General features: G+C 50.5%; 62 protein-coding genes and 1 pseudogene (2 of these 63 only partly in view). 11 read left to right on the top strand and 52 right to left on the bottom strand.

Going from position 1 to position 57,671, the window contains the following annotated elements; all coding sequences use genetic code 11:
• The 4 genes from GWK76_01205 to ftsE all read right to left on the bottom strand — a co-directional run.
• A protein-coding gene (locus GWK76_01205) for a PDZ domain-containing protein (protein QHU91946.1) crosses the window boundary here: on the bottom strand, positions 1-133 show its 5' portion. The gene continues 1,046 nt to the left of window position 1, outside the view; the window shows 133 of its 1,179 coding nt (coding positions 1-133); it begins with the start codon at positions 131-133; its stop codon lies off the left edge, out of view.
• A gap of 61 nt (positions 134-194) precedes the next feature.
• Complete coding sequence (locus tag GWK76_01200; protein ID QHU91945.1) at positions 195-1,334, bottom strand: CHAP domain-containing protein; 1,140 nt, start codon at positions 1,332-1,334, stop codon at positions 195-197.
• Between the two features lie 82 nt (positions 1,335-1,416).
• Positions 1,417-2,418, bottom strand: a complete 1,002-nt coding sequence (locus GWK76_01195) for an FtsX-like permease family protein (protein QHU91944.1) — start codon at positions 2,416-2,418, stop codon at positions 1,417-1,419.
• Positions 2,415-3,104 carry a cell division ATP-binding protein FtsE gene (gene ftsE / locus GWK76_01190; protein ID QHU91943.1) on the bottom strand — a complete coding sequence of 230 codons (690 nt, stop codon included), beginning with the start codon at positions 3,102-3,104 and terminating at the stop codon, positions 2,415-2,417. The genes GWK76_01195 and ftsE overlap by 4 nt, the downstream gene beginning before the upstream one ends.
• Before the next feature lie 62 nt (positions 3,105-3,166).
• Between ftsE and GWK76_01185 the strand changes: the two genes are divergently transcribed.
• Complete coding sequence (locus tag GWK76_01185) at positions 3,167-3,997, top strand: hypothetical protein (protein QHU91942.1); 831 nt, start codon at positions 3,167-3,169, stop codon at positions 3,995-3,997.
• Here the strand turns inward: GWK76_01185 and GWK76_01180 are convergent.
• On the bottom strand, positions 3,973-5,052 hold the full coding sequence (locus GWK76_01180) for a peptide chain release factor 2 (GenBank protein QHU91941.1): 1,080 nt from the start codon (positions 5,050-5,052) through the stop codon (positions 3,973-3,975). The genes GWK76_01185 and GWK76_01180 overlap by 25 nt on opposite strands.
• 35 nt (positions 5,053-5,087) lie before the next feature.
• On the opposite strand from GWK76_01180, the gene GWK76_01175 reads away from it, so the two are divergent.
• Both GWK76_01175 and hpt read left to right on the top strand, forming a co-directional pair.
• Positions 5,088-5,717 (top strand): glutamate racemase, encoded by a 630-nt coding sequence (locus GWK76_01175; protein ID QHU91940.1) that lies wholly within the window; start codon positions 5,088-5,090, stop codon positions 5,715-5,717.
• A 17-nt stretch (positions 5,718-5,734) separates the two neighbouring features.
• Complete coding sequence (gene hpt, locus GWK76_01170) at positions 5,735-6,274, top strand: hypoxanthine phosphoribosyltransferase (GenBank protein ID QHU91939.1); 540 nt, start codon at positions 5,735-5,737, stop codon at positions 6,272-6,274.
• Here hpt and murD read toward each other — a convergent pair.
• From murD to GWK76_01105, 13 genes and pseudogenes are all read right to left on the bottom strand, one after another.
• Positions 6,265-7,635: a UDP-N-acetylmuramoyl-L-alanine--D-glutamate ligase gene (gene murD, locus GWK76_01165; protein ID QHU91938.1), complete on the bottom strand. Its 1,371-nt coding sequence runs from the start codon at positions 7,633-7,635 to the stop codon at positions 6,265-6,267. The two genes, hpt and murD, sit on opposite strands and share 10 nt — an antisense overlap.
• A gap of 25 nt (positions 7,636-7,660) precedes the next feature.
• Positions 7,661-8,938, bottom strand: coding sequence for a hypothetical protein (locus tag GWK76_01160; protein ID QHU91937.1), 1,278 nt, complete (start codon positions 8,936-8,938; stop codon positions 7,661-7,663).
• A 33-nt stretch (positions 8,939-8,971) separates the two neighbouring features.
• Entirely contained in the window at positions 8,972-11,596 is a 2,625-nt protein-coding gene (secA, locus tag GWK76_01155) for a preprotein translocase subunit SecA (GenBank protein QHU92548.1), read from the bottom strand.
• Between the two features lie 102 nt (positions 11,597-11,698).
• Entirely contained in the window at positions 11,699-12,073 is a 375-nt protein-coding gene (raiA, locus tag GWK76_01150) for a ribosome-associated translation inhibitor RaiA (GenBank protein QHU91936.1), read from the bottom strand.
• Between the two features lie 21 nt (positions 12,074-12,094).
• A complete protein-coding gene (locus GWK76_01145; GenBank protein ID QHU91935.1) occupies positions 12,095-12,337 on the bottom strand; it encodes a hypothetical protein in 243 nt (80 codons plus the stop codon).
• 18 nt (positions 12,338-12,355) lie between these two features.
• Positions 12,356-13,651, bottom strand: coding sequence for a serine--tRNA ligase (gene serS, locus GWK76_01140; GenBank protein ID QHU91934.1), 1,296 nt, complete (start codon positions 13,649-13,651; stop codon positions 12,356-12,358).
• Between the two features lie 57 nt (positions 13,652-13,708).
• Positions 13,709-15,727: a hypothetical protein gene (locus GWK76_01135; GenBank protein ID QHU91933.1), complete on the bottom strand. Its 2,019-nt coding sequence runs from the start codon at positions 15,725-15,727 to the stop codon at positions 13,709-13,711.
• Positions 15,728-15,830: 103 nt separating this feature from the next.
• Positions 15,831-15,997: pseudogene (locus GWK76_01130) on the bottom strand (ATP-binding cassette domain-containing protein).
• A gap of 16 nt (positions 15,998-16,013) precedes the next feature.
• Positions 16,014-16,856 carry an undecaprenyl-diphosphate phosphatase gene (locus tag GWK76_01125; protein QHU91932.1) on the bottom strand — a complete coding sequence of 281 codons (843 nt, stop codon included), beginning with the start codon at positions 16,854-16,856 and terminating at the stop codon, positions 16,014-16,016.
• Positions 16,857-16,925: 69 nt separating this feature from the next.
• A complete protein-coding gene (locus GWK76_01120) occupies positions 16,926-18,218 on the bottom strand; it encodes a PspC domain-containing protein (GenBank protein QHU91931.1) in 1,293 nt (430 codons plus the stop codon).
• On the bottom strand, positions 18,215-18,562 hold the full coding sequence (locus GWK76_01115; GenBank protein ID QHU91930.1) for a PadR family transcriptional regulator: 348 nt from the start codon (positions 18,560-18,562) through the stop codon (positions 18,215-18,217). The genes GWK76_01120 and GWK76_01115 overlap by 4 nt, the downstream gene beginning before the upstream one ends.
• Positions 18,552-19,250: an ATP-binding cassette domain-containing protein gene (locus GWK76_01110; protein ID QHU91929.1), complete on the bottom strand. Its 699-nt coding sequence runs from the start codon at positions 19,248-19,250 to the stop codon at positions 18,552-18,554. Before GWK76_01110 ends, GWK76_01115 begins: the two co-directional genes overlap by 11 nt.
• A gap of 10 nt (positions 19,251-19,260) precedes the next feature.
• The gene (locus GWK76_01105; protein QHU91928.1) at positions 19,261-20,550 is read right to left on the bottom strand and encodes an FtsX-like permease family protein; all 1,290 of its coding nucleotides are present in this window, start codon (positions 20,548-20,550) and stop codon (positions 19,261-19,263) included.
• Between the two features lie 143 nt (positions 20,551-20,693).
• Between GWK76_01105 and GWK76_01100 the strand changes: the two genes are divergently transcribed.
• The gene (locus GWK76_01100) at positions 20,694-20,972 is read left to right on the top strand and encodes a hypothetical protein (GenBank protein QHU91927.1); all 279 of its coding nucleotides are present in this window, start codon (positions 20,694-20,696) and stop codon (positions 20,970-20,972) included.
• Positions 20,973-21,318: 346 nt separating this feature from the next.
• On the opposite strand, the gene GWK76_01095 is transcribed toward GWK76_01100, so the two are convergent.
• A complete protein-coding gene (locus tag GWK76_01095; protein QHU91926.1) occupies positions 21,319-22,275 on the bottom strand; it encodes a DUF21 domain-containing protein in 957 nt (318 codons plus the stop codon).
• 2 nt (positions 22,276-22,277) lie between these two features.
• Positions 22,278-24,017, bottom strand: coding sequence for a DUF2207 domain-containing protein (locus GWK76_01090; GenBank protein QHU91925.1), 1,740 nt, complete (start codon positions 24,015-24,017; stop codon positions 22,278-22,280).
• A gap of 94 nt (positions 24,018-24,111) precedes the next feature.
• On the opposite strand from GWK76_01090, the gene GWK76_01085 reads away from it, so the two are divergent.
• Positions 24,112-24,723: a hypothetical protein gene (locus GWK76_01085; protein ID QHU91924.1), complete on the top strand. Its 612-nt coding sequence runs from the start codon at positions 24,112-24,114 to the stop codon at positions 24,721-24,723.
• 33 nt (positions 24,724-24,756) lie between these two features.
• On the opposite strand, the gene greA is transcribed toward GWK76_01085, so the two are convergent.
• The 7 genes from greA to GWK76_01050 all read right to left on the bottom strand — a co-directional run bounded on the left by greA (position 24,757) and on the right by GWK76_01050 (position 30,315).
• Positions 24,757-25,212 (bottom strand): transcription elongation factor GreA, encoded by a 456-nt coding sequence (greA, locus tag GWK76_01080; protein QHU91923.1) that lies wholly within the window; start codon positions 25,210-25,212, stop codon positions 24,757-24,759.
• A gap of 184 nt (positions 25,213-25,396) precedes the next feature.
• A complete protein-coding gene (locus tag GWK76_01075) occupies positions 25,397-26,647 on the bottom strand; it encodes a prolyl-tRNA synthetase (GenBank protein ID QHU91922.1) in 1,251 nt (416 codons plus the stop codon).
• Between the two features lies 1 nt (position 26,648).
• Positions 26,649-27,485 (bottom strand): CPBP family intramembrane metalloprotease, encoded by an 837-nt coding sequence (locus GWK76_01070; protein ID QHU91921.1) that lies wholly within the window; start codon positions 27,483-27,485, stop codon positions 26,649-26,651.
• Between the two features lie 2 nt (positions 27,486-27,487).
• On the bottom strand, positions 27,488-28,654 hold the full coding sequence (locus GWK76_01065) for a PDZ domain-containing protein (GenBank protein QHU91920.1): 1,167 nt from the start codon (positions 28,652-28,654) through the stop codon (positions 27,488-27,490).
• Positions 28,655-28,656: 2 nt separating this feature from the next.
• Positions 28,657-29,352, bottom strand: a complete 696-nt coding sequence (gene uppS / locus GWK76_01060; protein QHU91919.1) for a di-trans,poly-cis-decaprenylcistransferase — start codon at positions 29,350-29,352, stop codon at positions 28,657-28,659.
• The gene (locus GWK76_01055; GenBank protein QHU91918.1) at positions 29,345-29,761 is read right to left on the bottom strand and encodes a hypothetical protein; all 417 of its coding nucleotides are present in this window, start codon (positions 29,759-29,761) and stop codon (positions 29,345-29,347) included. The genes uppS and GWK76_01055 overlap by 8 nt, the downstream gene beginning before the upstream one ends.
• On the bottom strand, positions 29,761-30,315 hold the full coding sequence (locus GWK76_01050) for a ribosome recycling factor (protein QHU91917.1): 555 nt from the start codon (positions 30,313-30,315) through the stop codon (positions 29,761-29,763). The genes GWK76_01055 and GWK76_01050 overlap by 1 nt, the downstream gene beginning before the upstream one ends.
• Before the next feature lie 121 nt (positions 30,316-30,436).
• On the opposite strand from GWK76_01050, the gene GWK76_01045 reads away from it, so the two are divergent.
• Together GWK76_01045 and recF are read left to right on the top strand one after the other, a co-directional pair.
• On the top strand, positions 30,437-31,093 hold the full coding sequence (locus tag GWK76_01045) for a hypothetical protein (GenBank protein QHU91916.1): 657 nt from the start codon (positions 30,437-30,439) through the stop codon (positions 31,091-31,093).
• A 14-nt stretch (positions 31,094-31,107) separates the two neighbouring features.
• A complete protein-coding gene (gene recF, locus GWK76_01040) occupies positions 31,108-32,163 on the top strand; it encodes a DNA replication and repair protein RecF (protein QHU91915.1) in 1,056 nt (351 codons plus the stop codon).
• A 54-nt stretch (positions 32,164-32,217) separates the two neighbouring features.
• Here recF and GWK76_01035 read toward each other — a convergent pair whose 3' ends face one another.
• From GWK76_01035 to GWK76_01015, 5 genes are all read right to left on the bottom strand, one after another.
• On the bottom strand, positions 32,218-32,580 hold the full coding sequence (locus tag GWK76_01035) for a hypothetical protein (GenBank protein QHU91914.1): 363 nt from the start codon (positions 32,578-32,580) through the stop codon (positions 32,218-32,220).
• Between the two features lie 85 nt (positions 32,581-32,665).
• Entirely contained in the window at positions 32,666-34,024 is a 1,359-nt protein-coding gene (locus GWK76_01030) for a hypothetical protein (GenBank protein QHU91913.1), read from the bottom strand.
• A 221-nt stretch (positions 34,025-34,245) separates the two neighbouring features.
• Positions 34,246-34,842 carry a translation elongation factor Ts gene (tsf, locus tag GWK76_01025; protein QHU91912.1) on the bottom strand — a complete coding sequence of 199 codons (597 nt, stop codon included), beginning with the start codon at positions 34,840-34,842 and terminating at the stop codon, positions 34,246-34,248.
• Between the two features lies 1 nt (position 34,843).
• A complete protein-coding gene (gene rpsB, locus GWK76_01020; protein QHU91911.1) occupies positions 34,844-35,572 on the bottom strand; it encodes a 30S ribosomal protein S2 in 729 nt (242 codons plus the stop codon).
• 108 nt (positions 35,573-35,680) lie between these two features.
• Positions 35,681-36,397, bottom strand: coding sequence for a hypothetical protein (locus GWK76_01015; protein QHU91910.1), 717 nt, complete (start codon positions 36,395-36,397; stop codon positions 35,681-35,683).
• Between the two features lie 203 nt (positions 36,398-36,600).
• On the opposite strand from GWK76_01015, the gene GWK76_01010 reads away from it, so the two are divergent.
• On the top strand, positions 36,601-36,987 hold the full coding sequence (locus tag GWK76_01010) for a type B 50S ribosomal protein L31 (protein ID QHU91909.1): 387 nt from the start codon (positions 36,601-36,603) through the stop codon (positions 36,985-36,987).
• An 84-nt stretch (positions 36,988-37,071) separates the two neighbouring features.
• Here the strand turns inward: GWK76_01010 and GWK76_01005 are convergent, their stop codons facing one another.
• Positions 37,072-37,842 carry a hypothetical protein gene (locus GWK76_01005; GenBank protein QHU91908.1) on the bottom strand — a complete coding sequence of 257 codons (771 nt, stop codon included), beginning with the start codon at positions 37,840-37,842 and terminating at the stop codon, positions 37,072-37,074.
• Positions 37,843-37,998: 156 nt separating this feature from the next.
• On the opposite strand from GWK76_01005, the gene prfA reads away from it, so the two are divergent.
• Positions 37,999-39,066: a peptide chain release factor 1 gene (gene prfA, locus GWK76_01000; GenBank protein ID QHU91907.1), complete on the top strand. Its 1,068-nt coding sequence runs from the start codon at positions 37,999-38,001 to the stop codon at positions 39,064-39,066.
• Between the two features lie 25 nt (positions 39,067-39,091).
• Here prfA and GWK76_00995 read toward each other — a convergent pair whose 3' ends face one another.
• The gene (locus tag GWK76_00995; protein QHU91906.1) at positions 39,092-39,511 is read right to left on the bottom strand and encodes a hypothetical protein; all 420 of its coding nucleotides are present in this window, start codon (positions 39,509-39,511) and stop codon (positions 39,092-39,094) included.
• 153 nt (positions 39,512-39,664) lie between these two features.
• On the opposite strand from GWK76_00995, the gene prmC reads away from it, so the two are divergent.
• Positions 39,665-40,489 (top strand): peptide chain release factor N(5)-glutamine methyltransferase, encoded by an 825-nt coding sequence (prmC, locus tag GWK76_00990; GenBank protein QHU91905.1) that lies wholly within the window; start codon positions 39,665-39,667, stop codon positions 40,487-40,489.
• On the opposite strand, the gene GWK76_00985 is transcribed toward prmC, so the two are convergent.
• From GWK76_00985 to GWK76_00975, 3 genes are read right to left on the bottom strand one after another with little or no spacing between them, the layout of a single operon-like run.
• Positions 40,463-41,620, bottom strand: coding sequence for a PDZ domain-containing protein (locus GWK76_00985; GenBank protein QHU91904.1), 1,158 nt, complete (start codon positions 41,618-41,620; stop codon positions 40,463-40,465). The genes prmC and GWK76_00985 overlap by 27 nt on opposite strands.
• Before the next feature lie 22 nt (positions 41,621-41,642).
• Positions 41,643-42,416 carry a hypothetical protein gene (locus tag GWK76_00980; GenBank protein QHU91903.1) on the bottom strand — a complete coding sequence of 258 codons (774 nt, stop codon included), beginning with the start codon at positions 42,414-42,416 and terminating at the stop codon, positions 41,643-41,645.
• A gap of 20 nt (positions 42,417-42,436) precedes the next feature.
• A complete protein-coding gene (locus tag GWK76_00975) occupies positions 42,437-44,110 on the bottom strand; it encodes a hypothetical protein (protein ID QHU91902.1) in 1,674 nt (557 codons plus the stop codon).
• 75 nt (positions 44,111-44,185) lie between these two features.
• Here GWK76_00975 and lepB point away from each other — a divergent pair, with 75 nt between their 5' ends.
• Positions 44,186-44,791, top strand: coding sequence for a signal peptidase I (gene lepB, locus GWK76_00970; protein ID QHU91901.1), 606 nt, complete (start codon positions 44,186-44,188; stop codon positions 44,789-44,791).
• Between the two features lie 3 nt (positions 44,792-44,794).
• On the opposite strand, the gene GWK76_00965 is transcribed toward lepB, so the two are convergent.
• The 15 genes from GWK76_00965 to nrdR form a co-directional block, all read right to left on the bottom strand.
• The gene (locus GWK76_00965; GenBank protein QHU91900.1) at positions 44,795-45,673 is read right to left on the bottom strand and encodes a ParB/RepB/Spo0J family partition protein; all 879 of its coding nucleotides are present in this window, start codon (positions 45,671-45,673) and stop codon (positions 44,795-44,797) included.
• Positions 45,670-46,434: an AAA family ATPase gene (locus GWK76_00960; GenBank protein QHU91899.1), complete on the bottom strand. Its 765-nt coding sequence runs from the start codon at positions 46,432-46,434 to the stop codon at positions 45,670-45,672. The genes GWK76_00965 and GWK76_00960 overlap by 4 nt, the downstream gene beginning before the upstream one ends.
• Positions 46,435-46,521: 87 nt before the next feature.
• The gene (gene rplU, locus GWK76_00955) at positions 46,522-46,827 is read right to left on the bottom strand and encodes a 50S ribosomal protein L21 (protein QHU91898.1); all 306 of its coding nucleotides are present in this window, start codon (positions 46,825-46,827) and stop codon (positions 46,522-46,524) included.
• A 112-nt stretch (positions 46,828-46,939) separates the two neighbouring features.
• Positions 46,940-47,767 carry an NTP transferase domain-containing protein gene (locus GWK76_00950; GenBank protein ID QHU91897.1) on the bottom strand — a complete coding sequence of 276 codons (828 nt, stop codon included), beginning with the start codon at positions 47,765-47,767 and terminating at the stop codon, positions 46,940-46,942.
• Positions 47,768-47,776: 9 nt separating this feature from the next.
• Positions 47,777-49,120 (bottom strand): TIM44-like domain-containing protein, encoded by a 1,344-nt coding sequence (locus GWK76_00945; GenBank protein ID QHU91896.1) that lies wholly within the window; start codon positions 49,118-49,120, stop codon positions 47,777-47,779.
• 117 nt (positions 49,121-49,237) lie between these two features.
• Positions 49,238-52,168, bottom strand: coding sequence for an isoleucine--tRNA ligase (locus GWK76_00940; GenBank protein ID QHU91895.1), 2,931 nt, complete (start codon positions 52,166-52,168; stop codon positions 49,238-49,240).
• Positions 52,169-52,182: 14 nt separating this feature from the next.
• The gene (locus GWK76_00935; protein QHU91894.1) at positions 52,183-52,752 is read right to left on the bottom strand and encodes an NUDIX domain-containing protein; all 570 of its coding nucleotides are present in this window, start codon (positions 52,750-52,752) and stop codon (positions 52,183-52,185) included.
• On the bottom strand, positions 52,749-53,078 hold the full coding sequence (locus GWK76_00930) for a competence protein TfoX (GenBank protein QHU91893.1): 330 nt from the start codon (positions 53,076-53,078) through the stop codon (positions 52,749-52,751). Before GWK76_00930 ends, GWK76_00935 begins: the two co-directional genes overlap by 4 nt.
• Complete coding sequence (locus tag GWK76_00925) at positions 53,071-53,526, bottom strand: hypothetical protein (protein QHU91892.1); 456 nt, start codon at positions 53,524-53,526, stop codon at positions 53,071-53,073. The genes GWK76_00930 and GWK76_00925 overlap by 8 nt, the downstream gene beginning before the upstream one ends.
• Positions 53,523-54,032, bottom strand: coding sequence for a ClbS/DfsB family four-helix bundle protein (locus GWK76_00920; protein QHU91891.1), 510 nt, complete (start codon positions 54,030-54,032; stop codon positions 53,523-53,525). Before GWK76_00920 ends, GWK76_00925 begins: the two co-directional genes overlap by 4 nt.
• 339 nt (positions 54,033-54,371) lie before the next feature.
• The gene (locus GWK76_00915) at positions 54,372-55,502 is read right to left on the bottom strand and encodes a hypothetical protein (GenBank protein ID QHU91890.1); all 1,131 of its coding nucleotides are present in this window, start codon (positions 55,500-55,502) and stop codon (positions 54,372-54,374) included.
• A 158-nt stretch (positions 55,503-55,660) separates the two neighbouring features.
• On the bottom strand, positions 55,661-56,338 hold the full coding sequence (locus GWK76_00910) for a hypothetical protein (GenBank protein ID QHU91889.1): 678 nt from the start codon (positions 56,336-56,338) through the stop codon (positions 55,661-55,663).
• A gap of 51 nt (positions 56,339-56,389) precedes the next feature.
• Positions 56,390-57,001, bottom strand: coding sequence for a vitamin K epoxide reductase (locus GWK76_00905; GenBank protein QHU91888.1), 612 nt, complete (start codon positions 56,999-57,001; stop codon positions 56,390-56,392).
• The gene (locus GWK76_00900) at positions 56,994-57,251 is read right to left on the bottom strand and encodes a hypothetical protein (protein ID QHU91887.1); all 258 of its coding nucleotides are present in this window, start codon (positions 57,249-57,251) and stop codon (positions 56,994-56,996) included. Before GWK76_00900 ends, GWK76_00905 begins: the two co-directional genes overlap by 8 nt.
• Positions 57,251-57,671 carry the 3' portion of a transcriptional repressor NrdR gene (gene nrdR, locus GWK76_00895; protein QHU91886.1) on the bottom strand. Its footprint extends 32 nt past the window's final position, so 421 of the gene's 453 nt are visible here — the last part of the coding sequence; its start codon lies off the right edge, out of view; it ends in the stop codon at positions 57,251-57,253. The genes GWK76_00900 and nrdR overlap by 1 nt, the downstream gene beginning before the upstream one ends.

The raw sequence follows: 57,671 nt of genomic DNA, 5'->3' as shown, positions 1-57,671 counted from the left end.
TGAGACCAAACAGCGACCCGACCTGCGCCACGATCAGATCCGACCGCGTCCCGGCCGCAAAACTCACAATCGCGATCAGCAGCCCGCCCAAAAACAAGCGAGCCCGCGTTCCTACCCTCCGTTGCTCTGTCATATATCTATTGTACACAAAAACCCCCGCTGATGCGAGGGCTTTATTCGTTTGTCACATATAACTAGAAATATATATATATAAGCCCAGAGGCCGACATTCTAGATCCAGGGGCATCAGGTCCACGATACAAACCATCCCATCCTCTATTATAGTCACTTACCGTAATTGTGCCATCACCATTAACCGACTCGACATACATAACATGACCATATTGACCCGCCATTGATACTGCAGCCGCACCAGCCTTTGGCGTCGAACCGCTCTGGATGCCGTATCGCGCCGCTGTTGATGGCCACTGATTAGCGTTACCAGCCCCACCAAAGTGTGGCACAAACCGACCGGTACTGTGGATCTTCCACGCCACATAGCTCACGCACTCACGCGTATATAGGCCCCATGGATCGACGTAAGCATCTAGCGGTGCATTCGCCCAAGCACTTGGATATCCGCCAGTCCCCGCAGATCCAGCCCCAATGATAAATCGCCTCTTGTTTTCTCTAAGCTGCTCTTCGCGCAGTTTCGCTGCTTGGTTATTCCGCTGCGTCGCCAGGGCCGCGTAGGCATTTTGGTCATTCTTGGTGTCATTAACCAGCTTAGCCTGCTCTGCTTGCTTGGACGCTAGTTGCGACTGCTGAGCTTTCTGGTCTTTGAGCACATTCTCAACTGACTTTTTATTCTCTTCTAACTTCGCCTGCAGCGCCTTAATTTCCTTGATCTTATCGTTCAGCGATGATCGCAAACTACTACGCTGCTCCTGCTTATCGACATAATCGCCGATTGATTTGGAGCTCGCCAGCATCTCGAGCGGTGAAATCTGATCATCGAGGTAAATATCCGACAAGATTTTACCCATGACTTTACGATTTTTTTCAATCGCTAGCTTGTTCTTAGCAATTTCGGCAACCAGCGTGTCGTGCTTTTGCTGGCTCTTGGCAATTTCCGCCCGAATCGAATCAATCTGCGCGTTAATGCGCCCCAGCTCTTCCTCCAGCGTCGCTGCCATCGTCCCGAGACGATTGGCCTCGTTCTGCGCCTGTTGCGCCTGTTGGTTGAGAGCGTTAATTTCCGCTTCATAGTCACGCGCGAATACGTGTGGGCCGAGCTGGAACACGCCAGCGCCCAAAACAACAGCACTAACCGCCACGAGAGCTGCCCGTGTGGCTCGTGATGTCGAAACTGGTGTGGTGGACCGTATCTTCATTGCTTTTTATTTTAGCACAAGCGACATATGGACGTCAAGCGCCTTGGCTCAGTAAATATTCAGGGGTCAGCGACAAAATAACTTATAATTTTAAGTATTTGCGCGTCGCAATCAATGACGAGACGATACCGATCACCGCACCGATCATGATCATCGCCAACACCACCAGTCCGGCATACGTGGTGCCAATATTCATCAAATTATCCATCGGCAGCCGCACCGCCAGCTTGTCATGCGCCGAGAACAACAACAAATAGCCGACTCCTGAGGCCACCAGCGCCGCGATAAATCCATACATAACTGCCTCGACGATAAATGGCCCGCGAATAAACCCACGATCAGCGCCGATCAGTTTCATCATCTGGATCTCGTCTTTACGGTTAAAAATTGCCATCCTGATAGTGTTAAACACCACCAGCGACGAAATAACCACAAACACCACCGTAGCGATCGAGCCGGCAATACTGGCAAACCGCACCCAGTCACCGATGGCGTTGATCGCCTCACGCCGATCACCGATGAACGACGGTTCTTTGGTCGGATCTTTGTGCTTCTTATACAGCTCGTCATGCTTCGTAAACTCAATCAGTGCCCGCTGATCGTTTAAATCCTTGAGCGAAGCCCGAAGCGATGCTGGCATTTCGTTACTTGATTCCTTGATCGCCTCGAGAGTTGCTGGATCATTCTTATACTTCTCGATTTGCTCCTGACGCGCCTGCTCTGCCGAGATATACGTCACCTTTTCGACATTCTGGAGCTTGCTCAGGCGCGATGTCAGCTCGTCGATCACCTTTTGCTCGGTTGAACCTTTGAGGAAAATCGACATATCGGACTTGCGCGAAATTGTATCGACCGAGTCAACCAGCACCTGGCGAGCAGCCATAGTAACGGCAATAATGAGCAGCGTCACCGCCATCACCGCAGTCGCTGCGATCGTCAGCCAGGTATTACGGCTAAAATTATTGATACCATACCGGCACATTCGCCAGAACGTCAGCACCCGACGGCGACGCTGCCGCGTGCGCTTGAGAACTTTAGGATCGACGCGCGCCTTGGCGGCGGCTTTACGTGAGATATCGGTCATTGTTTGTAACTCCCCTTGGCTTGATCAGAGGTGATTTTACCGTGATCAATGGTGATCACCCGGCGTTTGAGCTTATTGACAATATCGACATTGTGCGTGGTCAGCAGCACCGTGGTGCCGTATTTGTTAATTTTTTCCAGCAAGCGCACAATATCCCAGCTATGCTTTGGGTCAAGGTTACCAGTCGGCTCGTCAGCGATCAAGATCTTTGGCTGCCGAACCACTGCCCGGGCAATCGCCACCCGTTGGCGCTCACCGCCAGACAGTTGGTTTGGGAAATTCTTTTCCTTACCTTTCAGCCCCACCAGCTCGATCACCTTTGGCACCGTTGATTTAATCTCGCGGTTGGTCATGCCAGCAATCTCCAGTGCAAAAGCCACATTTTCAAACACCGTTCGATTTGGCAAAAGCTTGAAATCCTGAAACACCACGCCAATTTTTCGGCGCAGCAACGGGATGTGCTTGTCCTTGAGCGTATCGTAGTCAATCCCACCGACGACAATCTTACCACCAGTCGGCTTTTCCTCGCGGGTCAGCAGCTTGAGTAGCGTCGACTTCCCCGCTCCCGATGTCCCGACCAAAATCACGAACTCGCCCGGCTTGACATGAACACTCACCCGGTTCAAGGCCGGCTTGTTGTCCTTGCCATATGTTTTGGTAACCCTATCTAACAAAATCATTTCCACTAGTATAGCAGATTTTTTAGGATGGTGCGAATTAGCGCGACGAACCATGCTACACTAGGTATATGAAAACCTCAGCTACATTACTCAATCGCCTCAGTATCATGTTTATCGCCCTCAGTATCATCGGGGTCGGATTAATAATTATCAGTAATATCAGCGTGCCATTCCTGCCAGATACGTTTGACGCGGCGCGACCGCAAGATACATGGTCATGTTGCGAGGCGCCTGGACAAACTGCTAACGCTCTACGCTGGCCACTCTTCCTAACTGGCGGTCTACTCCTGTTTATCAGCATTGTCTGGGGTATATATTGTCTTGGACGGGGGCTACGACAGCTCGTGGGGCAATCGCCTGATGAGTCAGCGCAACCCGTACGGCACACCTATAGGATACTGGAGATTGGCTTGCGACTATTGGCGCTACTTATGGTCATGTCACTTGGCGCCACGCTCATATGCCTATTCCTCACACCCCACGTCACGCTACTACAAGACATAGCACAACACAGCAGTATTTTCGTATATATCATGTACACTGCAACTGGGCTACTCCTGGCTACTGGCTGTCTCGCCTTGCCGCTTTATACGCTTATCGGCACCAACCGCTGGCAGAACAAGGCAATTACCGATAGTAACAAGTGGCTCGCACGCCACACGTCAGCATTGGTATGGTACGGCCTCGCCATGGTGTGCTTTCTGGTGGGTACATGCGCGTGGCTCTATTACATCATCGGCGATGACACCAACCGAAAATATCCGATCGACGTTCTTGTCAGGCAAACTGCTTGGCCATTTGGCGTACATTTCCTGTCCGTCATGGTCATCAGCCTTATCGCCTTTGCCGTGATGATCACCATTGCTGTCTTCCGTCAGCCACGCGATTCACGCAAATAAGCCGTCATAAACTCATCAACATCCCCGTCCAGCACGCCCTGGGCGTTGCGGTTCTCGTGCTTGGTGCGGGTGTCTTTGACCAGCGTGTACGGATGCAGGACGTAATTTCTGATCTGACTGCCCCAGTTAGCTGACTCACCAGCCCTGAGGTCAGACAGGGTTTCAGCATGCTGCTCCAGCTTCATCGCCAGCAACTTGGAGCGCAAAATCTTCAGCGCCGTTTCTTTATTCTGAATCTGCGAGCGCTCATTCTGGATCGCCACCGTAATGCCCGTCGGTACATGTGTCACCCGCACCGCCGAATCAGTGGTATTTACGCCCTGGCCGCCCTTGCCGCCCGAGCGATACACATCAATCCTCAGATCACTCGGGTCAATTGCAATTTCATCCGGCGTATCAATTTTTGGCAGCACTTCCACCAGTGCAAAGCTAGTCTGGCGCAAATTATCAGCATTAAACGGACTGAGGCGCACCAGCCGATGCACGCCGTTCTCTGAGCGTAATTTTCCATAGGCAAACGGCCCAGAAATCTCCAACACCGCTGTCTTTATTCCCGCATCATCATTGGTCGAGCGCTCCAGTGTGTCGACTTTCATCCCCGACTTCTCCGCCCAGCGCAGATACATCCGCTCCAGCATGGCCGCGAAATCCTGAGCATCCAGCCCGCCTACGCCAGCCGAAATCCGCACCACCGCCTCGCGGTTGTCATACGGGCCGCTGAACAGCAAATCAGTCTTGCGCCGAGCAAATTCCTGCTCCAATGCTGATATTTGCGCTTCAAACTCCGGCAGCAGATCATCGTCACCCAGCTCCATCAACTCAGCGATATCCGCCAGCTGCACCCCGAGCGTCTGCCACGGCTCAACTGTCTGGCGCAGGCTAGCCGCCTTTTTGGCCAGCACCTGCGCCTCGTCCGGATTATGCCAAATCTCCGGCTGATTAAGCCGCTCATCCAGCGCCGCCAGCTCCTGCTCCAATGCCGCAAAATCCAGCGTCGCCTTGGCCTGTTCTACTTCTGACTGCAGGGTTTGGATGTGTTTTTTGAGTGGCTGCATAGATACCATTGTAACAATTTTGCTATACTTTTTGTATGAAGATCGGCATATTCGATACGGGAACTGGCGGCAAATTAGTAGCGAAAAGACTGGAAAAATTGCTGCCGCAGCATACATATACTACAGTCATTGATAGAAAGCATGCACCGTACGGTAATCGCTCGTCAGAAGAAATTATCACACTGACTGATACCGCTATCCAGCCGATACTATCATGCGACATTATTGTTATAGCATGCAATACCGCCACGACTAACGCGATTAGCTCGCTGCGGCAACGTTACCCAGATGTATGCTTTATCGGCTTTGAACCGATGATCAAATCGGCCGCCGCTTTGACCAAATCGCATCGTATTACCCTGCTGGCGACAAACGCCACCAAACACAGCCAGCGTCTGCGCGCGCTTATCAGTGAATATGCTGCTGGCGTTCGCATCGATACGCCAGACACCCGTGCGTGGGCGCAGATGATTGATCAAGGTTTGGCCGACGATATTGTGCTTGATGAAGTATCGGCCAGTGTTGCGGACGGCAGCGATGTTATTGCTCTAGGCTGCACGCATTATCTGGCAATTAAGAGGCGGTTACAACGCCTTTTTCCGCAATGCCGCATTCTTGAACCCACTGCAATTATCGCCAAGCGGATTAGCGATTTTGCTAGCTAATTGTTATACTTATCCTAATGAATCAAGACATTGCTAAAATCCTCGTGACTACTGAGCAAATTAACAATGCAGTGGCGCGGCTGGGCCGAGAGCTGACCAGCGAATACCGCGACAAGAATCCGCTGGTCATCGGCGTCCTGCGCGGTGCGGCGCCGTTCATGATCGATCTGGTGCGCGCCATGGATTGCTATATGGAAATCGATTTCATTGACGTCTCTAGCTACGGCGACGCGACTGAATCATCCGGCGCGGTCACCATTCTCAAAGACATTGATAGCGACGTTACCGAACGGCATATTCTACTGGTTGAGGACATCGTCGATACCGGCCGAACGTTGGAAAAATTGCTGGAATTATTCTCTGGTCGCGGTGCAGCCTCAGTCAAAGTCTGCTCACTGCTCGACAAGCCCGAACGACGTATCGCCAACGTCGCCGCAGATTACGTCGGCCTGTCCGTCCCCAACGAATTCGTCGTCGGCTACGGCCTAGACTTCCGCCAACAATACCGAAACCTACCGTATATCGGAGTGTTGAAGCCTGAGGTGTATCAGGGATAAAGCTTCTCCACCGCCGCCACAAATTGCTCACCGCGGTCGACGTAATTTTTGAACATCCCAAAGCTAGCGGCCGCCGGGCTGAGGATGACAACATCACCTGGGCGAGATAATTGATTGGCTTGAGCGACGACATCCACCATCGTTGTCTGGCCGAGCGCTACCATCGTCGCCGTGACCGATGCTTGACGCAGTGACTGCTCAATCTTCGCCGCATTTGCCCCGATAATGATCACCGCCCGCACCGCTTGTCTGGTAATCTCCACAGCCATTTCATCATAATCCGCCCCCTTGTCGTACCCGCCGACGACCAGCACTTTCGGCGCCTCAAACGCCCGCAGCGCCGCGATGGCACTGCCCGGCGTGGTAGCGATACTGTCATCGTAATACTTCACACTGTTTTTCTCAGCAACGAATTTTAATCGATGTGGCAATCCCGTAAAACTCTCTAGTCCAGCCGCGTACTGCTCGTCGGTCACTGTGATCGGCAATTCTGTCACCGCGCTCATCGCCGCACAGGCGTTCTCAAGGTTGTGTGCGCCCGGTAGCCGCAAGTGATCAGTGCGACAAATCCGCCGATCTTGCACGCAGAAGTAACCATCTCGGACATATACTTGACCATCATCGGGAACGGCGTAGCGCTGCGCGAAATTTAACGCATCACCTCCGCAATATTCACTACATGTCTCGCAGTCACACCCATACAACGGCCTATCAAGCGGCGTGGTGGCTACCTCCCGTGAGTATTTATTCGTTGGATGATATAAACACGTATCAACAACACTCTGATGACGACGAATATTTTTCTTGGCATCAAGGTACTCGGCAAAACCCGCATGCACCTCCAAATGGTCCGGCTCGATCATCAATACCACGGCAATGGTTGGCGATTTCTCGAGATCCCACAGCTGAAAACTCGATAGTTCATAGACAACGAAATCGTCCTTTGTGATCTTCGGTAGCGCGTCCAGTGCCGGCACACCAATATTCCCCACCAAATGCACCGTCTGACCCGCCGCCCGCAAGATCGCCGCGATCAGACTACAGGTCGTACCCTTGCCTTTCGTCCCTGTCACACCGATAATTGGCGCTGGACATTTGTCGAAAAACTCATTGGTCGCCGACCATATTTTACCCGACGTTTTGAGTAGCCGCGGCGGCACACCCGGTGCTCGCACCACCATGTCGGCATCCTGCAGCTGCTCGGCGAACACTGACTCGCCAGTCCGCACCGCCACATCATCCGGCGCACTCTCAACCGCTTTCTGATCAGCAATGACAAACTCAGCATCAGGAAAAGCCTGCTGAAAATATCTCAAACTTGATATACCCTCAAGACCATAGCCAGCGATAATAATCTTCATGGTTTCATTATAGCATTGAGCACTACTAAAACAGCCCCTCAAGCTTCTCCTGTAGTCGCCCGAGCAGTTCTTTATCGCCGCTACTCACGCCAGCAAGCACCCAGGTATTTGCTGCAAAAAACTCTCGTGCCACCCGAACGATCTGATCAGCGGTCACCGCCAAAATTGCTGTCGGTACGCCCTCGTAATCCTTGACGAAATCATCGGCAAAATAACGCCCGGTATAAAAATTGCTGACCTGTGCCACCGTTTGTGCCCCCATCTGATAGCGGCCCAGCGCATACGACTTGGCATTCTCGATGTCCTCCGAGGTGATCGTCCCGTTCAGCACTCGGCGCAGTTCGCGCACGATGATATCGAACAGTGCCTCTGCTGTCTCGAGGTTGACCTGGCCGCCAAAGTCCCACGCCGAATCATAAAACCCGACCGAAGTGTCGCTGAACACGCCGTAAGCCAGCCCTTTCTTGCGCGCCGCCCCGAAAATCCGCGAGCTCATCGTCCCGGTCAAAATATGATTCAAGCAGCCCATAGCGTCAGAATCCTCATCGCTCAGCTCACGTGGCAGATTCATCGACCAGCCAAATGTTAGATTCGAAGCCTCCTTGCGGCGGATAAAAATCGGTGCGGCACTCGACAGGTTATCGTGCGGGATGGTAAACCGCTCGCCCGGCTCTAGCTGCCACTGCTCCAGCGATTCACGAATTGTCGCCATCCGCCCAATCAACTTACCAGCCACCACAAACCGCATATTATTGAGCGTATGCGTCCGCCGATGGTGCTCCTTGATGTCTTTTAGGGTAATCGCGTCAATCGTTTTCAGTCGCTGATTATACGTCAAAATATCCTCGCCCAGTGCTTGCTGCACCCGCGGCCACATCACGCGGTTGTGGTTATTGAGATAGCCGGTCAGCTCGCTCCGAACATTACCCTTCTCGGCCTCTAATTCTTCAGCATTAAAGCGCGGCGTAGTAATTGCCAGCCGCTGTAATTCCAAAATCCGATCCCATTCAAAATCCGCGCAGGCCGCCTCGTACACCATTGAATAATCAGAGGTGAACGCATTATGATAGGCGCCATTCTTGGTAAACTCCTGCTCATACGCGTGCTCCGAACGAAACTTCTCATTCGCCCCGAATGCCATGTGCTCCATGATGTGCGCCGTCTCGTAGATATCCTCGTCGCGGACGTAGCGGTTGCCCGCCCGAAACTGCACCTGAAAGCTCATCACTGTCGCGTCCGGCACGTCAATAAACAGGCCTTTCGCACCGTTTTTCAATTTTATTTCTTTGACCGTATGTTTCATCTGTCTGTCGCTCTCTGCCCACCGGTTTTAGATTTATTTGCGGTTCTTTTTGCGGTTTTGGCGCTGTGCTTTTTTCTTCTTGCGTGCTTGGTTTTTGGCACGGTTCGACTCAGCGTTAGATTTACCCTTTTTCACTGAAAAGTCACCGTCGCGATTTTCCTCGCCCGCACCAACTTCATTAACACCACGCTCAACTGCGCTTTCCGCTAGGCGCGTTAGCTCGGTATCATACTCATCATCCTGCGACTGGCGGATTACCGCGTCGGATTTATGAATATGAAAAATTGTGTTCAGAACTTCGTTACGCAAATTTTCCTGAAGGCTGGTGAACAATTTTTGTGACTCCGCCCGGTATTCTACCAATGGATCGCGCTGCCCAACGCTGCGCCAGTGAATCCCTTCGCGTAGGTGTTGCATATTCTCTAAGTGCTGCATCCACAGGGTGTCGAGCACCGCCATATACACCTCGCGCTCCACACCGCGCAACTCTTCAGTACCGATTTCTTCATCTTTTTCCCGGTAGGCCTGGTGTGCTAGTTTCAGAGCTTTTTGGAGGCGCAGACGGTCCTTTTTCTCGCGGCCAACCTTGCGCACGGCCGCCTCATCGACTGGAAAGGCTGCCGTAAATTCCTCGATAAACTTCGGGTTGTTCTTGGTTGGTAGCGTCACTAACTCTTTGACTCTGTCGCGCAACAACCGCTCAATTTCCGGCTGGATATTGTCGCCTTCAAGGATTTTTCGCCGCATCGTGTAGACCACACGGCGGTGACGATTAATCACGTTGTCGTACTGAACAACATTTTTGCGCGTATCAAAGTTGTAACCTTCGACGCGCTTCTGCGCTGCTTCCAACGTCTTTGACACAGCACGATTTTGAATCGGCGTATCTTCATCCACGCCCAGCCGATCCATCAGCGCCGCGATGCGCTCGCCCTGGAAAATTCGCATCAAATCATCTTCGGTTGACACATAGAACTGCGTCTCGCCCGGGTCGCCCTGACGACCGCCGCGACCGCGCAGCTGATTGTCAATGCGGCGTGACTCGTGCCGTTCAGAACCAATCACCACCAGTCCACCTAACTCCTTGACGCCCCTGCCCAATTTAATGTCGGTACCGCGTCCGGCAATGTTTGTCGCTAGTGTAATCGCACCCTTTTCACCAGCCTTCTCAATGATAGCCGCCTCACGCTCATTATTCTTGGCGTTTAGAATCTCAAACTTGATGCCTTCTTTTTCCAGATATTTGGCGATCTGCTCGTTCTTGGCAATCGAGCCAGAGCCAACCAACACCGGCCGGCCTTGCTTATGATAATCTTTGATAGCTTCAGCCACCGCCTTCAGCTTGCCCTTTTCGGTCTTGAAAATCAGGTCTTCTTTGTCGTCGCGAATCACTGGCTTGTTCGGCGGAATTTGGATGACGTCCAGTGAATAAATTTGTTGAAACTCTTCCGCCTCGGTGAATGCCGTACCGGTCATGCCGCTCAGTTTATTGTACAAACGAAAATAATTCTGGAACGACACGGTGGCCAGCGTCATGCTTTCTTCCAGCACTGGTACGCCTTCTTTGGCCTCAATTGCCTGGTGCAGGCCTTCGTTGTAGCGGCGTCCTTGCATCAAACGACCGGTGTGCTCATCGACGATAATCACCTCGCCGTCATTAGTCACCACGTAATCTTTGTCACGCTTGAACAATGTTTGTGCTCGCAATGCCTGATCCATGTGGTAAACGCTGCGCACATGGTCTGGCGTGTACAAATTTTTTATTCCCAGCAGTTTTTGGACTTTTTCCACGCCCTCGTCGGTCAAGGCCACGCTGCGGCGCTTTTCGTCCAAAACATAGTCATCTGGCACTAATTTACTGGCAACTTTGGCGAAGGTGTAGTAGTTGTCCGGGTTTTCCGCTGCTGGCGCCGAGATGATCAGCGGCGTACGCGCTTCGTCGATCAGAATGGAGTCCACCTCGTCAACGATAGCAAAGTTCAGCTCACGTTGCCTGAGCAAATCAACGTCGTTAACCATGTTGTCGCGCAGATAGTCAAAACCAAACTCGTTGTTGGTGCCATACGTAATGTCGGCCGCGTAGGCTTCCTTACGAGTGACCGGGCGGAGCTTGCGCATGCGCGGATCGTCGTGATGCTCATTATCATACTCTTTGTCATAGATAAACGACGCTTCGTTGATGATCACGCCAGTTGTCAAGCCCAAAAAGTCATACACCTGGCCCATCCAGCCGGCGTCGCGCTGCGCCAGATAATCATTGACGGTCACCACATGAACGCCTTTTTCCTCCAGTGCATTCAGATAAGTCGGCAGCGTCGCCACCAAAGTCTTACCCTCGCCAGTCTTCATCTCAGCCACATTACCCTCATGAAGAACCATGCCGCCGATCAGCTGGACATCGTACGGACGCTCGCCGATGACGCGCTTGGCTGCCTCACGAGCCACCGCAAAGGCATCCGGCAAAATCGTATCCAGCGTTACGTTTTTCTTTGTCAGACGCTTTTTCAGCGCCTCCGTCTGCGCCCGCAACTCCTTGTCCGACATTGTTTCATATTTTTCGGACAGACCGTTAATTACGTCAACTTGCTTACGCAGCCGCTTTAAAATCTTCTTCTGCGGATCGCCAAAAATCTTACTCAGCGCCTTTTGTTGTGTCATTGCCATAAACTCAAAACTCCCTCACTTTCAGGCATTTTCAAAAACTGTATATAATTATACCGTGCAGGGCTAGAAAATTAAAGGGGTTGATTTAAACCCCTTCTACTGCTCGCGCTGGAAACCGCGCTTGAACCGTGCCAGTACGCTGCGGCTGCTGCCAACGTGCGCCAACACATCATCCTTATACTTACGTAGCTGCCCATTCAGCTTCGCCTCAACGATATCCACTGCTGCTAGCACGTTCATTGTCGAATCTTTAGCGGTGATTTTCTTGTCTGGCACATTGATAATCACCTCAACCTCGTACTTGTTGCCGCCAGGATTATCAATCTGCTTGATCTTTACATCAGCGGTAGCGCTCTTGCGGGCATGTCGTGGCAAGTACTTGCCCAACGCACCGATTTTGCGCTCGACGTATTTCTTTGTGGTGTCCGTCAATTCGTATTTGACGCCAGTAATGGTAATATCTTTGATCATGGTTCCTCCTCTTATCACGTGCTAGCGCGGCAAAACAACACCCGCGTCCTTCGCCATTTTTAGTAATTCTTCGTTAATCACGAGCAGCTTTTCTTTCGACGACATTTTGGCAAAGCTGGCGCTCATAAATGATTTGTTCGGCTTGCCGTAAATAACATCGTATATCTCTTTAATGTCGTTCGTTAGTGCCTGTAGTCTGCCTTCGACCACGCCATCAGCGATCGCGCCCTTGATCCATTGCTTGTCATCGTTCGTCAGTGCCATATACCCTCCTAGACTCCATTATATCATCTCGCGGCCATTCATATACGGACGAAGGGCTTCTGGCACTACAACGTCGCCCTTGGCGGTCTGGTAATTCTCGATAATCGCCACCATGCAGCGACCCAACGCAAAGGCCGTCGCGTCATTCGTATGGATCAATTCAACTCCGTTATCCGTACGTACACGCGTCATCAAACGGCGCGCCTGATAATCCGTCATGTAGTCAGCAGTATGCGTCTCGCGGTACTTGCCCTGACCCGGTAGCCACACTTCCATATCAACACCGCGCGCATTTGGCTTGCCGATATCAGCCGTACACTTCATCAGCACGTGGTATGGCAACTTCAGCTGGGCCAACAACCACTCTTGGATGGCAATAAATAGCAGGTGCTCGTTATAACTATCCTTCGCCTCGGTGAAACTCTCCATCTCCAGCTTATCAAACTGGTGCATCCGAATCAGCCCTTCCATATCCTTGCCGTACGTCCCCGCTTCTTTTCGAAAACTAGTCGCAAAGCCTAGGTATCGTAGCGGCAACTGCTTGGCATCAAAAATCTCACCCGCATGCATACTGCCGAGCACATGCTCAGCACTTCCCTGTAGCCACAGTTCCTCGCCCTCGATTTTGTAGCGATCATCACTCGGCTGGAGGCGATCCATCTGGTCATACGGCTCAGTCCGGATCATCAATGGCGGCAGTACTGGGATGAATGGTTTTGTATTGACATCAAGGCCAGCCTTTTCGGCGATCTCTTTGATCACCGCTGGGTTCGTGAGAGATATGATCACAAACTGGATAATCGCCTGTTGCAACAACACCAAATCCCCCATGACATAAGCAAAGCGAGCACCAGCAACCTTGGCAGCCCGCTCTTTGTCGAGCCAGCCTTTTGCCTCGGCGACTTCATAGTGATTTTTCGGCGCAAAATCAAAGGTTGGAATATCACCGACGACCTTTACTTCAACGTTTTCATCCTCACTCAGACCAACTGGTACATCGGCGTGCGGCATATTAGGAACCTGCTTTAGTAGTGCCGTGTATCGTTCCTCGACCTCGCTCAGCCGAGTCTCGAGCCCGCTCAGCTTGACCTTGATGGCCTTGCCTTGCTCGATCAAACCCGGCTCAGGCTTGCCGCCCTTCATTTTGGCAGCAACCTCATTACGCTGCTGGCGCAACTCATCAACCTGGCGCTGCACCTCACGACGCTCGTCGTCTAATCGCAACAATGTCGCAATAGACACGTCACACCCCTTGTGTTTCGCCGCAGTCTGCACTGCCTCGGCGTTATCTCGAATAAAGCGAATATCTAACATGGTATCATTGTAGCAGATATACGATAATTTATCTCGCTAACTTGACTGCTAACTTCACTAGTTTGAAAGCTTGGTGATTGTCAGGCTTGCGTCGCTAAGCTGCACACTCTGGAGGTCTGATACGACGATCAACTTTAGTTTGGTACCAGCCGTGGCCCGCATCATCCGTGAATATGGCAGCGTCGAACGACGGACACCAGCTTGGTTAGATGACCACGTGCCCTCTGGACGATCACCGTTCACATCATTAACAATTTGGTAAATGTTACGCATCGGCGAGTTGTCAACGGTACGAATACTGGAACGGATGAAATATACACCGTCGCTTGGAATGGTATACGTGTGATTCACTGGATCCCAGGTGCCACCGCCGGTATTCGTGGTGATCGTTGTCATCGGAATGGCTGTATAAGTGTCAGCATTAATATTCACCGCCGTGATGTTACCATTACCGACACCGATGGAACCAGCAAACATCGTTTCTTGCGGCAAACTTCTCCACGCAACATCACAATCTGCCGCCGATTTTTTCATCAGTACCTGACCAATTGACCCACCAGCCGGAATATTTGATCCGGTGAACGTCAGTCCAATATTTGGTGTACCATTGCCCGTAACGTTGAGCTTAGTCGAACATGGCTGAGTACTATTTGTCACATTGACTGTTGCATTTGCACCAGCTTCACCCTTTTCACCTTTATCACCCTTTTGTCCTTGGGGACCAGCGTCGCCCTTCGGACCTTTAGCTCCAGGTGCACCGGCATCTCCCTTGGCCCCTTGTGGGCCGGCAGGGCCAGTTTCACCCTTAGCCCCTGGCTCGCCTTTGTCACCCTTAGCACCCTGAAGACCCCGTGGCCCCGCTGGACCAGTGTCACCTTTATCCCCCTTAACACCTGGTATACCCTGGGGACCGGGCAGGCCCTGAGGACCTACTGGGCCGGTGTCGCCCTTGTCGCCTTTTTGACCTTGAGCGCCTGTCGCTCCAGTATCACCTTTAGCGCCTTTGAGTCCTTGCGGGCCGGCGGGACCGACTGGACCGGTATCACCTTTGGCTCCCTGAGGACCTGCAGGACCTTGTGGGCCATCATTACCTTTTTCACCTTTCTCACCTTTTTGGCCTTGGGGACCAGCTGGGCCTTGCGGGCCGGCAGGGCCAGTTTCACCCTTTTGGCCTTGTGGACCAGCAGGCCCCTGAGAACCTTGTGCACCGGTTGCACCTTGAGACCCTGCTGCACCTTGTGGGCCAGCGGGACCTTGTGGACCGGTATCACCCTTATCGCCCTTCGGACCCTTCAAGTCAGATAATGCAATGAGGTTGTTCCACGTAGCATCACCCCTGTAGCGCCACTGGATATACAACGCGGTTTTCTGTAACTCAATCTCTCGCCCATCGTTACCAGCATCACCCTTTTGGCCTTGTGCGCCCGTCGCTCCAGTATCACCTTTAGCACCCTGTTGGCCGGCATCGCCCTTGTCGCCCTTGGCGCCGGCGTCTCCTTTATCTCCCTTAGCGCCAGTATCACCTTTGTCGCCCTTATCACCTTTTTGACCCTGTTGGCCAGTATCACCTTTGTCACCTTTGGGACCCTGTGGGCCAGCCGGACCGACGACACCATTGGCATCGCCCTTCTCGCCCTTGTCACCCTTTTGGCCCCGTGGACCAGCTGGACCCTGAGCACCGGTGTCACCTTTTGGCCCGGTCGCACCGTTTTTACCATTCGCTCCATCCCGACCGTTAGCTCCACGCTGTCCTGTACTTACGCCGTTTTTACCGTCTTTACCAGCAGCTCCGGCCTCACCAGTGTCACCTTTGTCACCCTTGTCGCCTTTCTCGCCCTTATCGCCTCGCAACTCAGAAAGAGAGACAATATCCTGCCAGTCGCCGTCCATAAACTGCCATTGCACCTTGCCATTACTTTGGCGCAGGCTAATCTGATCTGGACGAACCCCCTTGTAAAAGCGATTACCGCCGCCCCACGGCCACCACCACAGCAGTAGAATGATTAGTATCGTGACGATAAATAAACATATTACCAGTTTACGACTCGCATATGTTTTATCTGAGCGCTCGTTCATGTTGTATTATATCCCCTATTTGATCTTGCTATACGCCTATTTACCGTGATTATAGCATGAGCACATTCTAAAAGCCATAATTTTTATCAAAAATCGCGGGTAATTACGACAGGTCAGCCACAATTAAGTAGTACAGGCCAGTCATTCCCTCGCCATCAACCAACACTTCGCCTTGCTCAGGCTTATCCCCAGTCCCGAGATGGTGTGCATCAGCGTCGACTTGCCCGAACCAGTTTTGCCTAAAATCGCTACACTCGCCCCAGTGACCATACGCTTTTAACGACAACTAAACCGCACTGATCGCGCCGCTCATCAGCAAAACAATAATCAGCACACCCAGCCCGACTCGATACCAAATAAATAGCGAGAAGTCATTCCGCGCCACAAACTTGAGCAGCCACGATATCGCAAGGTAGCCAACCACAAACGATACAATTGTCGCAAGTCCCGTCGCTGTCCAGCCGACACCGCCGGCAATGTGCTTTGAGGCGGTCAGCATCTCCAGCAGCCCCGCTGCCACCAGCGCCGGGATACCGAGGAAAAAGCTCAACTTCGTCACCGTCACTCGGTCAAATCCCCGCAGCAGCCCCACCGAGATCGTTGCTCCCGACCGACTGATACCCGGTATCAAGGCCAGGCACTGCCCCACACCAATCGCCAGCGTATCTCGCCACGTCGTTTGCTGCTCGCTGCGGTGACTGGCTTTCTCTGAACGCCTATCGGCCCACCACATCACCAGGCTCCAGCCGATCAACGCCACCGCCACAAACCACAAACTACGCAGCACCGTCTCGACCTGATCCTTAAACAGTAGTCCAATCACTGCGATCGGCACCGAACCGATAATAATCGCCCAGCCATACACATAATCAAACTGTCGCCGCGCCCGCTTCCACCACAGCCCACGCCACCAGGCGCTTAGCACCCGCCAAATATCGCCCCAAAAATAGATGATCGCTGCCAAGATCGCGCCGATCTGAATTACTGCCGTGAACGCCGTCAGGCTCGGATCATCAATCCTCATCCCCATCAACTTCTCGACGATCGTCAAATGTCCCGTCGAAGAAACTGGCAGAAACTCCGTTACGCCTTCAATAATACCGAGGATAATCGCCTGCCACCACGCCACTTGCTTAATAGCTCCTTCTCATCCCTTCAGTGTAGCAGCTCAGTAAGCATTCGCCAACCTTCACGCTCACTATGCGTTGCTTGATTGTGGTACGGGCGATGGCGATAGCGGCCCAGACACATGCAGCCGCACAAACCCGAAGCAGTCGACGTCAAGCTCTGGCGAGAGGCCAAACCACGTTGTGCGACAGCGACTACGCTGATTTTCAACTCTGAGTACAAGCTTATCACCGTCACGTACCGCCGACACCTTTGGCTGCTGGCGCTTACCCTTAAGGTCTATATAGCGCAGCTCAACCTTGATATCACCTCGGGTCGTATCCCCAAAATGTAACGACACATCCTCACCCTCGACATGGACATACTTCACACCCTTCATATCACTTGGCAGCTCAACTGGCACAACTTTCGTCAAACGCTCCTCGTCACGTGCTAGCTCATTCGCCATACCTACACCAAACAGCGTCATCCCTGAAACCGACAACGCCCCTACGATCAACGCCACCACCGTCATAATCACCGATAGCCGCTTTAACGTCCATGTGAAAGCACTGTGGCTCAATATCGCGCCCAGCCATACCGCCGCTACGCCACCAATGAGTAAAGATGCCCACAGACCCCACGCCCACGGCTGTGCATAGAATCCATCAAGCAGACCAATCACCGCGATGCCACTGACCGCCCCCACGATGAGTGCAATAAATAATCCCAGCGTTACCATGAGAATACCAACACCAAGAATAAATCGAAATACTTTTGCTGCCGTATGACCCGTGTTATTATTCCGCCCTACGGATGACTCATTCCGACTGGCCTGACGCTTCAGCGAATCAAACGTTACCGCCTTGCCGCGCATCTGGAGCTTATCAGAGGCAGTCCGCGCCTCTGGAACTGACAGCCACATCACGATATAAATCAGTACCGCCGCACCAAAGGTAATAAATGGCGAAAAAATGAACAACAATCGTACCCACAAAGGATTGGTTCCCCAATAGGCAGCGATGCCTGCACATACGCCACCAATCAGCGCATGTTCCGTATCGCGCATCAGCCGTCGCTCCGAACGCTCTGAACGCTCGGGCTCGTCATCGGTCTCCACCGCCTCGTCATCGTCCGAAAAATCGCGCGGTTCGCCCATTTGTTTTTGCACCGCCAAAACATCATCGTGACTAATGACACCGTCCTTCGACACGCCGCGCTCCGCTAAAAGCTCCACCATTCGCGCCTCGATTTCCCGCATAGCTTCTGGCTCGGCGTGCATGTTTTTCTGGATTAAATTCAGGTATTTTTCCAATGATTTTTTAGCATCAATCTCCGCGCTAAACGGCGTTTTCGCCAAATGGATTCTGGTTATTTCTTTCATCGCTTTGCTCCTTTCTCAAGATTTTTTAGCGAAGTATTCAACATTTTGATACGATTTTTCAGTTCATCCACCAGCTGCGCGCCCACGTCAGTGAGCGAATAATATTTGCGCGGCGGCCCCTGCTCGCTCTCTTGCCATTCGTGCTTGAGATAGCCATATTTTTGTAAACGGCTGAGTAGCGGATAAATCGTCCCCTCCACTACCATCAGGTCTGACTCGCTCATTTGCTTGACAATATCGCCGGTGTATTGCGGCTGCTTAGCGCACACCAGCAACACACAGTACACCAGGAAACCTTTGCGCAGCTGAATCGCCAAACTTTCGGCATAAGCACTAACGTCCATGCTTCATCCCTCCTGGCACGGTTGATTTTTCAATCCGACCGTCTTTAATGATAATTTGATGATCACATTTTTTCGCCAAATCAGCGTCATGCGTCACCACAATTAACGTCACACCCTTTTGCTTATTATAATCAAACAACAATTCTTCCACTTTCGCGCCTGTTTCGCTATCCAAGTTGCCCGTTGGTTCGTCGGCGAAAATAATTTGTGGATCACCGACAATCGCCCGAGCAATCGCCAGGCGCTGTTTCTGTCCGCCCGACAAGTCCTTGGCGCGGTTTTTGCGCTTATCATACAGATCCACCGCCTTAAGCGCCGCGTTGATTTTGTGCGCCCGCTTTTTGCGCGATAGCCGGGCAATTTCCAGTGGCAAACTGACATTGTCAATCACACTCTCATTGCCCTGGACGAAGAAACTTTGGAAAATAAAGCCAATTTTTTTAGCACGGAATTCATCGACATGCTTTGACTTCAGCTGCAAAATATCTTGTCCATCAATAATCACTTGACCTTTCTGCGGCTTATCCAAGCCTGAAATAGCATGCATTAGCGTCGATTTACCCGAACCAGATTTTCCGAGTATCGCCACGCTGGCTCCTGTCGGAATGGTCAAGCTGATATTTTTCAGCGCCGTAAATTGGTTTTTCTTTTTGCCATAAACTTTTGTCACATTTTTCAGTTCAATCATGATATTTCTCCTATTCCGTCCTTAATGCCTCAATTGGGTCCAATTTTGTTGCTTTGCGGCTTGGCAGCCAGCCGGAAATAACCGCCATCACCACCAGACCAACCACCAGCAAACCAATGTGTAGCGGATTAATCACCAGCAAATTCGTTCCCACGCCCAACTTCAGCGCACTAGTAATCACTGGATTCAGCAACGTCACCAAACTCGCCAAGCCAACGCCAATCAGTCCGCCCAGCAAACCAACCCACGCTGCTTCATAGCGGAATAATTTACCGATATCACGGCCGCGCATCCCCAGCGCCTTCATTAAACCAATTTGGCTGGTACGCTCCAACACCGAAATATACATAGTGTTAATAATCCCAAATACGCTCGCCAGCAATGCTAATCCACCAAATGACGCCAGTGCCGCTTGAGCCACATTGACCATTGTCAGCAACGTTTTTCGAATATCCTGAATCGAATACGCACTGTAATCTTTATTGATTTCGTCTTTAGCAACATCAATATTCTTCTCGTCATCTACCAAAGCAATCGCCGTTGAATACTGATGTGGTTGGCTCTTGTCGTGGCTAAATTCATAGATAGCCTTAGCGTCAGCTGTTGAAATTCTCAACATTGGTTCATAAAACAAAACAGTGTCTGACTTTTTATCCACTGCCGCGATCTTGAATGATACCTCTTTGGCAACATTACCACCCCGCGCCGCGCTACGCACACCCAAGGTTATCGTCTGGCCAATTGCCGACTGCGCGTCCTTAAAGCCTAACTGTTTCACATAATCATTCGGGATGATAATCTCGCCCGGTTTTGGCATAAAATCCTCCAGGGTTCCTGCTGCCAATTCCGCCCGAGTCCTATCCATTTTAACAGCCACCGTCAGTGCAAATTTTTTATTACTCGCTGAACTCTTAGCATACGCCACGCCATCAGTCGAATACGCCGGCGTTACCGTTTTTACGTGCGGTGTTCGTCGGATCTTTTCCAAATCCTTGTCGTTGAGCAAATATTTGCTACGCGCCGCCGATGCTTTATTTTCGTCAGCTTCTTCTGCCGAATTGCCATATTCTGGTAATTTATCTTTCTTATCTGCTTCAATCTTTTTATTGACCATAATTACTTTTTTATCGCCAGCCGCGTCAACGATACTATTGGTGTACAGTCGACCACCCTCACCAGCCATCAGTGCCAAGCCAATCGTAAACGCCCCGACAGAAATCGCCAGCGATGTCAAAATTGTCCGACCCTTTGACTGGCGAAGATTCCGCCCCGCCCGCTTAATGATGTCGATTCTCCTCATACTATACTCCTTGCATTTTCATTATACATAGTACTATGTTATACAAGGTACTATAAAAATTCAAGTAGTTTTGAGAAAATAAATTATTTAGAAATATGTATTCTTATCATTTAATAGAAGATACAGTATGCTACACTAATATCATGGATAGTACTCAGAACCATCAGATACACCAGGCAATCATTGCTCGTGAGATTATTGATATCTACAGATTCGCACCAAACAAAACAGATGTCGCAGAATCGTTAGACGTACTTTGTTTTGCCATGGCTCGCCTCACTGAAAAACACTCCGTAATTGATTGGGATTTTTTAGCGACACTATTTGATCAGCTTGCACACACTAATAACCACACATCCTTTAGCGATATAGAAAAATTATATCAAAGAATAACATCTCTAATTCCAGATCCAGACTCATAAATTCAAGAGTCGAGTGGACGTCCCTGTCGCCGCCCTGTCCAGTGTCTCGCGAGAGACGGTATCCGTCAGAGTAGTACTGGGTACTGTGCTCACGACCGCCGTCACGACGAGCGAAGATTCCGCTAGCCCCAGCAGGCTCAGAACCAGTCCTAGCTCCACGATCGTACAGCGTGCCGCCGTACTCGCTTCCGGAAGAGTTGGACATAGTAACCACTCTCCTTGAGTAGTCGATCTTATGCGGATGTATTCTCAATCCACATACTACCGCGGTTTCGGTAGTCAAAAATCATTGTAATTCCACTCCCCTCGTTTGTCAAGCATAGGCAGCAAAAACAATTAAAATCAGCTATCGTACTTCGTCGTACTCGTCCTCAATTTCCTGGTCCAAAATCTCTTCAATCACGTCCTCCAGCGTGATAATCCCCAGCTCATTCTCGTCGTCCATCACCACGAACAAATGATTGCGGGTTTGGATAAATCGGCTGAGCACCGTGTCCAGCCGCGACCGCGCATCAATGTCATGGATCTTATCACGGTATAGTTGACTAATCGGTAGCGGCAGCTCGCGACCCGCCACATCTTTAACATATAAAATCCCCACCAGCCGCCCATCAGCCCGCACCGGGATCCGCGAATGTCCAGCGTGTTTAATCTGCGCTAGTAGCGTCGCGTTCAGCTTATCATCCAACTCCACGGTAAATACCTCATCCATCGGCGTTGCCAAATCACCAGCTGTCTTTTTACTAAATTGCAGCGCACCCGCAGCAATCCGGCTTTCGTCGTAATCAACCGGACTGTCCGACCGCGCGGCATGTTCGTGAATAATCTGCTCTAGCTCTTGGTGTGAGTACAGCTGCGGTGCTTCCTTGCCTAGCCAGCGGTTCAGCAGCTTCGACATCGGCCGAGCCAGCGGCCAAAATAACACATAAATCACATCCAGCAGCCAAAAGAAATGCCGCACAAAACGGTAGCCGCGTTGAGTAAAAATCGCTTGCGGCAAAATCTCGCCAAACATCGTGATCAGTAATGTGGCAATCAACCCGCCAATCACGCCGTTCGTCATATTACCCAGCAAAATCGACATCGCCGTATTGACGCCGACATTGCCCAGCAAAATACAAAAGATCAGATAATAGCCATCCTTGCGGTAGCGGTATACCCGGGCAGCGATCACATCACCCTGCCTGGCCTTGCGTCGCAAATCATCGGGCCGCGCCATCATCAGCCCAATATTAAGACCTGAAAACGATCCCGACAGTACCAACAACACTGCCGCCATCATTAATAATAAAGCGTCAGACACGGTTACCAGCCGCCACCTCCGCCGCCTCCTCCGCCGCCTCCAACGAAGCCGCCGCCAGTTGAGCCACCCGTCGAGGACTCAAAGGAACTGACGCTTACGGCCGTACTCGACAAATTACTCATTCCTGCCGAAAATACTGCCGCATTAAACGCGCCCTGGCCTGCGTACCAATCCGGCTGCTCACCAGCTTGCTCATAGTACTTACCCAACTGCTTACTCCACTCTTTTTCCTGCCCAAACAACACCGCATAAGGCAATACCCGCTCATACAATTTCACCAATTGTTTCTCATCAGACGCGTTAACCTTTACTTTTTCCGCACCCTCAGGACTCTGAAGCATCTGTAAACGCTCGACCTCAGCCACGCCAATATACCTCTTCAGACCCGCCAGATGCCGCCTGAGCGCCAGACCCTTGTCGGTCAGCACCTTACCAAACGACAGATAAAACACCATCCCCGCCAACACCAAGAGCACCGGCGACAACAACAGCACCGCAAAAATACTGATAATTATCGCGTACCGTCGAAATCGTCGGGTGTGCTGCGGCTCGCGCGCTTGCAAACCATAGTCGTCGGTAAGCCGCCCCTTCATTTGCTTTGCACTGTAGCGTACTCGCGCCGCGTATCGCGCATTGTTACGCAGCGTTTTTAGATTTAACCGCTTACCAACTTTCGGCGAGGAGCCAAATATATTCCTCAGCATTTCTTGCTCCTCGGCCAGGAGTTTACCCGGAGCTTGTATCACTTTCACTTCGTACTCAGCTGTTCGCCATGTCGTACGCGGCTTCACCTCGATAACCTGAATGTAGTGGCGCACCGCCAGGTCTATCATTTGCGCCGCCATCACCGACCCCTTGACCATATGAAACGGCTGCACCAGCTTGGCCGACGTCGTCACGCTCGTACCTCGCGGCGGCAAATACTCCGGCGGAATTGGCTCCAGTTCTTTACGGCGACCAATCGACCGATAATAAGCCACGATGGTCACCCCCGCCAATATCAGCGCCACCGCTAGCAACACCAATTGCAATTTCGCCCACCAATCAATCAGCTGTTCCATGAATGACATCTGATACGCCGCAAACGTCCCCGGCGCAAATCCGACCGCGATCGTCACGCCCGCCCTCTTTGGTAGTGCACGGGCTGTCGCCGTCAACGTATCGCCCTGTTCACGCACCTCGCAGCGCTGATTACTACCAAACCGACCCTGATAACACTGGAGGTTCGTTCGTTTAGCGGCCACCAGCTCGGGACTCAGCTTGAGCGTCACCGATGCTGACTGAATTGGCACCTGCCAATTAGTGCCAATCGCATCCCAATAAAACTCCTGTTTACCCGTATCGTGATATGATTTCGTCACGTCCCGCTGCGTATAGGTAATGACATAGGTCTTTTTGCCCTTGACGTAGGTGTCTTTATTGCCAATTCTCAGCTCATCATTATGCCACGTATACTCCAGCGGCGCACCTCGCTCATCCGTCACCGACTCCAGCGTAAAGTGAGTCGGATGTCCATTGTACTTCTTGACAAACACTGGTGCAATACCATGGTTCTGCCGCGGCGGAAAATTCGCAGTAATGGTCAATTTTGTACGCAGTGTCGAACGCTGTTCACTATCGCGCCCCAGCTCCATATCGACAGTATACTTACTAATCGTAAAATTATTTGTCGCCTGCACCGTTGACCCGAACCCAACCAACAGCACAATCACCGCGACCATCCCAAAGAAAAACCGCTTCATATGTTAATTATATCACTTATTACTGATGCGCTTTTAATAAAATTATCGCCAATGGCCTTGCAAAGATGAAGTATTTATTGGATAATGGAGAACGATGTTCAAGGATACGCTGCTAACAAGAGATGAAACCCCGACGCCCCCAGAGACCTCGACGTCCTCATGGGAAGTGGACTCGCCCGATGGCTGTGACGACCCAGGTCAAGCAAAGAAGCTCTACCATAACGCTCATTCGTGGATAGAAGAACTAAGGAGCAGGACGGAACCCCCGGCCTACCCACTCCGTGCCCTAATGGATGTGGTCAATGTGGCTGATTTACTCCGTGAAAAATATCCAGAGGAAGCATACGCTCTCGAGGACGCGCTCAAGGAATTGGAGCGTAAACCTGGTGGGCTTTCTAAAGAAATGCAAAAGCGTCTCGGCCGAGTAACTCTAGCAATATATAACTTTTATCATCCAAAAACTGACGCTACACCAGCAAAAACGATCATGGAGCAGTTTAACCAGCAGAACTTACCAGTGCAAGATGATATCATACTCCAAGGGTTATCTGAAAGTGGGTCTCAGCGACTGATGCTGAAAAAAGTACGGAAACAAGCACGTCAAGCTGTACAGAAGAAATTAGAAAAAACGACGAGGCAGCACATATTTAGAAAGCAACATACACTGTCGCGCATACTATATCGCATCTTTCGTAACGTATTTTAAGTAACAAACTGTCGCAAATATCACCTCAAGATCCTACCGTAGCGCTACCACCGCATACGCCAACTCGCCTTTTGGTGTGCTGATCGTTACCGTATCACCAACTGCTTTTCCCATCAGCGCCTGGCCAATCGGTGACTCATTCGAAACCTTCCCTTCTAGCGGATCCGCCTCGACCGGCCCAACGACGGTATAAACCACTGTCTTGCCATTGGCCTCCAGTTCTACTGTACTGCCCAGCACTACCGTCGAACTATTACCAGCCTGAATGATACTCGCATTCTGCAAAATTGTTTCAATCTCGGTAATACGCGTTTCTAGCAGCCCTTGAGCCTCGCGCGCTGCGTCATACTCTGCATTTTCGCTCAAATCGCCAAAATCCCGCGCTGCCGCGATTTTATCAGCGATCTCGCCGCGCCGACTTTTCAGCTCGTCTAGCTCTCGTTCTAGCTCACGTTGGCCACTCTCAGTAATCTGATATACCTTATTCATGTTACTCTCCTCACTCCATATATAGCGTCTACAAAAACAAAAAGTGCTATATATAGCGCTTATCCATATGGTTATTTAAGTCTCTACGAGTATAGCAATCACCCAAAACCATGTCAATACATGGCGTTGCCCCCGTTTCGCCTAACTCTTTGTCAGCCATATACCGGGGCGATACGATCACCGCTCACCCGCGCTCCAAACAAAAGGCGACGAGTTGCTGATAATCCAACTTCTTCGTCTCGCCAGTCGCCCGCTCGGTCAGTTCAAATAACCCATCGCTATCAATCGCTCGCTCGCCAATCGTAATCCGCCACGGCAGACCCATCAACTCCGCATCGGCGAACTTGACACCCGGCCGCTCAGCCCGATCATCCAGCAGCACTGTCACGTTCTTTTCTGCCAGCTCGGTATATAATGTACTCGCTAGCTCCTGACCCTTATCACCAATCGCCACCACATGAACCTTGAACGGTGCGATATTCTCCGGCCAGACCAACCCCTTATCATCCGACATTTTCTCGGCAATCACGCCCATCACTCGCGTGATGCCAATGCCATAGCTTGCAAGGTAAATCGGATGCTGCTTGCCATCTTCACCGGTGTACATGATACCCATCTGTTCAGCTTTTTCGGTACCAAATTTAAATATATTGCCCACCTCCGCACTGACAACTGGCAGCAGATCATCTCTACTGATACCCAATTCCTTAGTAGCATCATCCAACACTTCTTCGTTGACGGCTACCGTCTGGTCAGCATTGACGTACAGTGTATCCTCACCCGCTTCACATATCGTCTGGAACTCGTGACTAAACTTAGTAAACGCCCCGCCGCCAGCAAACGTCACAAATGTACTATCACCAATGCCAAACCGCGCATAACAGCGCTTATACGCCTCGATAACCCGCTCATAATACTGATCCATGTCCTCCTGTGTGGCGTGCAGGCTGTACATATCCTTCATGACAAATTCACGGCCACGCATAATACCGCTCTTTGATCGCAGTTCATTGCGCAGCTTGGTCTGAAACTGATACACGCTGACCGGTAGATCCTTATAGCTTTTAACATATTGCTGCATCATTTCCATAATCGCTTCTTCGTGGCTCCAGGCTAACCCCAGCTCAGTGTCGTCTTGCAAGCGAGTTTTGAACCACACATCGACCACCTCATCACTCCAGCGACCAGTTGCCTCCCAGGTCTCGCGGCGCTGCAAATTCGTCATAATCAATTCTTGACCACCAATCGCATTCATCTCCTCACGGACAATTTGTTTGATGTTTTCCAGCACGCGCAGCCCTAGCGGCGTGTACGCATACACGCCCGCCATCACCTTATACACAAATCCCGCCCGGATGAGGAGCTGGGCATTTTTCGACACTTCGTCCGCCGGCGCGGTCTTGGCCGTTTTGGTAAATAGTTGACTCATTCGCATCTTACACTCCTCCGATAAGCGGCAGCAGCGCCGACTTTAGTTGCTCTAAAAGGTTTGGATTAACGTATAGCGCATAAAAGGCAATGCTGTTTTTCGCGATATGCATCAGAACCGGCACCCAAATTGCGCCGGTATACTCCCGCGCTAGGCTCATCACAATACTCAGCACAAAGGTGTCTGCCGCGACCGCCCACTGCAATGACCCGCTGCCTCCCCACAAATGCGCTGCCCCAAACGTCAGGCTGGTGATCAAAACCGCCATCCAAACTGGTGCCGTCCGCCGCAATTTACCATACAAATAACCGCGAAATAGTAGCTCCTCCGCCACTGGCGCCAACACTGCTATCGTCATAAACGCGGCGATATATTGCCACTGAGTACCAAGCATCGACTGCGAGAATGGTAGTGCTTGTGGTTGGTGAATATCAATTGCTATCAGTTTAGTCACCACTGTTAAAAACACCGCTGAACAAATCGTGTATACAATAAAGGCTGCCGGTGTAATCACCACGTCCCACCACGACGGCCAATCGGTCACTCCCATTTCCTTCAGCGTCGTCCGGCGACGACGAATATAAAACGGCAGGCCCACCACCAAGGTCACCGCCAGTACATACACAACAACCGATCCCGTCGCGTTCAGCAGCACCTCATTCACCGAACCAAGTGGCACGCCAACATGACTAAGCGCCCACACTAGGCCGAGCACAATTAACTGTGCCATCCAGAACGCCGCATACGTCCACACTGGCAGCACAATAAGCAGCCACCAATTATGTTTATTCAGCCGCCCCTTTGTCGTCGACTGACTATTTTCCTTTTTGGCCCACTTCCTCACATTCACCCCCTTAATACCTTCGCGATGTCACTCCACGTCACTAAAACCGTCAGCGCCATTAGCACCAAGAAACCGATACCTTGAATCGTTTCCTCGCGCTCTTTGGTCAATTTTTTCTTGAATAATTTAAAGCCCGCCATCGTAAACCACCGCCCACCGTCTAGCGCTGGAATTGGCAGTACGTTCATCACCGCCAGCGTCAGTGAAATGATTGCCGCCAGTAGTAAAATTTGCGTCACACCAGAACTCAGCACTGACGGAAACAACACGCCCAAGATGCCGACCGGCCCAGCCACGCTTTCGCCAACTGCCGCCAGATCAGCCTTGGCCGCCTGGCGAGATTCTGATGAGCCAAATAATTGCCCGATCGTCCCGTTGATCGTTTTTATGAGGATTGAGCCAACGCCCGCCACTGTCTCATACGTCAATTGCCCCGTGGTCACCACTGCTGCGATTGGTGCCGACCAGGTACTGTGAATCGTTTCTGTCTGTTGCGGACCGACGCCGAGATAGCCGCCATTTTTTGCTTGGTCGGCAGTTTGCAATTTGACCCGCTTGGTGAGCACCTGACCGCCGCGCACCAGCTCAATCGTCATCTCGCGACCAGCCTGTGCTTTCGTGGCTGCCGACAGCTCGGCTGGTGTTGCCACACTATGATCGCCGATCTTGCGCACTTCATCGCCACGCTGAAGGCCAACTTTTTCTGCCGGCGAGGCTGGTGTCACTCGCGCCACCGTCAATGCCGAACGTTCCATCCGTGAATCAAATGGCAGCACCGCTTGCTGTGGTAAAATTTTTGGCATCCCCACCAGCGCCAATATCATGAACAACACGACGGCCGTCAGCCAATTCATCATCACGCCGGCTAGCAAAATCTTGGTCTTTACCCAAAAAGTAGCGCCGCCATACGTTCCCGCGCCTTCGGCAGAATCGTATTCGCCCTTCAGTTTGACGAACCCGCCGAGCGGCAGCCAGTTTAGACTAAACACCACATTCTTGCCGAGAAAGCTCGTTTTAGGCCGCCATTTTTTTGCAGCTGGCGGAAAGCCGATACCAAATTCTTCAACCACCACACCGTTACGCCGCGCCACGATCGCGTGACCCAATTCGTGCACCACCACCAGCAAAACCAGTATGATCAGCCCAACCAAAATTCCAATGAACACCATTATTACCCTCCAAAGCGCCGATTACGTTTTTTGTACTCTTCCAGAATGAACTCCACATCTTTTATCGTCATATCCGGCCAGTTTTTCTCGATAAACATTAGCTCACTGTATGCCGCCCGCCACAGCATAAAATTACTCAATCGCTGTTCGCCGCTTGTTCGCACGATGAGGTCACATGGCGGCACTTCCGGTGCATACAAGTTCTGAGCGATCAGTTCTGGCGTCACGTCTTCGGCTGTCACGCCCGACTGAACAATTTTTTTAACTGCGTCGGCAATTTCTAAATGTCCGCCGTAGTTAAGACACAAAAGCAGCTCGCCACCCGTCAAATTCCGCGTTCGCTCCTCGGCTCGCTCAATCGCTTTTCGTAAGGTCTCTGACAGCCCCTCGCGTGAGCCAATCACCCGCATCCGTACATTGTGCTCCAGAAATATCGGCACGTCTGACTCCAGCACCTTGAGCAGCAGACCCATCAAATGCCCAACCTCCTCCTCAGAACGCTTCCAATTTTCTGTACTGAACACATACGCGCTGGCATACTTGACGCCACGGCGCAACGTCTCTAGTAGCACATCCTTCAGGCTGTTGTATCCCGCCAAGTGCCCCTCATAAGCCGGCAGCCCGTGTTTCTTCGCCCAGCGACGATTACCGTCAACGATAAAGCCAACGTGCCTCGGCAATTCTGTTTTTTCACTCATGTTTCGCCCTCCACTCATCAATTAACCTCACATCCTGGATATCTTTTTCGCGCCCGCGCCAGTTTTTCCAGCGCCGCAGAAAATCTAGATTAACAAACTTCACACCGTCATATTCCACCGCGTAGTCCAGTAGCTCGTCATACTCAACAATTCGCCCATCAATCTCCCAGCCGTCCCAGATCTCGGCCGATCCATCACACTTCACCAAATACCGGCGTTGGTTTGTATCAAGCTTTTCGGCCCAGTCGCTATCACCAGCAATCTTTTCTAATGTCGCCCGGTCAACCGCCACGTCAATATCAGTGGACTGACGAATTCCTAATTGATCCAAAATACCACTGCCGATGATGATAATCTGATCCAGCGGCAGCCCTAACTCTTTCACGCGCTCGGCAAACGTCTGATTCATCAAACCGTCAACACATCCTTTTCTTTTGCCTTAAACGCTTCGTCAATTTGTGCCTGCACCTTACTCATCAGCGCATCAATTTCCTTCTCGACTCGCTTATAATCATCCTCACCGAGATCCTTGGCGTCTTTCATACGCTTGGCCTCCTTCAGGGCGTCCTGACGAATTGTCCGCATAGCGATCCGCGCCTCTTCGACTTTTTCGCTCACTTGCTTGACTAATTGCTTGCGGCGTTCCTCAGTCAATGCCGGCACTGGCACCCGCACCACCCGACCGTCATCGGACGGATTAAAGCCCAAGCTCTGATTATCGCGAATCGCTGCCGAAATTGCCGTAATATTACTCGGATCAAACGGCGTCACCAGCAGCATCTGCGCCTCCGGCGCCGTCACATTTGCCACCTGGTTCAACGGCATCCGCGTCCCATACGCCTCCACCATCACGCCGTCCAGCATCCCGGCGTGCGCCCGGCCTGTCCGCACCTTTTTCAGCTCGTCCTGAAAATGACTAAACGCCTGCGCCATTTTATCCTCATATGGTTGTGTGTCAAACATATTTCCTCCCGTTATCTGTCATCCATTATAGCAGACTGTTGACGGGGTTGTCTGCTTGACTTATCCAAATATTCATGCTAAAATCAAAACGTTAACGTATAATTAAACAGAAACTTAGAAGATGGCCTACGATATTGAGCGACTAAAGCGAACTGATGAGACGAAAGAGCCGCCGCTTAACCCTGAGGAAATTGCAGCACGCAACAGTGGCTATAATGCAGACCTTTACGGTAATCTCCCGGATGGTATCAACGAGCCTACTGGCGACGTGAAAACACCAGGCGACCAAGACGAGAGTAATCAATTCTTTGATGAGGCTACCGCAATCGCCGCTGAAAACAACGACACTCTTGATGCCGACAAAGAACGCTCCGACGGCTTCAAGGCCGTAAAAGTTAGATACGAGGGACAGGAATTCACCATCCGCCGTGCAGAAGCCTGGTATATAGAGGAGCACCCCGAGACGCCACGAGCCACCATTGAATTTCCGCCAATGCCTATTGATTACTTGGGCGTCACCGGCACTCACCATGTCAAGCTCATCGAGAGCGTGCCCGACACATGGGAATGTGTCATCAAAAACGATATTACTAGTGGCAGCGAGCAAGACCTACCGCCCGAATATAGAGACATGCAACGTCCCCTTTCGCTGCGTGAAACCCACATCAAACATAGCATTCTCTCTCATCCAGAGCTCATTGATCCAGAGGATCAAAAAAATCTCCGACGGGTAGCCGATCCCTATGCGGAACTAACCTCGCCAGAAGAAGCCGCGTGATATAATTATCATCAGTGATAACACACATTAAACTATATCATTTTCGCTCCTACGGCCTTTATGAGACGACACTGGCGCCAGGCGGCACCGTCATCGTTGGACCAAACGGTACGGGCAAGACAAACTTGCTCGAAGCGATATACGTAGCCCTCCGCGGCAGCAGCTTTCGCGGCAGCCTCGCCGACTGTATGCAGCACGACCAAACGCAAACCATCATCCACCTCGAAACCAACAACACCTCTCGACGCCTCCAGCTGCTCCGCACAGCCGACGGCACGATAAGCAAAGAATTTACGATTAGCGATAGCCACAGCAAACTCCTTCCCCGTAAACATCGCCTGCCAGTCGTTCTGTTTGAGCCAAGCGAGCTACGACTCATCTCTTCCTCACCATCGCGGCGACGGGATTTTCTGGACGGTATATTGTCTCGACTGGATGCTCAATACGAAGCCACACTCCGCGCCTTTCATCGAACCTTGCTCCAGCGCAATGAACTACTCAAACACCCCCACGAGACGACCCAAAACTGGCGCGATCATCTTTTTGCCTGGGATATTAAGTTCGTCCAGCTAGCGACTCACATCGCCCAAGCCCGCGCTGAATTCTTGGCTAAGCACGAGGCGGCGCTGAGTAGTTTATATGCAGCGCTGGCAGGATACGAAATAGCCTTTGCAGCCGCCTATCAAGCCAGTGCATCGCTTGATCGATACGAACAAGCACTTCTCGACCGCCTGCAGCGCGCCCGCGACTATGAGATCGCTACAGGCCACACCTCGGCCGGCCCGCACCGCGAAGATTTTACGATTTTCCTCCACAGCCAGCCAGCCATCAAGGTCGCCTCGCGCGGCGAGATGCGTACCATTATGCTGGCTTTCAAGCTGCTTGAGCTGGAACTACAAACGAAGGTCAGCCAATCGCGACCGCTCATCCTCCTGGATGATGTGTTTTCTGAACTAGATGCCACTCGCGAAAAACTCCTCCAAGAGACCATCCAACATCATCAATTCATCGTCACCACCACTGACGCCCGCCACCAGAGGGATGATTGTTTGATAGTCTCAACGCGCTAAAATCCCGCCATTTTGGCGGGATGTATCATGCTAAGCTAAGCGTGACGATATTATTCACTCTCGCTCGGCTTCAGGTTTTGGTTGTTGAATTGCATCAATGTCATCGGCGACTTCGCCAAGTACAATCATAGTATTATCTTCAACTATTTGCTCGTAATCCGGTACTCGTGTACGCAACCACTCACTAATCTGATCGCCCGGTGCACCATTATCCTGCATTGTGATTAATTCTTCCAGCTGTTCACCTGTTAGAGACTCTACAGCCTCCTCGCCAATCCGCTCATTAATCGTATCTTGCACGTGAACAGCCAACTCTTGCAACTGCTGTTCTGGCAGATTAATACCCATCTCTCGTAGCCGACCGACCGTAATCAACGCTTCATCAAGATTAACCTGTGGTGTATTGTCGTTATTCATAAACTATCCTTTTTTTATTTTATTAGTTATCTCAACCGTCGTATCAATTTCCTCAACAAGTTGCCTACTATTTATCTCGTTAGGATTAGACTCTATCACCTACATTAGAATTCGGGTTTTGCATCTCCTGTGTGAACGCTATATGACCTGCAACCGCTGCCCTGCCGAACCGTCGGGTGAAGTCACCTGTTGCCGTGAGCGTTTCTTTTGTCTTACGCCCCATGAAAGCAAACGGACGTGATAGGTAGCTACCGATATCCCGCAGTCGCTGCGCTACGGTAGTGCGCATCTCACCGATTCGCTCGGTTGCACGGCCAGCCGCCCTACCTAACCGATCGGCAGTGGCACTGACCCGCTTGCCAGCAGACTGAAAACCATCACCGATCACCTCCTTTACACCCGCCAGCTTTTCCTGGCGCGCCGCGCGGCGTGTCACCTTCCTTTCTTTGGCAGCCGTTATGCGCTCACCTCGCTGCTCATTTATCTCACGAATCTTATCGAGAGCCTCTTGGCGCTGACCCTCAAGACTTTGCCGTTCCGCCTCAAGTCCTTGCAAATCGAGCTTACGCATATTGACTCGACCAGCTGCGGCTTGCCATGCACCTTCCGCTATACTCACTGCTAATGCCAGTCGTTGACCTTCAGTAGAATCAGCCAGGTGTTCGCTATCCCTATACGCTTTACGCGCCGTTGTCAGTTGCTCAAACGCAGCCGCCAGTTCGCCACTCGACATTGCCTCAATCTCTGCCTTTGTTCCAGCAATTTCTGTATTAATACCACTTTGCTCACCTTCTATAGTCGCGATCTCTTCCCTGAGTCCAGCCCTTTTTCGCAAATCCTCAACTTCAGCATTTCTGTCATTCCTAGCCACCTCGCGGCGTTCGCCTGCCGCCTCTTTGCGCTTCTGGGCCCGCTCCTGACGCTCCTGCCTTTTTGTAGCCAACTCATTTTCACGGTCCTCGCGAGCCTCCTCGCGTTGCTGACGGCGTTCAGCACGACGCTCCTTAGCACTCTGAGCAGCCTGACCGATAGTCTCTTTTAGACTCTTCCCGGTCTCAGCTGCCTTATTGAATACTTCACCAATCTTTCTCTTTGCCGCTCCGCCATGATTTGCTAGTTTTTCTCCTAAGCCTTTCAGACCACCAACAATTCGTTTTGCCAAAGACTCTCGACGACCACCTGGTGTTTGCTCAAACGGATCAACCCATCCTTGAGTCTCGTTCTCTGGTGACACAGCAGCGCTCCAGCCGTCCGTTTCCCCTGAATGAGATACATTACTATCAATAATCTGTCGGCGGATCTCTTCATACCCAGGAATTTCTGCAAACTTTCGATTATTTTTATCGGTGGTTGTCTCGATAGCCATCACCCCATTACGGCCATCCTGTTCAGGAGTAGTAGAGTCTGCCCCTTTTTCAGAGAGGCTCCCCCACCCATCAATCATGTGGCCAGTGTAGGATGTTCTTACGCTTGATTCGGGGCTCATTTTATGCATACAGACCTCATATTCTTCATATGTTTTAATATCACTGTAGTTAATCTTATGCTCTATACTATCACAGATTTAATATATTGTCAACACATAAAATCTTAACACCCTTACGGATCAATATGCTAGCACCGGGGGTCTAGCTAGATATGAACGACACCCGAATAAGCTCAGAGCTACTCGCTCACACCCAGCTCGATTCGCCTGAACTGGCGCACCACGATGTTCTCGCCAAGCTTAGCGATTGCTTCCTTGACATGCTGCTCAACTGTCTTAGAGTCATCTAAGATATATGCCTGGCTCATCAACACCTGTTCGACAAAATGCTTTTTCAATTGACCTTCAACGATTTTTTCGCGCATCTCTTCAGGCTTGCTTGCGAGTGCTTCACTGGCCATCAGCTCTGCCTTCACTCGCTCCATTTCCTTAGCCGGAATGTCCGTCTCAGAAACATACTTCGGACTCATCGCTGCAATCTGCATAGCGATTTCGTGCGCCAACGTCTTGAAATCATCCAAGCGTGCCACAAAATCAGTCTCGCAGTTCACCTCAACCACCACGCCAATTCGGCCCGAGTGTACATAACCCTCGATCAGGCCTTCACGCGCTTCGCGGTCACCCTTTTTCTCAGCCTTGGTCAAGCCTTTTTTACGCATCGCCTCCAGCGCCTTGTCAAAATCGCCATCAGTCTCGACCAGCGCCTTCTTTGCATCAGTCAAGCCCACGCCAGTTAATTCGCGCAGCTTTTTAATGTCGTCAACTGAAACTCCCATCCTATTTCTCCTCTTTTTTCACTGGTTTTTCTTCAGCCTTCACGCTACCCGCACCCTCAGCTACCGCCGCCGTGAAGTAGTCAAGCAGCTGCTGGATGCTCTTGATCGCATCGTCGTTGCCTGGGATAACGTAATTGATACCCGTTGGATTGACATTGGTATCAACCACGGCAAATACTGGGATGCCCAAAGTCTCCGCCTCGCGCACTGCATTCGCATCAGTCAGCGCGTCAACCACGACCACGGCGCCCGGCTTGCCCATCAAGTTCTTAATACCGCCGTATTTGAAATTCAGGTTGTCAATTTCCTCCTGGAAACGCTGCACCTCTAGCTTGTTGTAGCGCTTCTCCAGATCGCCCGACGCCATCCGCTTCTCGAGGTTCTTCAGTTTCTTGATCTGCTGAGCGATTGTTGCGCCGTTGGTCAGCATACCGCCGATCCAGCGCTCAACCACGTACGGCTGATTGATGCTCTCGGCCGCCTGGCGCACCACGTCCTTAGCTTGCTTTTTCGTACCGACGAACAGTACCTTCTTACCGCTAGCGGCGATTTTTGTCAGCTCCGGCAGCGCCTTCTCTAGCGCCTCAGCTGTCTTTGCCAAATCAATGATATGGCTATCCTGGCGTTTTGAATGGATGTATGGCGCCATCTTTGGGTGCCAGCGGCTGGTTTTGTGTCCGAAATGAACACCAGCTTCAAACAAAGCTTTCATGTCTACTGTTACAGACATTAGATTACTCCTTTTTCCTCGCCCGCCACTTTTGGAGCTGCGACGGGCTGTGTCGTTATATTTAGTTACCTCGTCATTTTAACACGAGTCGACACCAAAAGCAATCCGTTACTGAGCAGAGCGAGACACTATGAACTTATCTAACTCTTGCTCGAGTTCAAGTGCCTCATTACTTGAAGAGGAAAGCTCGTTAACAATAAGTCTATCCTGCCCCGGCGTCACGACTTGCGCCTCGACAGATTGACCATTCTCCTCTGTTGGATCCTTACGGCGCAGCTCTGACTGAACGACATCGCCACTCGTTTGAACAATCTCAAAATAGTCAATTGCGCTATCGCCCACAAGAACACCATACGTACAATTATCACCCCACGCTAAGTCCTTTGCCGTCATATCCGGCACCGGCTCATCAATAAGGCGAGCCGACAGCTTAAATAATAAAATCGAACCAACCTTTGCCCCGTCTCGTCCAACAGAGCCAGGCCCATAAGCATCAAGTGCTACAACTGAAGTATTTACTTCCATTGGCACGACAAGAGAGTTGTCGACGACACGTTCGTGGGGATTAAACAGCTTTACCTTCACAGTATCGCAAGAACCAGAAGCGAAGTTCACTTCAAAAACCTTGCTAAGTGCCCAGCTAAGGCGCGACAATGTGTTCTCAGATAGAAAACCTATAGTATTTGCCTCATTACGGTCGGGGTAATTTAGTATTTCACCAACAGCCTGCGCCTTCTCTTTTTCCTCATTGCGCCGAAACGCTTCCTCTGCCAACCGGTTGAGATTATGCCCACCCCAAATATTTGGCTGCCTTTCCTTATCCATGTCGTGTAACTCCTTGGTTTTTAGCTATCGGAGTCAACTATACTCTCTCTCTTGATTTGTCAAGTACATAACAATATTTTTTAATAATTTACAAGCATAATTGTTGAACGGCCCTTACCAAACAGCGGGGGCAGCTCCATCATGCGACTACGCTGACGGCGGTATTTGCAATACCTATACTTTTTTGCTAAAATACCAAGGTTATGAAAAGCAGTATTCACCCACAGAACTATCGCCCGGTCGTATTTAGCGACGATCAAGCGGGCTTCGCGTTCTTGACACAGTCAACAGCGCAAACTACGGATACCATCGTTTGGGAAGATGGCAAAACTTATCCACTCGTCAAGGTGCACATCTCTAGCGCCTCGCACCCATTCTTCACCGGCGAAGAAAAGATCATCGACACCGAGGGTCGTGTTGACCGGTTCAAGGCACGCCAAGCAGCCGCTGAGGCTCGCAAGACAGCCCTAGCAAACAAAGCCAAGAAGGCTGCCGCCAAAAAAGCTGCCAAGGTAGCAGATGATGACACAGACGACACGAAGAAGAAAGCAGCTACACCTAAGGCAAAAACTAAGAAGGTTAAGAAATAGCCCCAACTTATCAATATTTTTGACATTAACGTAATAGCTCCGTCGAGGCGGAGCTATTACGATGAGACTACATTGAATTTTACACTAACCCTTACTAGGTGCTTCGGGTTTGGTATCAAAATGCTCCATCATGCACTCGAGTCTCCGTAGATACGCCAGCTCTCCCACATCCCTCCGATACAACGTACCTGGTTGCCGCACGCCATTTTCATCAGTATCAACACATTCGACGGTACCATCGGGCAAAATCCATCGTATCTTACCGTCAGTTTTTATCACCTCATAATCACCGGTATACCTGCGACCATTCTTTTCCCTTTTTAGGTGATTTGTGAGTTCAACTTCCTTTATCAAGCCCGTCGTAGGATCATAAGCGGTTGAGGTGCGAACGCGCCGAGCATCATGATCCGTACCCCCAACGCTACGCTCCTCAACCATACCGATAATCGGTCCACCGTTGGGTCCCCTAGCAATAAAATCACCGTAACACGAAACCTGATTCACTGTCATCTCTTCAGCTAGAGACGGAAGGTCGTACATCATTGGTAGCCACTTCTCTGTCGAGGTACCACCCTCCTTGTCTGACATGTACTCGCCGGCCTTTTCAAACATCTTAGCAATGAACTCAGGAGACCCCACCTTTGTCTCCGGGAGACCTGAGCCATTTTTTAGTTCTGCTATGCGCGGCTCGTCAAGGGCTAAACTCGCTAACTTCCTTTCTGTCTGCCGGCGTGCATGTTCAGCATTTTCTTCTTGTGCCATCTCCCAGGCCTTCTCGACATTACGAACCCGCCCAAAGTTTGTCCCGAAAGCTTCGTTGACCATACGTCGTGTTGCTTGTAATAATTTGCCCATACTTTTTATTTTCCTTCTCTTTGCTACTGCAATATGTAATGTATTTAATAGTCTACACTTTACTTTATTTTTCTTTATTTGTCAAGTATCCCTACGCCATTATCAGTATTTTACTAGTAGGCCCGCCACCCCCACCAATATGCTATAATAATCCATATGACAAAAATCTCTCTCGACCTCGAGGCGTTGAAGGCGGAGCGGGCGGCGCTGGGTGATTTTTTGGCGCGTCCCGACGCGTATGGCTCGCCGGACTTCACGAGTAAAAATAAGCGATTTTCAGAGCTGGAGACGCTTATTGCCAAGGGCGATGAGCGAGCGACGTTGGAGCAAAATCTACGTGACGCCAAGGAATTAGCGAATGACGGCGGCGAATTGGCAGAATTGGCAAAAGCTGAAATCACTGAGACTGAAGCGCGCCTGTCAGAGCTGGAGGAAGAATTATTCATCCTACTAACACCAAAAGACCCGAATGATGAGAAGAATATCATCATAGAAATCCGCGCCGGTGCTGGCGGCGACGAAGCATCATTGTTCGCGGCGGAATTGTACCGTATGTATTTACGTTGGTGTGAAGCAAATGGCTACAAAACTGAGCTCATCAGTGAATCTGCCAACGACTCCGGCGGGTACAAAGAAGTCATTTTCATGGTCAAGGGCGACGCGCCATACGCCAAATTGAAATTTGAAGGCGGCGTCCACCGCGTCCAGCGTGTGCCAGTCACCGAAAGCCAAGGCCGCATCCACACCTCCACCGTCACCGTGGCGGTACTGCCAGAGGCCGAGGAAGCCGACGTTGAAATTAATCCAAGCGACCTACGCGTTGACATCTACCGCTCCAGCGGCCATGGCGGCCAAAGCGTCAACACCACCGACTCGGCGGTGCGCATCACTCACCTACCAACTGGTATCGTCGTCACTAACCAAGACGAGAAATCACAGATTAAGAACCGCGAAAAAGCCATGAGCGTGCTGCGCTCGCGGCTGCTGCAAATGAAAATTGACGAAGAAAACGCCAAATTAAGCGCTGAACGGCGCTCATTAGTCGGCACTGGCGACCGCTCCGAAAAAATCCGCACCTACAACTTCCCGCAAGACCGCATCACCGACCACCGCATCCACTACAGCCGCAGCAATATCCCCGCGGCGATGAACGGGGATATTGACGATTTGATTGAGCAATTACAGCGGTATGAGCGGGAGTTGAAGGCGCAGAACACTACCTAGCGTGACCCGCTTACCCATTAATTAATTATTGGCTGTCATCTGCATTGCGTAATAGGGCAATTCTTGCGAGTATCTGCCGTTCCCGCTTAGGGTACATTATTCCCTCGGCATCTTCTCTCTCATGGATCTCTTTCAATTGCGCAATAATCTCTTCCCGTACCTGCTGAGAAGCGTGGTAAAGTGGTTCAGGCAGACCAGCAGCAGCATGATCCTTGCTGTCTGATTCTTTCACTAGGCGGGCCCTACGCCTCGCGTCCAACTCGGGACCATCAAACCCAGGAGGGGCTGAGATGGGGAGCTTAGTAAAGCCTGTATCCACTCCTTCAAGGTACTTCTCTCCCTCTTCAAGAAAAAGATCCTGTTGAAGTTCAAAATCATTTGGGTCGTCAGTAAGATAGAGACTGCTGTCATAGCCATTATAGTAGTCAGGATTATAATGTGCCACGTGTTCACATCCTTTCATTTAAAAATATAATTTGTTGCACGAATCGTATATTACTCTCTCTCTCTTAATTTGTCAATACTTTTTACAACTTTCTAGCTATTTTGCAACCGCAACCACTTTACTCATTCCTAGCTATGTAGTATAATTAACAACATGAATATAGCAACCTGGCTAAAGAACGCCGCTAAACAGTTAAAAGCTATCGGTATCACATCGGCGCGGTTGGACGCCGAGCTGATACTGGCTAACACCCTGCGGAAGAACCGGACGTACCTTCACGCACACCTGGATGAGGAGATTGACCCGCGGCGGGTTGATATCGCTGACGCCAGGCTGAGCCTGCGCCTCGACCGAGTGCCGCTGGCGTATATTTTGGGCTGTAAGGAATTTTACGGACGGAAATTTATTGTTTCGCCAGCTGTCCTGGTGCCGCGGCCGGAGTCGGAGGAGATGATTATTCTGTTCTTGGCGCTGACAGCCGGTGAAATCGCGCCAAAGACGCTGATTGATGTTGGTACTGGTTCGGGCTGCCTCGGTATTACAGCGGCGCTAGAGCGACCGTCCCTGCGGGTTATTTTATCGGACATTAGTCCACGAGCCATAAAAATTGCCGAGAAAAACGCGAGCAATTTGCAGGCGCGGGTGACGCTGCAGCAACAATCGCTCCTTTCCGGGCAGATTGAGCCGGTGGATTATATCTTGGCTAATCTGCCGTATGTCGACCGAGACTGGGATGTTTCGCCAGAACTGCGTCACGAACCCGCTGAAGCGTTATTTGCAGCGGACAATGGGCTGAGGTTGATCGAGACACTCATTGAGCAAGCGCCGCGCCACTTGACGGCAGATGGTTTGCTTTTTCTGGAAGCCGACCCGCGACAGCACCAGGCAATTCTCCATCAAGCAAGGCAGCACGGCCTTCACGAGGTAGAGACGCGCGGCTTTATCATCGTCCTACACCTTGTAAGCACCAAGCGTTAGCTTGACCTTCTGTTCCTTGCCGTCGCGCAGGATAGTCAGCTCTACTGTCTCGCCCGGCAAGAACTCAGAAATAAGACTACCGAGGCCGCCCTGCTCGCCGATCAGCTTGTCATTCACCTTGGTAATGACGTCGCCGTCCTTGATGCCTGCTTTATCTGCCGGCCCGCCAGCGACGACCGCCGATTTGTCGCGTGAACCACCGACATAGGCGCCGCTTTTGGCGGATAGTTTATACTCGGCACGCACTTCAGGCGTGATAGCGATATATCGCACACCGATATACGATTTCTGAATTTTACCAGATGCCAATACGCTGCGGACTAGCCCCTTGGCAGCACCGATCGGAATCGCAAAACCTACGCTTTGTGCATCTGAAACGATCGCTGTGTTAACACCGATAACCTGGCCCGACATATTGAGGAGTGGCCCACCAGAATTTCCCGGATTGATCGCGGCGTCGGTCTGGAGCAAATCAGTCAAGCTCTCGGCTTCGCCGCTCCGCTCGCTAGTGGACGCCTGAACCGGCCGACCCTTGCCCGAGATAATACCCATCGTCACGGTATTTTGGTAACGACCCAATGAGTTGCCGATTGCAATCACTTTCTGACCGACACGAACGGTACCTGAGTCACCCAGGGTGGCCGCTGGCAGATCATTAACGCCGTTAATCTTGAGAAATGCCACGTCGTTGAGTGGGTCAGCTCCAACAAACTTAACATCAGTATATTGCGTGCCGTCGCTGCTCACAATTTCAACACGATCAGCGTCCTTGACAACATGTTTATTTGTCAAAATATAGCCGTCCTTACTAATGATAATGCCCGTACCAGCACCCTGCCGCACGTCACTATACGAAAAGGATCGACCGTTTTTGGTTGTAACAATTGAGACTACGCTTTTAGAAACACGCTGCACCACCTCGCTAACATCGGCTTCGTCTCGCGATATAACCCGGTTGCCATCAGCCACTGGCTGCGGAGATTGCTTCGTCAACTGAAGTGTTAACCACGACCCAAATGCCGCTGAACCAAACGCCAGCCATATGCCCGCAATGATACATATACTTATCAGCGCAATCTTCTTGCGGCGGTTCGGTTTTGGCTGGTTGGTTAGATTCGCTTCTTGCTCCATAGGTTTACTCCAATTTTATAATTTATAGTGTCACCGAGTTAAAGAATAGTAAAATGGTCAGGATGAGCGCCGACGCCAAGACAGCTGGGCCAGCAACTTCAGCAATAACAATCGTCTTATGCTTATGCCAAGAAGTATAAATACGTTCGGCTACGAATGATAGCAGCGTAAAGATAATCGTCACCTGCGGTAGTTGCAGCGCATTCACCCCGAGCAGCGCATAGCCAAACGTCCAGTAATGCGCCAGCCAGCCAATCTCCGCAAACACCAGCCCCCAGGCTAGACTGAGTACAGTAATCTGCTCCTCACGAAACGTCGATAGGAAATGCCGAGCCGTGCCATACCCAATGACTAGCGCACACAGCACAACCACCGCGGCTGGCCATTCGTGTGACACTGCAAACAGTGCTGCCGTGCCGATAAATACCGCGAGACCCGCCTGCAATGTCATCTGCCAGCGCTTTGATAGCGGCTTGATAGCGACAAGCCATATCGCATAAAATACCGCTAGCGCAATTCGTAGCACCAGCGTCGCCTGCGGCGCATACATCAGCGCCACCACACCGAGACCAACCACCACGTCAACCAGGCTTCCTTGAATATTCGTTAGCCAAAACTTAGGGCGCACCGACAATGTCCGCCACTTGCTTAAGAGTACCAGCACAATCGCCGCCAACGGATAATGAATCTCCTGCGACATCCAGAACAAGACTGCCACCATCCCTAAATTGAGTGCATAATAAGCGATATTACTGAGAAGCGACCGTCGCCTGGCTGTTTTTTTCAGAAACTCCATTGCCACCCTATTATACCAAATTACGGCCCGATTATCACCACGAAGTCAGCCTCAGCTGGCAGGTTGAATGGCGGTTTGCCTTCGGTTAATGTTACACCATACAGTTCTTTAATCTTGTTGGCAGAAGCCTGCTTGGACTTGCCTGACTCCAGCTGATAAACCCTGTACTTTTCGGTAATTTTCTGTGGTGAATTGCCAACGCTCACCACGTTGAGTGATGCCGCCTTTAGGCGATCAGCTTCGGATTTGGCGGCTCCGACCACGCCACTGCCATTGAGCACCAGGACGCGCGCCTTTTCCTTGGCAAGTGCATCACCGTATATTTCCACCTTGATAAACGATCGAATTTGCGAATAATCAAACTGGCCAGCTGTCGGCACGACCACACTGGCGCCACCAACACTACTCGTGCCAAGCAGGACATTATCTTTTTCAATAAAGCTGAGGCGGTGAATGTCCGTATCCTTGATCTTGGAAGCAACATCCATCACCGTACGGACTTCCTTGGCATCAACGTTAGTGCGCAGATTCTTGCCCATGGCGTCCATCAGCGCCGTCACCTTGCCAAGATCAGTCAGCGTGCCTGTCGAGGCTGCCTTGTTCTTGAGCGCCATCAGCACCAACTGTTGGTTTTTCTCGCGGTCAAAGTTCGACTTGTCCAGCCCATACGAACCGCCCAGCGCTCCACGCGCTCGCGAGAAATACAGCGCCTTGTCACCGTCCATCTCATTTGGCCCATTCTTGAAATGAATGTAATGCCCCGTCGGACAGCGCCGTTTCCGCTGCTCCGCTGACAGTCCCTTCTCCCGACACATCCAGTCGACGCTCGGGTCAAACACACCTCGTGGATCGTCGCTCTGAACATTCACCGTCACACCACCAACCGCATTAACCGCGTCCTTGATTACCTGAGCATTAACGTGTGCTACGTACTGTATATCCATATCAAAAATCTTGCCAACAAACTCGCGGCTGGCATCTATCCGCTTCTTTTCAGCCTGTTCATCATTACCCTTGGCAACACAGTCAAAATATTCGTTAATCTTGCCGGCACGACCAGAATTACAAACTCGCCCAAACTGCACGTATAAGTCGCGCGGAATACTAAACATATAGGCATCGTGCTTCTTTTGATCAACACTCAGCACCATCATTGAGTCGGTCAACGTTGCGCCCGGATGGTCTGGATCATCATCCGTCGTACCGAGGATCAGCATATTGCTCCGCCCGTGTGCATCCATTTTCAGTGGTTGATTCTGAAACAAGTCAATCAGATTACCGCTACCAAACACTCGCCCCGCATTGACCCACGCCTTGTACAGCAAAAATCCACCCACCAGAATTATCAGCGCCACGATCACCAGGATAATAATCTTTAGCTTGCGACGTTTTTTATGCGATTTCTTGCGCTTTTCACGGGGTGCTTCGGGCTTTTGGATGTCAAGATCTTTGAGCGAATTGCTAATATCTTCGTCGATATCAGCAGTTGACGAAGCCGCGAGGCGCACCCGATCAGCTTGTGACAGTGACTGGCGCGGTAATTGGATCGGCTGCCGGCCAAGTATCTGCGGGGTAGGCTGCTCCGCCTGACGAGGATGAGCAGCTACCTGCTCCGGCGATACACCACCCAAACGAGACCGCTGAGCCCTCCGCGGTACAAATCCATCGACCGAATTCCTATTTGAAATTTTCACTGCTCCTTATTATAGCACACTTCTCTATTGATCAAGCTTTTGGTTTTCGCCGCCAAACCATGTATAATAAGGCGGATGGATGCTCACTTTCTCGATCGACACCCGCGCCTGAGAGACAGTCTGGGACTGATTATTTTTGTAATCGGGGTAATCATCGGAACAATTTTGATCAATACCTTTGTTTTTCGTAGCTTTGGCGTGCAAGGTCCAAGTATGGAAAACACCATGCACACCAACGACCGCCTGATCGTCGACCGACTATCAGTCACCATTAAACAGCTTCAAAATCAGCAGTATATCCCCAAGCGCGGCCAAATTATCGTCTTTAAAAATCCCAATTACAATCCAACCCTAGGTCACGACGAATATATCGTCAAACGGGTAATTGCTTTCGCGGGTGAGCGCGTCACCGTCAAAAACGGCGTTGTCACCGTTTATAACAGTGAACATCCGAACGGCTTTAACCCTGATACAACCGTCAACAAAAACGAACCAAAGTCGCCCACCTCTGGCGATGTTGATACCAAGGTGTCCGAGGGGACGGTTTTCGTGATGGGTGATAATCGTGAGGGTAATTTTTCGTGTGACTCGCGTAACTGCATGGGCAACATTCCGCTGTACGACATCGTCGGGCCGGTCATCGCCCGCATTTTCCCCTTCACACAGATCAGAGGGTTTTAATAGTCAGCCAATCAAGTCGCGGATCCGCTCAAAATCTGCTTGATCTTTGAACGGGATGATAATCTGACCAGCACCGCGCTTACTGGTACGAACCGTGATGTCAGCACGGAGTTTTTTCGACAGGCGCGCTACCGACGAGGCGTGCGGCGAGCGGGCTGGCTTTGGAGTTGGCGCGGGGCCCGACGACTGCTGTGCCCGCTTCCAGGCAGCGATCATCTGCTCGAGCTTGCGCACGCTCCAGCCCTGATGAATCGTTTGCTGCAATAAATCTTCCACCACGTCATCTGGCAGCCCCACTAACGTTCGCGCCTGCCCTTCAGAAATCTTATTTTCAAACAGCGCCGTCCGCACCACACTCGGTAATTTCAAGAGGCGCAGCGTATTACTAATAGCACTGACTGATTTACCGCCAACGTGCTGGCCGATTTGTTCCAGCGTCATATTGAACTGGTCGCGTAGCTTCATGTAGGCCGTCGCCGTCTCCAGCGGATTGAGGTCGCGTCGCTGCAAGTTCTCGATCAGCGACACCTCCAATCGGTGCTGATCGCTTAAACTGCGAATGATGCTCGGCATCTCTACTAATCCAGCCAGTTGCGCCGCTCGCCAGCGCCGCTCGCCAGCCACGATCATGAATTGTGCCCCACGTGGCGTCACGACGATCGGCTGCACCACGCCATGACGACGGATCGAATCGGCCAGTTCACGCAGCGCCTCCTCATCAAAGAACCGCCGCGGCTGGTCTGGATCTGGCGTAATATCGGTAATTGGTATCTGACGTAATTGCGACATTGTCGCATCTTGACCAGCCGTCGGGTCAAAAGCCTCGTCAAACAAATTTGTCGGTATCAGCGAATCAAATCCCCGCCCAAGTCCCTTTTTCATCCTTCAATCCTCTCGATAATTTCTTTGGTCAGCGCGTGGTAGGCTCGCGAGCCCTTTGAGAAACGATCATACACGCCAACTGGTACGCCATGGCTTGGCGCCTCGGCAAGGCGAATGTTACGCGGAATCGTCGTCTTGAAAATCGTATCAGCAAAATGCTTTTTAATTTCATCGTACACCTGGCTTGATAGAGTCGTTCGCGAATCAACCATGGTGGTCACCACGCCAAGTAGCCGCAGATGTGGATTGAGCCCCTTGCGGACCAACTTCATCGTCTCCATCAGCTGCCCCAGCCCCTCGAGTGCATAAAACTCTGCCTGCACTGGCAATAGAACGTACTGCGCTGCGATCAGCCCATTCACGGTCAGCAGACTCAGACTCGGCGGACTATCAATGATCACATAATCATACCCAGCGAGGCTCGCCAGCGCCTGGCGCAGCCGCACAAACCGCCCCTCGGCTTGGGCCAGTTCAACCTCGGTATTTGCTAGGTGCGACGTGGCCGGTGCGATTGATAGGTTCTTGATGTCGGTCTGAATAATTATATTATTCAAGGCCGTCTGACCAGTTACCACCTCGGTCATCGTTGCGCCCAGTTCTTGCTTATCAATACCGAGACCGCTGGTGGCATTTCCCTGCGGATCAAAGTCAATGATCAGCGTCCGCTTACCGGCTTTTGCCAAAAAATATGCCACGTTGATTGAAGTCGTCGTCTTGCCGACGCCACCTTTTTGATTTGTCACCGCAATAATCTTCGTCATCGATACCCCTTCTGCTTACCTCATTGTACCATAGTTTCGGCCATAAAAATACCGCCCTCATCACGGGGCGGTATGCTAATTCATCGGTTATTTGATCGAGGTAATCTCAATCTTGGTGTACTTCTGGCGATGACCCGTTTCTTTGTGGACACGTTTCTTGCTCTTGTAGCGGATAACGCGGACCTTGTCACCCTTAACTTCTGCTTCAACAACCTTTGCCTTCACTACCACACCTTTTACGGTTGGTGTGCCAACTGTTGTTTTATCACCATCAATCACTAAAAGTGCGTCGAGAGTGAGTTCTTTTGTGCCTTCAGGGAGGAGATCCACCAAGAGGGACTCTTTTTCGCTGACAATGTATTGCTTGCCAGAGATTTTTACGACTGCTTTCATTTCGTTCCTTAAAAATTAGTTTTCAATCCGTTCCATTGTACCAGAGACGCACCAACAAATCAATACTGCCCCAGTTTCTTTACCTCGCCGGCGCTGTGCTATCATCCTAAAATCAATTACACGAACACGACCCTGACCGACCGCATACCACATTGTTTGCGTGCAGCCAGCCCTCGACATTACCACCGTCAAGATGCATGCCCACTGCCGGCACAACCTTGACGACGCCACCAGCTCGCGCATAATTACTGACTGCATCAGTTAACTCATACTCACCACGCGGCGATATTTCAACATCAGCACAAGACTGGATAACTTTCTTGGTGAGGACGTATTTACCGATGTTGGCAAAGTGACTCGGCGCCTCTTCTGGCTTTGGCTTTTCCACGATCTCTACAAAATTACCAGCCTCGTCTATCACAATCGCCCCGTACCGACTAATGTCATCGCCCGGTACTTCCTGAGCCAGCAGGCTACATTGACCGTCTGGCGTCGCCGCCAATAGCCGCGCCACTTCGCTTGAGCCATCGGCATTATACATAAAGTCATCACCCATCAGCACCACTGCCGACTCACCATCCTCGAGATAATCAGCCGCCAAAGCTACCGGCACCGCCGAGCCATACTTACCGTAGCTCGGCTGCGTCACAAAGTGAAGCTTCGCATCAATTGGTGCCACTAGAGCCAATTTGTCATCCTTGCCCTTGCTCCGTAAATAATCGTTGAGCAAAATATTGCTCCGATAATAGCTCTCCAGCTGTGAACTCTGCTCACCAACCACAAAAATCAGCTCGCGCACACCAGCCGCCAAGCAGTCCTGCACCACATAATCAATCAGCGGTCGATTGCCAATTGGCAGCATGCATTTTTCAATTGATTTAGTAATTGGTAGCATTCGTGTGCCCCAACCAGCGACCGGAATAATAGCTTTGGTAATCATATTTCCTCCTTACATCTTGAGTTCTTTATGTGATTTCTGCAAAATATCCATCATCTCCGCGTAGCGCATCTCGCCCGCAGAAATTTTGGCATAGAGATAAACGATATTATCTACCACCTCAATATTAACCTTAATGTCCTGATCGTACAACCAGGCCATGAAACTTGGATTGAGCAGCTCAAAGCTCGTCACTTGGTTCTCATCGGTGGCGTAGACTTGGTAGCGCTTGTTAAAGTCACCCCACTCCAGTTCTACCTTTTTATAACCCGACGGCGCCCTGAACCGCTTCAAAAAACGTGAATCCCGACGCTCCACCAAAATTCCGCCATACGACTTTGGCAGATTGACCTGTCCAATGATGTACGTAGCCGCCGAATCGGTATTTGAAGCGTCAGCCACATAGGTGTATAGCTGCACCAATAAATTGCCCGTCCAGAATCCAATGATATGGTTGTTGATATCAGTGCCCTTAAAACCGCCCTTGAATAATTCACCGCAAGTTGGTAGCAGTAACCGCCCCCAGTCCGGACTGAAGTACATGTCGTATTGCGCTGCAAACTGCTGCATAGAGGCAACAAGCTGGGCGGGATCTTCCGTTTCCTGATCAATACTATCCAGTAGCCAGCCATCACCCGAGCGCACAAAGTTCCACTGCTCACCAAACTCGCCCGTATCACGATGTAGCACCGCACCACTCGCCACGTCAACCAGCTCATCATTTGCCGAGGCAACAAAACTCACACTTACTCGGTCATTCTGATCATTCGCATCATCATACGCCCGGGTGATAATCGCTTCACTGATCGCCACATTCTTCATGCGATTGACTCGCCCCATCTGTTGTAAGGCATACAACATTAGTCCAATGTGCCGCGCATAATTCAGCGTGACGTATTGCTGAATTGATGGCAAATCCATCCGCTCCCAATCATATTGAAACCGATTAAACACCGTTGTTGCATAATTGACAATACCCTGTTCGTTCCAAGCGCTGTCCTGAGCCGCCGCTTGTCGGACGGCTTGCTGCGCGGCCTCACTGCCCTTACGAAAACGGCTGATCTTATCCGTGAACGCCCCGATAATCGCACCGACTAATGCCAAGATGGCCACCAGGATAAATATAACAACACCGCCGAGTAGGTAGAACAAGCTGGCGAGTAGGCCGGCCAAAAACCCGACCGCTATGGCGGCCATCTTTGACTGAGTGGCTCTTTTCACAAAACCACTTGCCGAAATTGCAATTACCATCGGTATCCCGAAAAGGACAACGCCACCACCACCGCCAGAACTTGACCCGCCACCACCAGCTCGCGCAAAAAAGAGTAACTGACTGAGAACTGCTAGATTACACATAAACCCATTGTACCGCGTTGTATGGCGATCGCCAAGGTCATGAATGTCCGATCAGCGCGAGACCGAGCAAACGCTTGCCACACATTAGTTTTGAGGTCGCAACTTTTATTATGATGACTATTTTACAACAGCAAGAGCAATCTCGAGCTTAGCCCCTTCAACCGTCACTGTCGACTGATTGTCATGTACCTCGCCAAACACCGCCAGCGTCTCAGTAGCAATCGCCTCAGCATGCTCATCGATCGCTTGGCGGAGCTGCTCGTCATTCGTCGTCAGCTGTAGCATAATCCGATCGTCCACTTGCAATCCCGCCTTCTTGCGCGCGCTCTGCACGTGACGAATGACTTCACGCATCAGGCCCTCGCGTTTGAGCTCGGGCGTCAATTGTTTGCTAATTTCGATCCAATTCTCTGGCTTGATCACGCCCTCGGTCACCTCATAATCAGCCAAGTGCTCGTCTAAATTCTCAATCCAGCGAATCTCCTTAACATTGAGCTCCTCAGCCATGATTTGCTCGTAGTACTCAGCCAGCTTCACACCTGCATATGCCGCAAATTGCAGCGGTTGGCGAACCTTGATTGATGCTTGGTGCTCATCCTGTTTCATACGCAAACTAAGACCATTGTTGATCAATTCACGCGTCCGAGCCATGTCGGCCAGTACCTGCTCATTCACCTCGCCCGCTGGCAACCAATCCTTCAGATGAATCGACTCATCGTCGCCCGTCAAATTATGATACAATTCCTCCGCCAAGAACGGCGTAAATGGCGCCAGAATATAGCTCAGGCGCACCAGCACGTAATGTAGCGTGCGATAAGCATCGTTCTTATCGCCATCATCCTCAGACTTCCAGAAGCGGCGGCGGCTGCGGCGCACGTACCAGTTGGACGCGTCATCAAGGAATGGCAAAATCGGCTTAGTGGCGTCTTGCAAATTGTAATCATCAAGACCCTTTTCAACATCCATCACCAATCGATGTAAACGGCTAACAATCCAAATATCCAACGGATTGGTCAACTCACCGAGTGGATCTTTCAGCTCGCCATTAAATTCCCAACCGTCAACTTCCGCGTACATCGTGAAGAAATCATACATGTTCCAAATCATACTGAGCTTACGCGCCACATCCATGACATCCTTATCCGCTAGCGCAAAGTTCTCACCATTTGTCAACGGACTAGATAGCATGAGAAAACGGAAACTATCAGCCGACGTTTTATCCATTAATTCCATCGGATCGGTGTAGTTTTTTAACTTCTTACTCATCTTTTTGCCATCTGCCGCGTTGATGAATCCAGTACAAATCAAATTTTTCCACGGCGACTTACCGAATAACGCCACATTGACCGCTGTCAAACTATAAAACCAACCACGGGTCTGATCAATCGCTTCAATGATAAAATCGGCTGGAAAACTCGCTTCAAATTTTTCCTTGTTTTCAAACGGATAATGGAACTGAGCAAACGGCATTGAGCCAGACTCAAACCAGCAGTCGAGCACCTTACCGATATGCCGCATTTCCGCACCATCGCACTCAAATGTCACGTCCATCACTTGCGGCAAATGATAATCATCCAGCCTACTCCCCGTCAGCTCTTCAAACTCCGCAAAACTACCAATCACCTTGACAACTTCCGTGCCGTCATTCTTGACGCCTTTCCACACTGGAATCGGCGTTGCCCAATAGCGATCACGGCTCAAATTCCAATCTGGCGCCTGCTCAATAATATTATGAAACCGCCCCGTCCGCAGATTATCTGGCGTCCAATGAGTCTGCTCGTTCGCCTCCAGCATTTCTTTTTTCTGACTTTGAATATCCATAAACCAGCTCGGATGCGCTCTATACATCAGCTTCGTGCCACAGCGGTGACAATGCGGATACTCATGGCGAATATAGTCAATCTTTAGCGCTCGGCCTTCCTCCAACAATGTCTTGGCAATCTCTTTATTGACCTCCCAGATATTACGACCGAGCCATCTACCCTCAGTATAGTTACCATCACCATCTACCAACGACAAAACCGGCACGTCATGCTTGCGGCATAGTTCATAATCGTCTTCGCCATAAGCCGGCGCAATGTGCACCAGTCCTGTACCGTCATCGGTCGTCACAAAATCAGCATGCAGCACTTTATGAGCGTTTGGACCGCGGTTCTCAAACAGCGGCTCAAATCGCTTGCCCACCAATTCCGAGCCTTTTATCGTTTTGACAATCGAATATTCAAGCGGCTGATGTTTTTCATCGGTCATAACTCTTTCGATAGCATCACTTGCGATATAGAATTTCTTATCGCCGTACGCCACCAATGAATAGTCAACATCTCGGTTGATTGCCACCACCATATTCGCTGGCAAAGTCCACGGTGTCGTCGTCCAGGCAAGCAAATATTCATCTTCGTCTTCTAATTTGAAATAGACAAACAAGCTTGGGTCGGTGTCCATCTGGTAGCTGTTTTCCATCGCCACCTCGCTTTTGGAAATTGGCGTAGCATCCTTAGTGCAATAGATTAGAATTTTCTCGCCCTCATAAATCTTACCCTCTTCATAGAGCTTCTTAAACGCCCACCAAACTGATTCCATGTAATTATTATCCATGGTTTTATAAGCACCCTTAAACTCAACCCAGCGGCCGATTCGCTCAATTGTATCTTCCCACTCAGTGCCAGTTCGCACCATAGCCGCACGGCATTCCTTTACATAATCTGAGACGCTAATCTTCGTACCGATTTCTTTTTTATTAGCAATGCCAAGTGTTTTTTCAACATAAACCTCAGCCGGCAATCCGTGACAATCCCAGCCCCAGCGGCGCTCAACTCGCTGACCCTTCATGGTATGGAAGCGACCCATCGTATCCTTAACAGTACTCACCAACAAATGCCCATGATGCGGCGTACCAGTCAAAAATGGCGGCCCGTCATAAAACACCCAGGAATTATTAGCTGGCCGATTTTCAACCGATTTGTTGAATGTATCGTCGTCCTTCCATCGCTGTACCCAGTCCTTCTCATATTCTGCCGCTCGGCGGCGAGTGCCGTGTTTGAATTTCATATTATCTCCTTTATTTAACCTTTTATATTCTTTTTAAATATCCTGTCACGCACAATCACCATTGATTTTAGTATGTTCTTTGCGCGTGCTATCATACGCTCCCCAATATCACCATAACCAATCCGTTGATTCACTTCATCGATATCCACCAAGCGATAGCCAATCACCAAGCCACCGACATCACCTGCAAATTCACCTAACTTCTCAAGCTTCGCCACTGCCCGAAATTGATGATCTATTCTACCGTCAGGATTGGTTAAAACTTGATAACCAATCGGTCTCCACTCAGCCACTCGCATATTTAGCTCTTCTTGTACTTCACGACATAATGTTTGTTCGAGGGTTTCGCCTGGCTCAGTATGCCCACCAGGTAAATTTTCCCTACCATGTGCGTAATAAACCAACGGTACCTTGCCATCAAGATCACCAATCACATAAATCTGTTGCCATGGTAAATCGGGAATCACTGTCTTGTCGTCAACATCAAACCATTCTGCTTGAATTACCTGATTCCGATAGACAAAGGAGGTTTTTAGGACTGACACCTTTAGATCTGGATCTTGTGAAATTATTTCTTGCTTCATTTTTTGCCCTTACCTTTCTTTATTAACTCGGCACAAGTTACTTGAATTAATTGGCGCATTAAATCATAATCTTCAAAATCATCAATTTTAAACATCGGCGTTTTGGCGCCACTATAAGCTAGTCCAGTCGAATAATTTTTACCCAAAATCACCTTGCCAGCTTCTGTTATTTTAATAAAAAAGGTATCGTCACAAACCAACGCAAAAAATACACCGTCGCAATAAACACCATAATCACCAAACATTTTACGACAATAAATCTCACCAGCGCCACTCGCCGTCAATTGCTCTTTGAAATATTTGATAAATGCTTGAGAACTAGCCACGGCAAGCCCCCAAATTAGTTGTTATTTTCGTTAAATCACCGTTTAATTCGATCGGCTCTAGCGCCGCTAAATCCACTGCGTAATCAAGTTCCGTTGGTAACTGATTCAAGATAAAAATCGGCTTATTTGTACCAAACGCATACATCATCTCACCCAGCGTACTCACACCAATATAATTATTAACTTGATTTTTTGGTGGATTAACGACCAAAACTGCCACCGACTGATCGATTTTTGCCAAATGTTGTTTAATTAAACGATGACGGATCGCTTTCGCACGCTCAACATCCACCGTAAATTCCGGCTCACCAGACGCCACCGGTCGCAACACTTCAAAACCAGCCAGCTCCAATTGCTCAGCCACGCTCGTCATTACATCAATGAATTTAATCGATCCACATAACGTAATGATTCTTTTAGGCAAAGCTGCGTTTTGTTGCATGCTCATCCTCTCTCCTCCATAGCCTTGCGCAACCTACCGTGTGCATTTCGCAATGGCGCGACTGTGTTGAGCTCAATTATCCGTGCCATGGTATACTCTCGTCCACTCGTCTTCGTCCGATACCATACGACGCGGTAGAGGTCGTCTTCTGATGTCTGCTCAATCAGTTGGTCAAGCGCTGCCACCGTTTCATCAAGCTTTGTCAGTACGGCACCATACGCTATATCAGTATATTGCATATAGAACTTTTGCGCTACCGCGCCATAGCCAGTGGTAATAATCGTCGGCACCGTATGAGTCTGATGATATGCACTACCCCACTCTAGCACCGTGGTAGCCCACCCCAGTAGATAGCTGGCTAGCTGGTGAGTATTCATCATCGTGCCTTTTATCTGCCCCGGAAGCACCAGCTCATCCGCCCAGGGAGCGGCTGCCTCGAGCAGTGGCCACAGCGCCGCACACTCGTGGCGAATGGCGTGCTGCAAGGCTGACTTGTGGGCTGGTATTGGCATGGCTACTCCTTATACAAACAAAAATCACCTCTCTTGACTTCGAGAATCCGCTGGAGGTGCTTCAAACGGACGGTACCATCTCGATTCCAAAAGAAGTGATTCTTCGCGATCTTTGCCAAGTTGACCGGCATCCACGCACTCTTTTAGCGCTCACTTGTCACTTTGTCGCAGCGAGTCACGGCGGGGTCTAATCTCAGCTGATAAAAAGCCAATTTCTTCCCGCAGGCTTCGCGGTTGATAGCCGCTCATTTCGCGCTAGTATCGCCAAGACTACTCACCCAGCACACACGAAAACGCCCTACTCACATTGTAGCGCGTTTTCGACGGAATTACTAGATACTACCATCTCAGGCCATCTATGATCTGGTTGAATTGCTCATTAATCTTTGCGTCATCCTTTGCCCGACGTAGCTTATCCAGGCATTCCTGTACGATAGAGGAATATGTTCTCTCAGTTTCACCATCACCCAACCAACAGTTTTGACAATCCTCGTCGGGAAACTCACGCAGATAATCTAATGTTTTTATCAGACCGACCTCAAAATTATTAGCATATCGTTGGGCATAAGCCAATGCCTCAGGTGAATGATTCGCCTGAATTACTTGCACAGCCTTATTAGTTATCCGCACAATTACATTTTCTATGCCAGCATCTACATATGGCCAAGGCTCTAATAGCCTCTCATCATCAGCGTCGCCCAAAAATACAAACTCCGGCAAAACATTTTGTGTATAATACGTAACGGCATCCTTGAGGTCTTTATAGACTCCCATTGCCTCTTTGGCCTCAATAAATTCCCCGTAAGTATTATAAAGCTTATCATATCCCTTGTCTTTAAGTTCTTGGTATCTTTTAGACAAAGCTTCGGGCACATTGATGCCCTGTGCCGCCTCATCAATCCGTATGAACTTTTCCATTTCTTTCCCTACCCGACTCTGGAGCTCATTTCTATCGGCATCAGCAATACCTTCACGATACTGACCCTTACAGCCCTTCGCAATTGCGCTTCGGGTCGTCTTCAAAACATCTACTACTAGTCGAAGGTCATCACCTGGTTGTAGGTTCTCCACATACTGTACAAATTTACCAACATCCTCCAGTGAATCACCCGGAACAACCGGATGAATTTCACCGTCACCGATCATGGTCTCGCTAGAACTACCGATTATCGCCATTGAGCCGCTCTCGTTCGCCAGTCGAACACCCGCACCACCAAGAATTTCTGCATGCCGCAGACATTGGATATCGGCCTCGATACGATTCTTGTTGGCCCGATCCGATAAAGCCTCTTCGAGACTACCACCGTCTACCTCGGCTGCTTTGGCTTTGTTTGTTGCTATTATAGCAAGTACTAGGTCTCTAAATGGACTAATTCCCTTGTTGTGCTCAATGATTCCATCATAGGCCTCATTCACCAATGATACCGGTGGTATCGGATACTCATGTCGTGGCGATAAATGATCATGCATTATTTTTACCTAATTCCTTTTTTTCTTACTTTACTGAATTATCCAAATAATACTCTATATATCTATATTTGTCAAGTTTATAATGCTTCTGCCGCGCACTACTCTTAAAACATAAAAGCCAGTAGAATTATCCACTGGCTTTTTGTATGGTAAAAAGCTTATTTAACTTCCAAGCCGCCCAAAATACACTCACCCCTCAGGTGGATTGTCTTTTTAGCAGAAGACTTCGGCGCAGTTTTATCCTCACTGCCGCCCAAAATACCGCGAACATCATTTTGGACAATTACGTCGTCCGGCAAACTAATGCTGGCGCCGCCACAAAAGGTAAAGACGTCGATGACTGCACCATCCTTGATCTTCGCCTGGCGCAAATCCAAATCTACGCCGCCAAATACCGCTGTCACCGAGCCGCCAGTATAATCGCCTTTCACCCGCGATTCTTCACCGTAAAAAATTGCAACTTTTTCACTATCACCATCATCAGCCACCCGCTTTTTAGGCTGCCGACGGCCTGAACCAATACCAAACACGACCGACAAACCAATAGCAATCAGTATTACCGGCCAGAATGATTTCCACGTACCAATATTAATTACACCATAAGCACTCAGCCCGATCAACACGCCAACAGCTATCAATAACAGCCCCCACACCCAGTCTATCGGTCTGCGATAACTGAATAATAGTATCAATAAGCCAGCAAAGGCCCAAAAAGCGCCCCAAAACAGGGGCCAGCTATTAAAGGTAATAACTCCGAGATTCCGCAGCAGCAAAATCCCGCCGAGCGACACAATGGTAACACCCAAAAACGCTCTAATGAGAAAAATTTTCTTCATATGCCCAGTATACGGATACCAGCACCATTATTCAATACGCCTACTCTTAATTTATGCAAATAGCTCACGCCCAAATGTTGCTAAAATAACAACAACGATCACAACGGTCACTAGCGCCAACAGGAACGTGTCAAATCCCCGGTCGACAAATTTTCTCATACGCCTACCGCCAACCATCCTAGTCACCACATTATATCTCGTCAGTCCGTAACAGACCAGCAGCATACCCGCATCCAGCGTCAAACACCACGGACACAACGCACCAATCTCAACATAACTCATATAAAACATCCAACCAGCAAACAGAAGGCCCGCCACCGCGCCAAGCTGCGCGCCCCACATAAACCACTTCGGAAACTTCGTGCCCGCTAGCAGCGCCACCGCAATTGTCACCATCACCGGCAGCGTCATCATACCAATAAAACTATTAGGAAAGCCGAGTAGTGTCGCCGACCAATGGTTTGCCACCGCCGAACAGCTTATCACCGAATTCAAGTCGCAGTTCAATGCAGCATGCGAATTTTTAGCAAGCGTCAGCGCCTCGATCGACAGTACAAACGAGGCCAACAAACCCAAACCGCTGCCGAGCAGCAGCGCTAATGCTGCGAACTGCCGGCGTTTTGAATCTTTGTTCGAGAGCCACTTACGCAGCATGTCAAACATAAAAACTCACCTCACTAATCGTCGGTAGCGGTAATCCGCGCCACATGTTCTGCATCTGGCTATCAGCGCTCAGCGCGATAACAGTCGGGTATTCAACGACGTCGTATGTCCGGCAAAAATCGCTGCCCTCAGCCGAATCTGGGTCAAGCTCTTCAATCGTGTGCCCCGTCTGCCGACTAAAGTCATGCAGAAAACTAGTGACTTGGCGCGCGTAATCACTTTCCGCCCGGTATACGACAACGACTCGCATTATTCTTGTCCTTTCTGGCGACGCTGTTCCAATATCTTGACGAAATCATCCAGCGTTTCAAACTTCTGAAACACGCTGGCAAAACGTACATACGCCACCTCGTTACGCTTCGCTAATTCATCCAGTACAAACTCGCCGATCTGCCGCGACGGCACTTCTGAAGCGCCCAGGGCATACAACTTATCTTCAACCGCCGTGATAATCGACTCGACTTCCTCGTCGGATTTAAGGAATTTGCCGACCGACTGGCGCACCGCATGCGCGAGCTTGACTCGATCAAATAGTTCACGACTACCATTTTTCTTGATCACAATGAGGTTTGGCTTTTCTACTCGTTCATACGTAGTGAAACGCCGTCCATCCGGCGTCTCGCGGCGGCGGCGAATCGCCACGCCATCAGAAACCTCTCGCGACTCGATC

The sequence above is a fragment of the Candidatus Saccharibacteria bacterium oral taxon 488 genome (assembly GCA_010202465.1).
Lineage (GTDB): Bacteria > Patescibacteriota > Saccharimonadia > Saccharimonadales > Saccharimonadaceae > Nanosynbacter.
The sequence above is the reverse complement of the archived record's forward strand: the minus strand, read 5'-3'. Positions and strand labels throughout refer to the sequence as shown.

Excerpts from the sequence above, each read along its gene's own strand:
- GWK76_01200 (QHU91945.1), bottom strand. The coding sequence starts at position 1,334 with ATGAAGATACGGTCCACCACACCAGTTTCGACATCACGAGCCACACGG.
- GWK76_01195 (QHU91944.1), bottom strand. The coding sequence starts at position 2,418 with ATGACCGATATCTCACGTAAAGCCGCCGCCAAGGCGCGCGTCGATCCT.
- GWK76_01185 (QHU91942.1), top strand. The coding sequence starts at position 3,167 with ATGAAAACCTCAGCTACATTACTCAATCGCCTCAGTATCATGTTTATC.
- GWK76_01180 (QHU91941.1), bottom strand. The coding sequence starts at position 5,052 with ATGCAGCCACTCAAAAAACACATCCAAACCCTGCAGTCAGAAGTAGAA.
- GWK76_01175 (QHU91940.1), top strand. The coding sequence starts at position 5,088 with ATGAAGATCGGCATATTCGATACGGGAACTGGCGGCAAATTAGTAGCG.
- hpt (QHU91939.1), top strand. The coding sequence starts at position 5,735 with ATGAATCAAGACATTGCTAAAATCCTCGTGACTACTGAGCAAATTAAC.
- murD (QHU91938.1), bottom strand. The coding sequence starts at position 7,635 with ATGAAGATTATTATCGCTGGCTATGGTCTTGAGGGTATATCAAGTTTG.
- GWK76_01160 (QHU91937.1), bottom strand. The coding sequence starts at position 8,938 with ATGAAACATACGGTCAAAGAAATAAAATTGAAAAACGGTGCGAAAGGC.
- secA (QHU92548.1), bottom strand. The coding sequence starts at position 11,596 with ATGACACAACAAAAGGCGCTGAGTAAGATTTTTGGCGATCCGCAGAAG.
- raiA (QHU91936.1), bottom strand. The coding sequence starts at position 12,073 with ATGATCAAAGATATTACCATTACTGGCGTCAAATACGAATTGACGGAC.
- GWK76_01145 (QHU91935.1), bottom strand. The coding sequence starts at position 12,337 with ATGGCACTGACGAACGATGACAAGCAATGGATCAAGGGCGCGATCGCT.
- serS (QHU91934.1), bottom strand. The coding sequence starts at position 13,651 with ATGTTAGATATTCGCTTTATTCGAGATAACGCCGAGGCAGTGCAGACT.
- GWK76_01135 (QHU91933.1), bottom strand. The coding sequence starts at position 15,727 with ATGAACGAGCGCTCAGATAAAACATATGCGAGTCGTAAACTGGTAATA.
- GWK76_01120 (QHU91931.1), bottom strand. The coding sequence starts at position 18,218 with ATGAAAGAAATAACCAGAATCCATTTGGCGAAAACGCCGTTTAGCGCG.
- GWK76_01115 (QHU91930.1), bottom strand. The coding sequence starts at position 18,562 with ATGGACGTTAGTGCTTATGCCGAAAGTTTGGCGATTCAGCTGCGCAAA.
- GWK76_01110 (QHU91929.1), bottom strand. The coding sequence starts at position 19,250 with ATGATTGAACTGAAAAATGTGACAAAAGTTTATGGCAAAAAGAAAAAC.
- GWK76_01105 (QHU91928.1), bottom strand. The coding sequence starts at position 20,550 with ATGAGGAGAATCGACATCATTAAGCGGGCGGGGCGGAATCTTCGCCAG.
- GWK76_01100 (QHU91927.1), top strand. The coding sequence starts at position 20,694 with ATGGATAGTACTCAGAACCATCAGATACACCAGGCAATCATTGCTCGT.
- GWK76_01090 (QHU91925.1), bottom strand. The coding sequence starts at position 24,017 with ATGAAGCGGTTTTTCTTTGGGATGGTCGCGGTGATTGTGCTGTTGGTT.
- GWK76_01085 (QHU91924.1), top strand. The coding sequence starts at position 24,112 with ATGTTCAAGGATACGCTGCTAACAAGAGATGAAACCCCGACGCCCCCA.
- greA (QHU91923.1), bottom strand. The coding sequence starts at position 25,212 with ATGAATAAGGTATATCAGATTACTGAGAGTGGCCAACGTGAGCTAGAA.
- GWK76_01075 (QHU91922.1), bottom strand. The coding sequence starts at position 26,647 with ATGCGAATGAGTCAACTATTTACCAAAACGGCCAAGACCGCGCCGGCG.
- GWK76_01065 (QHU91920.1), bottom strand. The coding sequence starts at position 28,654 with ATGGTGTTCATTGGAATTTTGGTTGGGCTGATCATACTGGTTTTGCTG.
- uppS (QHU91919.1), bottom strand. The coding sequence starts at position 29,352 with ATGAGTGAAAAAACAGAATTGCCGAGGCACGTTGGCTTTATCGTTGAC.
- GWK76_01055 (QHU91918.1), bottom strand. The coding sequence starts at position 29,761 with ATGAATCAGACGTTTGCCGAGCGCGTGAAAGAGTTAGGGCTGCCGCTG.
- GWK76_01050 (QHU91917.1), bottom strand. The coding sequence starts at position 30,315 with ATGTTTGACACACAACCATATGAGGATAAAATGGCGCAGGCGTTTAGT.
- GWK76_01045 (QHU91916.1), top strand. The coding sequence starts at position 30,437 with ATGGCCTACGATATTGAGCGACTAAAGCGAACTGATGAGACGAAAGAG.
- GWK76_01035 (QHU91914.1), bottom strand. The coding sequence starts at position 32,580 with ATGAATAACGACAATACACCACAGGTTAATCTTGATGAAGCGTTGATT.
- GWK76_01030 (QHU91913.1), bottom strand. The coding sequence starts at position 34,024 with ATGATTGATGGGTGGGGGAGCCTCTCTGAAAAAGGGGCAGACTCTACT.
- tsf (QHU91912.1), bottom strand. The coding sequence starts at position 34,842 with ATGGGAGTTTCAGTTGACGACATTAAAAAGCTGCGCGAATTAACTGGC.
- rpsB (QHU91911.1), bottom strand. The coding sequence starts at position 35,572 with ATGTCTGTAACAGTAGACATGAAAGCTTTGTTTGAAGCTGGTGTTCAT.
- GWK76_01015 (QHU91910.1), bottom strand. The coding sequence starts at position 36,397 with ATGGATAAGGAAAGGCAGCCAAATATTTGGGGTGGGCATAATCTCAAC.
- GWK76_01010 (QHU91909.1), top strand. The coding sequence starts at position 36,601 with ATGAAAAGCAGTATTCACCCACAGAACTATCGCCCGGTCGTATTTAGC.
- GWK76_01005 (QHU91908.1), bottom strand. The coding sequence starts at position 37,842 with ATGGGCAAATTATTACAAGCAACACGACGTATGGTCAACGAAGCTTTC.
- prfA (QHU91907.1), top strand. The coding sequence starts at position 37,999 with ATGACAAAAATCTCTCTCGACCTCGAGGCGTTGAAGGCGGAGCGGGCG.
- prmC (QHU91905.1), top strand. The coding sequence starts at position 39,665 with ATGAATATAGCAACCTGGCTAAAGAACGCCGCTAAACAGTTAAAAGCT.
- GWK76_00985 (QHU91904.1), bottom strand. The coding sequence starts at position 41,620 with ATGGAGCAAGAAGCGAATCTAACCAACCAGCCAAAACCGAACCGCCGC.
- GWK76_00980 (QHU91903.1), bottom strand. The coding sequence starts at position 42,416 with ATGGAGTTTCTGAAAAAAACAGCCAGGCGACGGTCGCTTCTCAGTAAT.
- lepB (QHU91901.1), top strand. The coding sequence starts at position 44,186 with ATGGATGCTCACTTTCTCGATCGACACCCGCGCCTGAGAGACAGTCTG.
- GWK76_00965 (QHU91900.1), bottom strand. The coding sequence starts at position 45,673 with ATGAAAAAGGGACTTGGGCGGGGATTTGATTCGCTGATACCGACAAAT.
- GWK76_00960 (QHU91899.1), bottom strand. The coding sequence starts at position 46,434 with ATGACGAAGATTATTGCGGTGACAAATCAAAAAGGTGGCGTCGGCAAG.
- rplU (QHU91898.1), bottom strand. The coding sequence starts at position 46,827 with ATGAAAGCAGTCGTAAAAATCTCTGGCAAGCAATACATTGTCAGCGAA.
- GWK76_00950 (QHU91897.1), bottom strand. The coding sequence starts at position 47,767 with ATGATTACCAAAGCTATTATTCCGGTCGCTGGTTGGGGCACACGAATG.
- GWK76_00945 (QHU91896.1), bottom strand. The coding sequence starts at position 49,120 with ATGTGTAATCTAGCAGTTCTCAGTCAGTTACTCTTTTTTGCGCGAGCT.
- GWK76_00940 (QHU91895.1), bottom strand. The coding sequence starts at position 52,168 with ATGAAATTCAAACACGGCACTCGCCGCCGAGCGGCAGAATATGAGAAG.
- GWK76_00935 (QHU91894.1), bottom strand. The coding sequence starts at position 52,752 with ATGAAGCAAGAAATAATTTCACAAGATCCAGATCTAAAGGTGTCAGTC.
- GWK76_00925 (QHU91892.1), bottom strand. The coding sequence starts at position 53,526 with ATGAGCATGCAACAAAACGCAGCTTTGCCTAAAAGAATCATTACGTTA.
- GWK76_00920 (QHU91891.1), bottom strand. The coding sequence starts at position 54,032 with ATGCCAATACCAGCCCACAAGTCAGCCTTGCAGCACGCCATTCGCCAC.
- GWK76_00915 (QHU91890.1), bottom strand. The coding sequence starts at position 55,502 with ATGCATGATCATTTATCGCCACGACATGAGTATCCGATACCACCGGTA.
- GWK76_00910 (QHU91889.1), bottom strand. The coding sequence starts at position 56,338 with ATGAAGAAAATTTTTCTCATTAGAGCGTTTTTGGGTGTTACCATTGTG.
- GWK76_00905 (QHU91888.1), bottom strand. The coding sequence starts at position 57,001 with ATGTTTGACATGCTGCGTAAGTGGCTCTCGAACAAAGATTCAAAACGC.
- GWK76_00900 (QHU91887.1), bottom strand. The coding sequence starts at position 57,251 with ATGCGAGTCGTTGTCGTATACCGGGCGGAAAGTGATTACGCGCGCCAA.